Annotated in this window: 40 protein-coding genes (1 of these 40 only partly in view); 17 read left to right on the top strand and 23 right to left on the bottom strand. The window is 45.4% G+C overall.

Going from position 1 to position 50804, the window contains the following annotated elements; all coding sequences use genetic code 11:
* Positions 1-61: 61 nt before the first annotated feature.
* The 4 genes from DW039_RS13965 to DW039_RS13950 form a co-directional block, all read right to left on the bottom strand.
* Positions 62-1972 (bottom strand): family 43 glycosylhydrolase, encoded by a 1911-nt coding sequence (locus tag DW039_RS13965; protein WP_371682770.1) that lies wholly within the window; start codon positions 1970-1972, stop codon positions 62-64.
* A 140-nt stretch (positions 1973-2112) separates the two neighbouring features.
* Positions 2113-3240, bottom strand: coding sequence for a glycoside hydrolase family 88 protein (locus DW039_RS13960; RefSeq protein WP_119957947.1), 1128 nt, complete (start codon positions 3238-3240; stop codon positions 2113-2115).
* A gap of 17 nt (positions 3241-3257) precedes the next feature.
* Positions 3258-4589 carry a BNR repeat-containing protein gene (locus DW039_RS13955; RefSeq protein ID WP_120382043.1) on the bottom strand — a complete coding sequence of 444 codons (1332 nt, stop codon included), beginning with the start codon at positions 4587-4589 and terminating at the stop codon, positions 3258-3260.
* The gene (locus tag DW039_RS13950; RefSeq protein ID WP_005830116.1) at positions 4582-5835 is read right to left on the bottom strand and encodes a DUF2264 domain-containing protein; all 1254 of its coding nucleotides are present in this window, start codon (positions 5833-5835) and stop codon (positions 4582-4584) included. Before DW039_RS13950 ends, DW039_RS13955 begins: the two co-directional genes overlap by 8 nt.
* A gap of 505 nt (positions 5836-6340) precedes the next feature.
* Here DW039_RS13950 and hemW point away from each other — a divergent pair.
* From hemW to DW039_RS13920, 6 genes are all read left to right on the top strand, one after another.
* Positions 6341-7471 carry a radical SAM family heme chaperone HemW gene (hemW, locus tag DW039_RS13945; protein WP_008664138.1) on the top strand — a complete coding sequence of 377 codons (1131 nt, stop codon included), beginning with the start codon at positions 6341-6343 and terminating at the stop codon, positions 7469-7471.
* Between the two features lie 20 nt (positions 7472-7491).
* The gene (locus DW039_RS13940) at positions 7492-8037 is read left to right on the top strand and encodes an RNA polymerase sigma-70 factor (RefSeq protein ID WP_008664140.1); all 546 of its coding nucleotides are present in this window, start codon (positions 7492-7494) and stop codon (positions 8035-8037) included.
* A 286-nt stretch (positions 8038-8323) separates the two neighbouring features.
* Positions 8324-8842 carry a DUF4974 domain-containing protein gene (locus DW039_RS13935; protein WP_005830106.1) on the top strand — a complete coding sequence of 173 codons (519 nt, stop codon included), beginning with the start codon at positions 8324-8326 and terminating at the stop codon, positions 8840-8842.
* Positions 8843-8844: 2 nt separating this feature from the next.
* Positions 8845-11583 carry a TonB-dependent receptor domain-containing protein gene (locus tag DW039_RS13930; protein WP_243635034.1) on the top strand — a complete coding sequence of 913 codons (2739 nt, stop codon included), beginning with the start codon at positions 8845-8847 and terminating at the stop codon, positions 11581-11583.
* 15 nt (positions 11584-11598) lie between these two features.
* Complete coding sequence (locus DW039_RS13925; protein ID WP_119957950.1) at positions 11599-12741, top strand: DUF4249 domain-containing protein; 1143 nt, start codon at positions 11599-11601, stop codon at positions 12739-12741.
* A 291-nt stretch (positions 12742-13032) separates the two neighbouring features.
* The gene (locus DW039_RS13920) at positions 13033-13386 is read left to right on the top strand and encodes a hypothetical protein (protein WP_005830102.1); all 354 of its coding nucleotides are present in this window, start codon (positions 13033-13035) and stop codon (positions 13384-13386) included.
* 138 nt (positions 13387-13524) lie between these two features.
* Here the strand turns inward: DW039_RS13920 and DW039_RS13915 are convergent, their stop codons facing one another.
* Together DW039_RS13915 and DW039_RS13910 are read right to left on the bottom strand one after the other, a co-directional pair.
* Positions 13525-14277 carry a LytTR family DNA-binding domain-containing protein gene (locus DW039_RS13915; protein ID WP_005833286.1) on the bottom strand — a complete coding sequence of 251 codons (753 nt, stop codon included), beginning with the start codon at positions 14275-14277 and terminating at the stop codon, positions 13525-13527.
* 132 nt (positions 14278-14409) lie between these two features.
* Positions 14410-16440 (bottom strand): histidine kinase, encoded by a 2031-nt coding sequence (locus DW039_RS13910; protein ID WP_120382042.1) that lies wholly within the window; start codon positions 16438-16440, stop codon positions 14410-14412.
* Positions 16441-16785: 345 nt separating this feature from the next.
* Between DW039_RS13910 and DW039_RS13905 the strand changes: the two genes are divergently transcribed.
* From DW039_RS13905 to DW039_RS13875, 7 genes are all read left to right on the top strand, one after another.
* Positions 16786-18231 carry a serine/threonine-protein kinase gene (locus DW039_RS13905; RefSeq protein ID WP_005830096.1) on the top strand — a complete coding sequence of 482 codons (1446 nt, stop codon included), beginning with the start codon at positions 16786-16788 and terminating at the stop codon, positions 18229-18231.
* Complete coding sequence (locus DW039_RS13900) at positions 18218-18988, top strand: BACON domain-containing protein (protein ID WP_005830094.1); 771 nt, start codon at positions 18218-18220, stop codon at positions 18986-18988. Before DW039_RS13905 ends, DW039_RS13900 begins: the two co-directional genes overlap by 14 nt.
* A 72-nt stretch (positions 18989-19060) precedes the next feature.
* On the top strand, positions 19061-19885 hold the full coding sequence (locus tag DW039_RS13895) for a zinc ribbon domain-containing protein (protein WP_022401387.1): 825 nt from the start codon (positions 19061-19063) through the stop codon (positions 19883-19885).
* Positions 19886-19896: 11 nt separating this feature from the next.
* Entirely contained in the window at positions 19897-21171 is a 1275-nt protein-coding gene (locus DW039_RS13890) for an FHA domain-containing serine/threonine-protein kinase (protein ID WP_005830090.1), read from the top strand.
* A 16-nt stretch (positions 21172-21187) separates the two neighbouring features.
* The gene (locus DW039_RS13885; protein ID WP_005830088.1) at positions 21188-22930 is read left to right on the top strand and encodes an FHA domain-containing protein; all 1743 of its coding nucleotides are present in this window, start codon (positions 21188-21190) and stop codon (positions 22928-22930) included.
* Positions 22931-22938: 8 nt separating this feature from the next.
* Positions 22939-23997 (top strand): PP2C family serine/threonine-protein phosphatase, encoded by a 1059-nt coding sequence (locus tag DW039_RS13880; RefSeq protein WP_044467752.1) that lies wholly within the window; start codon positions 22939-22941, stop codon positions 23995-23997.
* A gap of 16 nt (positions 23998-24013) precedes the next feature.
* Positions 24014-25492, top strand: coding sequence for a serine/threonine-protein kinase (locus DW039_RS13875; RefSeq protein WP_005833302.1), 1479 nt, complete (start codon positions 24014-24016; stop codon positions 25490-25492).
* Positions 25493-25551: 59 nt separating this feature from the next.
* Here the strand turns inward: DW039_RS13875 and DW039_RS13870 are convergent, their stop codons facing one another.
* Complete coding sequence (locus DW039_RS13870; protein ID WP_005830082.1) at positions 25552-26682, bottom strand: DUF2027 domain-containing protein; 1131 nt, start codon at positions 26680-26682, stop codon at positions 25552-25554.
* Positions 26683-26809: 127 nt separating this feature from the next.
* On the opposite strand from DW039_RS13870, the gene DW039_RS13865 reads away from it, so the two are divergent.
* Positions 26810-28039 carry an S-adenosylmethionine:tRNA ribosyltransferase-isomerase gene (locus DW039_RS13865; RefSeq protein ID WP_005830078.1) on the top strand — a complete coding sequence of 410 codons (1230 nt, stop codon included), beginning with the start codon at positions 26810-26812 and terminating at the stop codon, positions 28037-28039.
* Between the two features lie 5 nt (positions 28040-28044).
* Positions 28045-28548 (top strand): NUDIX domain-containing protein, encoded by a 504-nt coding sequence (locus DW039_RS13860; protein WP_005830075.1) that lies wholly within the window; start codon positions 28045-28047, stop codon positions 28546-28548.
* A gap of 16 nt (positions 28549-28564) precedes the next feature.
* On the opposite strand, the gene DW039_RS13855 is transcribed toward DW039_RS13860, so the two are convergent.
* The 9 genes from DW039_RS13855 to DW039_RS13815 all read right to left on the bottom strand — a co-directional run bounded on the left by DW039_RS13855 (position 28565) and on the right by DW039_RS13815 (position 39791).
* A complete protein-coding gene (locus DW039_RS13855; RefSeq protein ID WP_005830073.1) occupies positions 28565-29920 on the bottom strand; it encodes a sodium:alanine symporter family protein in 1356 nt (451 codons plus the stop codon).
* 99 nt (positions 29921-30019) lie between these two features.
* Positions 30020-31408 carry a phosphoglucosamine mutase gene (gene glmM, locus DW039_RS13850; protein WP_005833310.1) on the bottom strand — a complete coding sequence of 463 codons (1389 nt, stop codon included), beginning with the start codon at positions 31406-31408 and terminating at the stop codon, positions 30020-30022.
* Between the two features lie 25 nt (positions 31409-31433).
* Positions 31434-32045 (bottom strand): DUF4827 domain-containing protein, encoded by a 612-nt coding sequence (locus DW039_RS13845; protein ID WP_005830068.1) that lies wholly within the window; start codon positions 32043-32045, stop codon positions 31434-31436.
* Positions 32046-32148: 103 nt separating this feature from the next.
* Positions 32149-33186 (bottom strand): bifunctional oligoribonuclease/PAP phosphatase NrnA, encoded by a 1038-nt coding sequence (locus DW039_RS13840; protein WP_005830066.1) that lies wholly within the window; start codon positions 33184-33186, stop codon positions 32149-32151.
* Positions 33187-33272: 86 nt separating this feature from the next.
* Complete coding sequence (locus DW039_RS13835; RefSeq protein ID WP_120382041.1) at positions 33273-35309, bottom strand: ComEC/Rec2 family competence protein; 2037 nt, start codon at positions 35307-35309, stop codon at positions 33273-33275.
* A 58-nt stretch (positions 35310-35367) separates the two neighbouring features.
* Positions 35368-36018: a ribulose-phosphate 3-epimerase gene (gene rpe / locus DW039_RS13830; RefSeq protein WP_005830060.1), complete on the bottom strand. Its 651-nt coding sequence runs from the start codon at positions 36016-36018 to the stop codon at positions 35368-35370.
* A gap of 265 nt (positions 36019-36283) precedes the next feature.
* On the bottom strand, positions 36284-37255 hold the full coding sequence (fmt, locus tag DW039_RS13825; protein WP_120382040.1) for a methionyl-tRNA formyltransferase: 972 nt from the start codon (positions 37253-37255) through the stop codon (positions 36284-36286).
* Between the two features lie 173 nt (positions 37256-37428).
* The gene (locus DW039_RS13820; protein ID WP_016273078.1) at positions 37429-39219 is read right to left on the bottom strand and encodes a chloride channel protein; all 1791 of its coding nucleotides are present in this window, start codon (positions 39217-39219) and stop codon (positions 37429-37431) included.
* A gap of 8 nt (positions 39220-39227) precedes the next feature.
* A complete protein-coding gene (locus DW039_RS13815; RefSeq protein WP_005830050.1) occupies positions 39228-39791 on the bottom strand; it encodes an L-threonylcarbamoyladenylate synthase in 564 nt (187 codons plus the stop codon).
* An 80-nt stretch (positions 39792-39871) separates the two neighbouring features.
* On the opposite strand from DW039_RS13815, the gene DW039_RS13810 reads away from it, so the two are divergent.
* Both DW039_RS13810 and DW039_RS13805 read left to right on the top strand, forming a co-directional pair.
* Positions 39872-40306, top strand: coding sequence for a thioesterase family protein (locus DW039_RS13810; RefSeq protein ID WP_005830048.1), 435 nt, complete (start codon positions 39872-39874; stop codon positions 40304-40306).
* Between the two features lie 67 nt (positions 40307-40373).
* Positions 40374-41546 carry a DNA-binding transcriptional regulator gene (locus tag DW039_RS13805; protein ID WP_005830046.1) on the top strand — a complete coding sequence of 391 codons (1173 nt, stop codon included), beginning with the start codon at positions 40374-40376 and terminating at the stop codon, positions 41544-41546.
* Between the two features lies 1 nt (position 41547).
* Here the strand turns inward: DW039_RS13805 and DW039_RS13800 are convergent, their stop codons facing one another.
* The 7 genes in view from DW039_RS13800 to DW039_RS13770 are tightly spaced (at most 21 nt apart) and all read right to left on the bottom strand, a layout consistent with a single transcriptional unit that may run on beyond the window.
* On the bottom strand, positions 41548-42996 hold the full coding sequence (locus DW039_RS13800; RefSeq protein WP_009037898.1) for a PA14 domain-containing protein: 1449 nt from the start codon (positions 42994-42996) through the stop codon (positions 41548-41550).
* A 12-nt stretch (positions 42997-43008) separates the two neighbouring features.
* On the bottom strand, positions 43009-45330 hold the full coding sequence (locus DW039_RS13795) for a glycoside hydrolase family 20 protein (RefSeq protein WP_120382039.1): 2322 nt from the start codon (positions 45328-45330) through the stop codon (positions 43009-43011).
* Positions 45327-46778: a glycoside hydrolase family 125 protein gene (locus DW039_RS13790; RefSeq protein WP_120382038.1), complete on the bottom strand. Its 1452-nt coding sequence runs from the start codon at positions 46776-46778 to the stop codon at positions 45327-45329. The genes DW039_RS13795 and DW039_RS13790 overlap by 4 nt, the downstream gene beginning before the upstream one ends.
* Before the next feature lie 14 nt (positions 46779-46792).
* A complete protein-coding gene (locus tag DW039_RS13785; protein WP_120382037.1) occupies positions 46793-48397 on the bottom strand; it encodes a trehalase family glycosidase in 1605 nt (534 codons plus the stop codon).
* Positions 48398-48418: 21 nt separating this feature from the next.
* The gene (locus DW039_RS13780) at positions 48419-49561 is read right to left on the bottom strand and encodes an alkaline phosphatase (RefSeq protein WP_120382036.1); all 1143 of its coding nucleotides are present in this window, start codon (positions 49559-49561) and stop codon (positions 48419-48421) included.
* 13 nt (positions 49562-49574) lie between these two features.
* On the bottom strand, positions 49575-50438 hold the full coding sequence (locus DW039_RS13775; protein WP_009037893.1) for an endonuclease/exonuclease/phosphatase family protein: 864 nt from the start codon (positions 50436-50438) through the stop codon (positions 49575-49577).
* Positions 50439-50456: 18 nt separating this feature from the next.
* Positions 50457-50804, bottom strand: the 3' portion of a protein-coding gene (locus DW039_RS13770) for a GH92 family glycosyl hydrolase (protein WP_098032158.1). The gene runs 2583 nt beyond the window's last position; 348 of the gene's 2931 nt are visible here — the last part of the coding sequence; its start codon lies off the right edge, out of view; it ends in the stop codon at positions 50457-50459.

Below are 50804 nucleotides of genomic sequence, written 5' to 3'. Positions count from 1 at the left end.
ATTTAATTTTTAACCGACTAGTGACCAAAAAATTTTTAGTGGACACTAGTGTATCATTAAATTAAAAGGTAGGCACCACCGGCCTGATGGTTCCGTCTTCATTGAACTCCATCCGGTCTATGCAGACTTCACGATGAACGCCGGGGCCATCTTTCAAGTACCATTTATTAATACGGTGGTAAACGATTCTCCACTCATCTGTACCGGGAATCTGCAATACAGCGTTGTGTGCCGGACCGTAAATTTCCTTTTCCGGATTCTGAATCAGCACAACGGGTTGCTTGGCAACTTCGATAGGACCGAGCGGCGACTTGGATGTACCGTATGCCACATGGTAATTGGGCGAACCGGTATCGTCTACCGACCACATGAAATAGTAGAGCCCGTTGCGATAAAAGACATAGGCTGCTTCGCGGAAAGCATAGTCCTGCAAGGTGCCTCCCGCCGGTGTCATCACCGTAACGGTATTTTCCTTGATGGACACCATATCGTCGTTCAGCTCGGCACCTGCCATGTAGCCGTTGCCCCAGTAAAGATAGGATTTGCCCAAAACAGGGTCTGTAAACACATCCACATCAATCTGTTGCCCGCCACCGACGGGTGAAGCAGTAACGACAGGGCGTCCCAAATCGGTGAAAGGGCCGGCCGGAGAATCGCTCGTAGCCACTCCAATCTGCTTGCCGCCGCCATTCTTGGGGTTTCCACTGTAATAGAAGAAGTATTTATACTTACCGTCCACTTTTTTCTCTTCAATGCAAGGCGCCCAAGCATTGCCATCTGCCCAGGGCACTTGCTCCGACTTCAAGTCCAGCATGACGCCTTCATCCTGCCAGGTCTTCAAATCCGTGGAGGAGAATACGGTGAAATACCAGCCTCCCCAACCCGGCTGTCCGTCCGTAGTAGAATAGATGTAATACTTTTGGGTCTGATGGGAATAAAGGATTTCCGGGTCGGCATGGAAACCCGGCAATACGGGATTGTTGGGCAATGCGCCCAGTCCTGTCGGCTTGCCCCATTCATCGGTAATGCGCAACAGCTCATGGCGGGTAATGGGGATAATGGTCCCATGACGGGGATGGAAGTTCATCTTCACCTCGCTGTCTATCACCTTAAAATTCTTCAAGTCAGTGGTTTCCGTAAACTGATAGCTTCCTTTCATATAGACGTCGTACATCAGGATATACTTATCCTGCCCTATCAGTTTGAAAGTGCCCGCACCCTCTACGGCTTCCTTAGTCTGTTGCTTGTAATCGGGTTCTTCCGTCCATGCCCCGGAGGTCAAGGAACGGGTGGTGGCCACCTTTATGCCGTTTCCATGCCCTTCCGTCTTATAGAAAAGGTGGAAAACACCATCCTTATAGACAATGTCTCCATCGATGCACGATTTCCCGTTCTCCGGCAGAAACAATGGCTTGGGCTCTCCCTCCAAATCCGTAAACTCCGCATTGGCATAAGCATAATATATGACATCGGCTCCATCGCCATGCAGCATGGACCAATACACCATGTACTTTCCCGCCTCCGGGTCGTAGATAGTCTGCGGAGCCCATACACGCTTCAAATCCTCCTGACCTGAATAACGTTTCTGTATATTGATAACGGAGTGGGACCAGTTGACCAAGTCGGTAGATTTCTGCAAAACCATGGCACGGTTGGAACTCCATCCATTGGCTGAAACCATATCTGTCACTACCATATAGAAAGTCTTGCCATCCTCGCAACGAAGGATATGCGGGTCGCGGACTCCCCCGGTGGAGCTGATGACTTTCGAGTCGATTACCGGTTCATTATCATTCAATGCCCAGTAGGTATAACCGTCCATGCTTACAGCATAGCGCACAGCTTCTTCATCGCCACTATTCCCAGTGAAATAAGTGAACAAATAAGCTACATAATCTTTTTCGGGAAAGGATTTTTGCCAGGAATATCCCGGAAGTGCAAACAACGACAATAACATTGCTGCCAAAAGCATCCGGAAAGTGTTTTTCATCCGTACAATCATAATCTTTTTATATTAAACCCTTTAACGGGTGTAAAATTAACACTATATACATTATAATACAAAGAAAGTGTATATGTTGTGTAACATATACACTTATTTAATCTCTCCAATCAGTCGGCATTCAAAAAACGCACCATCTCACAAGCTGCCAGCAGAAATGCCCCTACCCCAAAGTTAGCAGTAGAGTTGGCATCAACCACCTGTCCGGGAATGGCTTTCTCGCCAATCGGCTGTACATACCCTATGCGGCCATCGGGCTGCAAGGCTACAGTAGTCAGATAATTCCACGCCTTCATCACTACGGGTTGATAAGCAGCCTTGTCCAGCAAGCCGTTGTTCATCCCCCATAACAGACCATAGGTAAAGAAAGCCGTACCGCTGGTTTCAGGACCGGGAGCATGCTCAGGGTCGAGCATACTGCGTGTCCAGTAGCCTTCCGGCTGCTGGCAGGCAGCCACGGATTTGGCCATCGTCTGGAAGCGGTCTATGTACTCCTGGCGGTATTGGTCTGTTTCGGGCAGGTCTTTCAGTACCTTTGCCAAAGCAGCCAGCACCCAACCGTCGCCACGTGCCCAGAAGTCTTTCTTACCATTCACACTTTTGTGTTTTGGATAAATATATTTGCCGTCGCGATAGTATAGGCCTTCCTCCGAATCGTACATGATACTGTTGGCATAGGTCCAGTATTCATGCTGTTTCTCCAGATATAACGGATTGCCGGTCAGCTTGTACATCTTTGTCATAACGGGCATTACCATGTAAAGTCCGTCCGCCCACCACCAATAATCGTTCTTGTCCGTACTCATCTGGTATTCCATCACTTCGCGCGCACGGGCTATCTTCCCGGAATCCGGCTTCACGGTATACAAATCCGCATAAGTCTGGAAACAAATCTGATAATCACCGAAAAGCACATAATCATCACTCTCCCCATAGCTGTACTTCCACTCTTCCTTGTTGTCACTCTTCGCGCCTTTCCATTCATTATGTTCTGCCCACGCCTCGGAATAGGCATAGCATTCCGGATTACCGGTCAGGAAGAACACCTCCATGTTTCCCGTATGATAGGCGGCATTGTCCCAGAAAGAGCGCCCATGTTGCGGATGGGTCTCCTGCCAATAGTTGTTCACCCGATTGATAATCTCAATCACTTCTTCCGGTTTCGGCTGCTGAGCGGTGCATGAGGACAGTCCCCAGCAAAAAGCCAAACCCAATAAAAATAAGCATGTCGTTTTCATATACTAATACTGTTCTTTTATCTTATCACTTCCAATACATATACCGATTGCGGTGCAAACTCCACAACCCGCTCTCCGTCTCCTTGCTTGGCATGCTGCACAAACAGATGCAGCCGCTTCCTGCTCTTCCACAATTCCGTGTCATGAGACGGTTCCCAGGCATCGACAGTGAAGTCGGTCAAATCGCTGATGCTCCACTTACTGTTTGCCACATCCGTAGCGTGCGCCAAAGAGACTTTGCTCCCCCGTTCTTCATCCCTGAATACATAAAATATCTCCCCGCCATCTACTACGATGCGCGGACGGGCCATCGGAATCATCTTCGTGCCTCCACCTTTCAGGGAAAACGGAGTGGTACGCCCGGAGACCTGGCGGCTGTGCCACATCTGCCCGTCATGCCAGACAATCCGGTATTGCGGGACGTCGCTGTCCGGGTCGCGCCAATAGGAAGCAATGTACGGATTGCCGCCTGCATCGGCACTCATGCTGGTCTGGTTTATCAGTTCCGAATTCTGAGGAATGCGGCAGGCATACTCCGCATTACCCAGACGGATGGGCAAATCATATCTCTTGCCATTTGCCTTATACCATGTTACGCCATTGTCAAAGGAACGGGCGTAGCATAGGTCATGGTTGGTTTCCACATGCCAAGTCTCGCGCCAGACCCACGACAGATGGATGGTTCCAAGCTCATCTACATATAGCTGCCAGTAAGCATTGCGCTTGTTCTCGCCATCAATCAGTACATCCTGCACACGGCTCCATTTCTTCTCCTTCAAGGAATAGCGGTTCATCACCAGGTTGCCCCGGCCGGAAGAACCGGAACGGTATGCAAACAGCAGGTCGCCTCCGGACAGCAGATAAAACTCCGGATAGGTTACATTGCCTTCATCCACGCCCGTCATGGGCTCCTTCTCACCCAATTCCAGTGAATGGGGTGCAATGCTGCGACAGTAGTTCAAGGGCTGTCCGTGATGGTCGAAGGCTACATGAATATACCCGTCACCATCCAGCATCATGCTGATGACGTTATGGGCATCCTTCACATTCCCTTTATACTGTGTGCGGTGCAGTGTCCACTGTCCGGCATGGAGGTTCCGTTTTCCAAGAGTCAGGAACCCTTCCGCATCATAGTAACTGATGTATTGCTCGTCACCTTGCGTCACCAGCGAATTATTACGGAATACGGCAGTGTTGACGGAAGTCTGGCTGTATCCTTTCCCCACTTCCACCAGATGCGTTTCGGGAAGGACACCGGCAGCACCCTGTGCACAGAGTGCCACCGGAAATCCACCAATCCCCCAAACAATTAATATAAATACTATAAAAAATGAATCAGTCTTACTCATAATAGGCATGGTCTTTGGGGAATTCTTCACCACCCCACGCCTTTTTCGAGGTCCATGCCTGCGGAGCATCTGTCCAGAACGGATGGTCGGCGGGCAAGCCCAGGGGCAAGAATGCCAGGGAAGCCATGTAAAGGCTGCCGTTGTTAGTATACCAGTCGGAGATATGAGGCTGGGAACCATTGAATCCCAATGTCAGAAAACCTTTCTCGTTGAAGTTCCGGTTGTCACCGAACATACGGTTGATGACAGCTGTCATGGCAGCACGTACCTGTCCGTTCGACAATTCCTTGGGCAACCATCCACGCCATGCCAACAAAGCCAATGGTTGGAGGGTACCGGTGCGGTAGGTAATGGAACGCCCGAATACGGGGAAGGCCCCCTCGGGAGAGATGAAACGTTCCAGAATCATGCCGAAACGCTGCATGCGCTTCTGGGCACGCTGGAAATTGCAATCCGGCGCATTCCATATCTTATTTTTTCCACTATTCGTAAAGACTTCCAGACACTCCACATACATGGGATGGAGTACGAAGCTGTTGTAATAGTCAAAGGCAAATCCCGGTCCGTCGCTATAGAAGCCGTCACCTACATACCACTCTTCCACCTTGCGCAGAGCGGAGACAATACGGTAAGCATCACTCTTGGCACCAGCCTTGCGCAGGAAACATTCTACCGTAGACGAGAACAGCAGCCAGTTGGTATAAGGAGGGTCCACACGGCGCAACTGGGTAAACTCTTCAATGTAACGCCGTTTAGTCAAACTATCCAGAGGCACCCACAAAGCATCGTATCCTCGCAGGAAGCTTTCAGCAACATAAGCGGCATCGACCAGCGGCTGCCCCTCTTTCCGCCAAAGTAGGTAATCCTGACTTTCCGGGTCTACCGCCTGCGCATAACTTTTCAATGCCCATTCGCGGAGCTGCCTGCGCTGCTTGCCTTCGGCAGTGTCATCGTCCGGCAAAGAGAGCCAGGGCGCCAACCCCGCCATCAGACGTCCGAAACATTCCATATAGGTCACCCGTTTGTCGCGTCCATCCCAAGTGGGGCTAAGCTCCACCTGCATATTTTCCTGGAGCTTCCCTTCACTCATATTGCTCAGTACCGGAGCAGCCATTTGATACAACACCCCGGCCCAAAGTTCGCGGTCTGTCACTTCCTTCTCTTTTTTCTTCTTGGCAGCCATTTCCTGAGCGGGCAGCAATAAAACTGCCACTAGCAGCAGCCATAAGTAGTTACTTTTTCTCATGATATTATTTAAGTTTGTTTTTCAATACTGCAAAATTACCCCATTCCCGGTAATTTCGGGGGCACTATTGTTTCAAAAAGGGGTAAATATCGGTCATTAGTACCCCAAAAGCTCAGAAATCACAAGAAAAAGCCTAAGATTAAACCGTGTTACGACGGGAGTGAATAAAGTATTTGCCGCTATATTTGTTTCTTCATGAACTGCACCAGTACAAGGGCAATGCAATAAGCTATAATCTGTTCAAACCAAAAGTCAAGTCCTTCAAACATATTACTCATTATTTTAATAGACACCCATTCCTTTTTCTGATAACAAAGGAAAGGAGTTTATTCGGAATAATGAATTTCCATACGACTCAAAAAATGTTCTATTTTTCCGGATTACAGACAAAACTGAGAATATACACCAAGACACTGACTACTTCCATATTACATTAAATGTCCCGAAAACCGATATATTCTCCTGCCAAAAGACTATTTTTGCAACAAATATCCATAAGCATACCATGGCAGGCATCTATATTCATATACCTTTTTGCAAGACGCGCTGTATCTATTGCGATTTCTATTCCACCACTCGCAGCGAATTGAAGCAGCAGTACATCCGTGCCTTGTGCACTGAACTGAAAACCCGCAAGGGTTATCTGAAGGAAGAACCGATAGAGACCATCTACTTTGGTGGAGGAACTCCCTCACAGCTCGCTCACGAAGATTTCGAGCAGATATTCCGGACTATCAAAGAGGTGTATGGAACAGAACATGCCGAAGAAATTACCCTCGAGGCCAATCCCGACGACCTGACGGAAGAATATGTGTCCATGCTGCGCACCCTCCCCTTCAACCGCATAAGCATGGGGATACAAACATTCGACGCCCCCACCCTGAAACTGTTGAACCGCCGGCACAATGCCGCGCAAGCCATCGCAGCCATACACCGCCTCCGCCAAGCCGGCTTCCGGAATATCAGCATCGACCTCATCTATGGGCTACCGGATGAAACAGACCAACGGTGGGAACGCGACCTGCAACAAGCCGTCGGCCTTGATGTGGAGCATATCTCCGCTTATCATCTGACTTACGAAAAAGGCACCCGCATCTACGAAATGCTGCAGAGCCATCGTATCAGCGAAGTGGACGAAGAGAGTAGCCTGCGCTTCTTCTCGGCGCTCATGGACACCCTGGGAGCCGCGGGGTATGAGCATTACGAAATATCCAACTTCTGCAAGCCCGGCATGTACTCACGCCACAACACTGCTTACTGGAAAGGCATTCCGTATTTGGGCTGCGGCCCTTCCGCCCACTCCTTCAATGCGGAGACAAGGGAATGGAACACAGCTTCTCTGGAAGGATACATAAAGTCCATTGAAGAGGGGCACCGTTCCTCCGAAACAGAAATTCTGGATAAAGTGACCCGTTACAATGAATACATCATGACTTCCCTGCGTACCATGTGGGGAATCTCCCTGACATATACGGAAGAAGCCTTCGGCACAGAGTTGTGCCAATATTGCACGAAAATGGCAGCCCCCTACCTCCAAAGCCACAAACTGGAGATGCAGGCAGACCGCCTGCGCCTGACCCGGGAAGGCATCTTTGTTTCGGACGGCATAATAAGCGACCTGATGTTCATTGATTAACAGCAAAACCGGGAGACTGCATGACCGAACAAGAAGTCAGACGCTACTTGCGCCAAATGAAGGAAGAAGACTCGGAACGGGCTTTTCACAGTTTCTACAATCTGTGCTACGACCGCTTGTTCCGTATTGCCTGCTATTTCGTGAAGCACGAAGAATGGGCGCAAGAAATTGTGCTCGACGTCTTCATGAAGCTTTGGGAACAACGCGCCCGGCTGCCGGAAGTGAACAACATAGAGGATTACTGCTTTATCCTTACCAAAAACGCCTCCCTCAATTACCTGGAAAAAGAGAACCGGCACCCTACACTCTCGTCCGAACAGCTTCCCGAAGTTTCCGGCCAGGCCGATTCTCCCGAAGACACTCTTATCAGCGAAGAACTGTTTGCCCGATATGTCAAGGCGCTCGACCGCCTGCCGGAGCGTTGCCGTGAAGTATTCATCCGCCTGCGCGAAGAGAAACAAAGCTATGCACAAGTGGCGGAGGAGCTGAACATCAGCACAAAGACAGTAGACGCGCAACTGCAAAAAGCACTCACAAGACTCAAGGAAGCATTGCTGACGGAGTGAACTCTGCTTCATCTTCCTCGCAAGAAGCCGCGTATGCATATATGAGATGCACATCTCGAACCGCATGAGATGCACATCTCGCACAACATGAGATGCACATCTCATGCAGACTTTCCCTATTGATTGAAACAGAGAAGCAAGGAAGTCACACGTAAGCAGGACGGACTTTCACGGACAAAGAGCTTTAGATTAACATTATTTCAGGATATAGGCATAGGGAATTCCTGAAAAGGAGCTGTCTTTACATGCAGAAAAGGAGTCATAGGCTCTTAATAAATTGCCAAAAATGAAAGTGAATAACGAGAATTTCGACAAGGTACTGAACAAACTGGTTGCTTCTACCCGTTCCCCACGAGGACGCTTTACGGCAGAGAACAGCTGGAGGCTGCTGGAAAGCCGTTTGCTAAAGCGCCGCAGCATGAAGCGGTTCTGGATGCGTACAGCCAGTGCCGCAGCCGTAGTCCTGCTCTGTGTAACGAGCTGGGCAGCCTATCAGTTCTTATACGTAGCACCACAACGGGAAGCCATTCCCACAGAAGCCATACATACTACCGAGGAAACCCAAGTAATCCATAGCGTACTGACATTCGATCAGCAACCCTTGCAGGAAATCGTCCGTCAACTTTCCGAAACGTTCCGTACCGATATACGTATCGAAGGAGACAGCCTGAAGAACTATCATATGACAGCTACCTTCCGCGAAGGGGAGAGTCTTACAGAAATCCTCGACCTACTGAAGGACGCCGGCAACTTTACCTATAAAAAAGAAAACAACACTATTATACTTACTACTAAACTTAACTGACAATGACCAGCTCTACTATCTGTTCGCACCACCGCATCAGAACCGTACTTCTGATGTGTGTGGTTCTTTTAAGCGCCTCACTCCATGCACAGGCACAAAACAAGGAAACACGTATAAACCTGAATATCCGTAACGCAACTTTAGAGAGTTTCGTGAAGCAACTGGAAAATGCAACCGGATTCTCCTTCATCTATGGGGAAGAAGTAAAGCTCACGCACCGCATCACACTGGAGATGAAACAAAAGAACATCAGTGAGATATTGCAACGTGCCTTTGAAAACGAACCCATCACGTTCGAAATATCCGGAAAGCACATTCTACTCCATAAGCGGCCCGTGCCGCAGAAACCCGTTAGCCGTAAGTTCACCATCAGCGGATACGTGACCGACGGAGCGTCTTCCGAGACGCTGATTGGTGCCAATATCCTTGAGAGTCGTCGTTCCACAGGTACTGCCACCAATCCTTTCGGTTTCTATTCCCTCACCCTGCCGGAAGGGGAAACGGAACTGGTTTTCTCCTACCTGGGCTACGAAAGCCGGCATAGCCGGTTCGAACTGACGAAAGACACCTTACTCAACGTCAGGCTGGACAGCAATAACCAGCTGGCAGAGGTCGTGGTGCTCTCGGACAAGCGGGAGGCCGGCATAGAAAGCACAGCCATGGGAGCGCATGAGATACCGATGACACAAATCAGGCATACCCCGTCCATATTGGGAGAAGCCGACCTGCTGAAGACCATTCAGCTGATGCCGGGTGTGCAAGCCGGTATGGAAGGTTTTGCAGGCATGTATGTGCGAGGGGGAGGTCCCGACCAAAACCTGGTTATGCTGGACGGAATTCCAGTTTACAACGCAGACCACCTGCTGGGAGTATTCTCCATCTTTACGCCCGAAGCGGTAAAGAACACCACACTCTTCAAAAGTTCTTTTCCTGCCCGCTACGGCGGGCGTCTTTCGTCTATAGTAGATGTACGGACCAACGACGGAGACATGCATAAATACCACGGCGCATTCAGCATAGGCCTGTTGACGGACAAACTGCATATCGAAGGCCCTATCTGGAAAGAACGGACCTCCTTCAGTTTCAGCGCACGAGCCATCCCCACCCTATTCTTCAAAAATCTCATTGTAGACAAAGACGACACCTATTCCGACAAATACAACTACTATTTTTACGACGTCAATGCAAAGGTCAATCATAAGTTCAGCGACCGTAGCCGCATCTTCCTCAGTTTCTACAAGGGGAAAGACCACTATCATTATGACAGTGACTACCACGGTGACAATTACGACAACAGCATTAAGAATTATTCCAAGGACAACAGCCATCTGAATTGGGGAAACACCATCGCCTACGGCCGCTGGAACTATGTATTCAACAGCAAGCTGTTTTGCAACACCACCGTCTCATACAACAAATATGAGATGGGGCTGGACGGAAACATGGAAGATACCTATACTGTCGCCAATAAAGTACAAGACAGATACTATTACTCCTCCAAGTTCAACTCCGGTATCCGTGACTGGAGTGCGCGTATGGACTTTGACTACACCCCCATGCCGCAGCACCACATCAAGTTCGGTGCAGAGTACATCCACCATACGTTCCGTCCGGGAATAGCTACCTCGAAAATACAAGATATAGATAATGGCGCCCTCCAGGAAGATACGGTTTACAATACCAGCAACAGCCATGCCATGCGCGGACAAGAAATCTCCCTTTACGCCGAAGACAATTTCAATGTAAACGCCAGGTTCAGTCTGAATGCAGGTGTACGCACATCGCTGTTCCACACACAAGGGAAAAGCTACTATTCGCTGCAGCCCCGCCTTTCCGCCCGCTATGACCTCGGACAAGGATATTCTGCCAAAGCATCCTATACGTGCATGGCACAGTATGTGCATCTGCTGTCCTCTACTCCGCTGTCTATGCCTACCGACCTCTGGGTACCCATTACCAAAGACATCAGTCCGATGTATGCCAACCAGTTCTCCATAGGAGGCTACTATTCCGGACTGCCGGGTTGGGAGTTCTCCGTCGAGGGATATTATAAACAGATGAAACACATACTTGAATATCAAGACGGTGTATCCTTCTTCGGCACCTCTACCAACTGGGAAGAAAAAGTGGAAATGGGCGAAGGCCGCTCCTTCGGTCTGGAACTGATGGTACAGAAAACATTGGGCAAGACTACCGGCTGGCTGGCATATACCCTATCCAAGACCGATCACCGTTTTAAGAGCGGAACCATCAACCAAGGCCGATGGTTCCCCTACAAATATGACCGCCGCCACAGCATCAGCCTCAATCTCAGCCATAAGTTCAGTGACCGCATTGATGCAGGAGCTTCCTGGATATTCAATACCGGTGGATGTATCACTATCCCCGAAAAGGCAACAATCATCATCCGGCCCGATGGCTCTATTGAGGAAACCGGTTACATCTCCCGGCGTAACAATTACCGCCTTCCCGCCAGCCATCGTTTGAATCTCGGCGTCAACTTCAACAAGAAGACCAAACATGGTATGCGTACCTGGAATATCAGTATCTACAATGCATACAATGCCATGAATCCGAACATCGTTTACAGCAAATACAAAAATGGATACAACGTATACTACGATGATTTCTACGAAAGTATTTATCATGGAAATACCGGGCAGAAGAAAGCTCAAACTGTCATCAAGAAAATAACAATACTGCCTTGTATTCCTTCTGTTACCTATACTTATAGATTTTAAAAACAAATCCGGCATATGAAAACAAAAATGAAATTACACCTTATTATATACATAACTATTGTAGGCTTCCTAACAGCCTGCGAAAACGAGATTCCTTACAATCCCGGACAACAAGATCCGCAAATCATCATGAACGCCTTGCTCGAAACCGGACAAGCTGAGAATGATGTCTATCTCCATTTAGGCGAGGGCTATAGTATTGAACATTTGAACGAAGCAACTCTTTTCCTCTACATCAATGGCAAAATAGCAGAAACTCCGAAAGCGGTTTCCCCGGAAGAAATTTATGGGCATCTGGAAAGAGAACTTGATAAGGACATTTATGAATCATTACTGAAAAGTATACGTTTCAAGAAATATCGTCTGACCAGCACACTGCATCCCGGCGACAACATACGTCTGGAAGCCACTGCCGAAAACGGGAAATACCATGCCAGTGCCGAGGTCACCGTGCCACAACCGATAGAGAGCCTGCACGTGGACACTTGCTTGGCCTACCTGCGCGAGTACAGCGGACAAACCCTTTACCGCCAATACAAAATTACATTGCAAGACCGCCCCAACGAGAAGAACTACTACCGGCTGGACATTTGGAATGACCGTAGTTACTATTGCAAATGGAAAGAATACCTGGAAGATGAAAACGGCAGCCTCATCAAAGTGGAAGACGAGGACGGCTCTTGGCATTGGGCCTCCATACCCAGAGACACTACCATCCTTGCTCCCCGACAGAACGAAATCATCAACCGGGAAGATGTTATACTGACTGACGGCCACCCTGGCAACTATGATGATGAAGAAAATGAATTGTTTCCCACCATAAATAACAAATACAACATATTCAATGATAACACTTTCCGTGATTCGTATGCCACATTAAAAGTATATACCCCTCTCTACCAAGAATATTATCCGGTAGAGGGACACTACTACTACCATATATCCCGCAAACAAACCATCACCGTACGGCTGCTTAGCATCACTGAAGCCGAATACCGCTACCTGAAAGCCTTAAACTGCCTGGATGATGGGGATTACGACGATACTTTAATGGAACCTATCAGTCTGCCTTGCAACGTCATAGGTGGATTAGGCTTTGTGGGAGTCTGCTCTGAAAGCAGAGTAATCATAGAATTGCCCGAAACTGTTTGGCAATAACATTTTGACTAATAAAAATCCTTTTATCCATTACAATAAACTGAATTTCATTTAACCTACATTACATTCGTATTACAAAAAGCATCCAAATAAAGCATTTTCACACTACAAAATTGATTTAAGTCAAGAAATGAAGGTATAAACTACACTTTTTTACGTATTCATTTTTGTGTTATAAAACATATACCTATATTTGCATAGGTAAAAAGAAAAAGCTAAGCGCTTAGAGAGTTTTCAATAGGTATTAGATTGAGATTAGTTTTTAGGAATAACAATTAAAAAGTAGGTATTATGAAACGTTTAGGATTAACATTAGTGGCAGCAGTCTGCCTGACTGCTACAACATTTGCAGCAGGAAACCAACCTACAACTGCAAAATGGGAAGGTAACATCAACATAACAAAGTTGAGCAAGTATTTGAATCTGGATTCCAACCAGCATGAAGAAGTGGCAAACATCTGCGAATATTTTACAGAACAGATGGAACGCGCTACAAATTCCAAGAAGAATCAGGAGAAGTTACTCCGTAATGCAGTTTATGGTAATCTGAAGTTGATGAAAAAGACTCTGAATGAAAAGCAGTATGCTGATTATGCCAGAGTATTGAACGTCACACTGCAGAACAAAGGTATAGAAGTGAAATAAACTTCGCTTCTGATAAATACGAAAATAGTATTTGATAAATAAAAAGGCATTGGACTTTAGAGGTTCAATGCCTTTTCTTTACGTCAACGCCACCAAAACCTGCGGCGTCAACTCCCTAACCAAATAATTCTTATCACTTTACAAGCAGAATCTGTCTTGCAGCTCTTTCTTATACTTTCTGGAAACCAGCAGTTCCGTCACTTTGTCAAATGGTGGATAAAGCATGCATTTGCTATCCTTTATAATCATCAGATAATCAATATTGATAATATACGATTGATGTATCTGCACGAAACTGGATGAATATTGAGTAATCTGCTCAGCAGTCATTCCGCGACGCAACACCAACGGCGGCTGGTTGTTTAGTATCACCTCCCATTGTTTACGCTCGGAACAATAGCGAAAAAAGCCGATTTCAGCCGGACGCAACGCACGCATATCATTAGTTGGCGTAAATACGATAAATGTCTGTCCGGTATGCAACGGTGCACCAATGGGATATGACATTCTCTGCCCGGCCTCTGCCTGCTCTACAAAACGCGCAAGAATATCCCGCAACTCCTGCTCTTCAAAAGGTTTCAGCAGATAGTCGAACGCAGCCTCCCGGATAGCCTGAATCATGTACTTATCATAAGCCGTATAGAAAACAATCCGCATATTCCACGAAACACTGTCACGTATTTCCTGCAGTAATTCCATTCCAGTCATGTCCGGCAGTTCCACATCCAAGAACAACAAATCCGGCTGTACCTTGGCAATGAGTTTTTTCCCTTGTTTACCATTACGGGCAGTTCCTTTCAAAAAGAAGCGTGCATCCTTTCCCAATTCAAAACTCAGATTCTCAAGAGCCACCTCATCGTCGTCAACTATTGCAACCTTATATTTATCCATGTTCCTTTTATGTTTTTCTTCTCGCGAATATATACATAATCCTACTCCCATACAAAGCAATAGAAGGTCATTTACGGACTATTTGTCTGTAAATATGCCTATCCTTGCAAAAAATAAGATTAAACGGTTCTTTTAAATTCTGTAATCGTAGTTGTCAGGCAGCCAGAAAGTCACCTCACAGCCCATCTCACCACTCTGTAGAGAGACATTGTGCACCAAAACATCAATGGCCTCCTTGTTCTTATTGTTGAGAATCTGAATGGTCTGCATAATGACTTTCATTCCCGTCCCCGTGCCCCGGTTCCGACTGTCCGGACGATAACCGCCACCATTATCCGTTATCTTTATACAGATACCGCTTCCCCGGCGGCAGACCGAAACCCAAAGATTACGTTCACCTTCCTTCTCGCGCAACGCATGCTTCACTGCATTTTCAACCGGAATTTGAATCATCATAGACGGAATCCTTATTTGCTCCGGCTGCACATCCTTTTCTATCTTCAGTTCCGAATGAAAATCCGGACCTAAAGAACGGCGTTCCAGATTAATATATGTTTTCACAAAATCCAGCTCCTCTGCCAAGGTTACACACAGTTGTTCCGCCAATTCCAGATTGCGACGCATCAGTTTTACCAGCGACGAAAGCTCTTGCTTTCCTTCCACATTCCGCTCCGCCATCTCCCGGTTCAGCACATTGAAGATGAAATGAGGGGACAAGCGGTTACGGATATTCTCCAGACGAAGTGTAGAGACTGTGCGATGATTCCGTGCAAGCAACAAAGCACGTTTCTTTTTGCTGTACAGATAAAGGAAAACCGCCGTCAATATAGATACAACAGCTACAGCAAACACGACAAACTGTGTCTGCCTCAGCACCAGCACCTCGTTTTTCTGCTCCTGAAGCAAAACCCGATGTGCCATCAAGGTAGAATCCTGCTGATAACGCAAAGTCAAGTCTGCCGTACGCATCCGGACACGCTCATTCCTGATAGAATCATCAAGCAGGTTGTTCCTCTGCAGATAGTGATAGGCCCTCTTGTAGTTGCCGGTTTCCTCGTAAAACTGCTGAAGGTATTTATTACGGATATGTACCATATCAGGGTCGATGCCCGGAGGGACTACACTCTCGGACAATAAACGACGTGCCTCTTGAAAGTCTTTCTGAAGCAGAGCCAATTCTATTTTCTGCGTATCGATATAATATAGTGCAGTACTTACCCCCATTTCCTCAAAAAAAAGTTGGCATTCATTTATATATTTAACAGCCAAATCAACCATATTCAGTTGAAGATAACAGTCTCCTAAATTCAACCTCCCCAGATTAAGTTCAAAACCCATATCAGCATATCCTTCGACTAAATCAATAACCTTTTGGAAATATTTTATCGCTGTCTGGTAATCCTCCCTATAATAGTAAGAAGTCCCTCTATTATTCAAATAAATATATTTTTCATAAGGTAGCATACTGTCATAGCTTTCTCCTGCTAGATTATAATAGTAATCACTCTGTTCAAAATCACGCATGGTAACATATACTTGTGCCAAACCATAATAAATGGGAGGTTTCTTGGTAGAAGCTATATGCAAAGAGTCGCACATCAACAAAGCTCTCCTATACCAAGCTGCCCCTATATCCAATTTTCCTAAACGGTTATTCGCATCTGCAAGATTCATCAAAATATCCGGCACCACTTCAATCCTAGTCCCTCTCATCCGTAATTCATAAGCCTTCCGGAAACAAATTTCGGCAGAATCCATATTCCCAACACGTGCAAAGATATTTCCCTTCATATTGAAACATTCAGACTCCAAATCTGCCATTTGAGAAGAACTATGCTGCCTTTCTATAAAGTCATGTATCTGCTGGATTACGATTTGTGCCGAATCAAGCTGTGAAGTAATCAAATATGTTTTCAGTGTCATTGCCAGATAATTATACTTGACCAAGCTATCCTTTGCCTCTTCCATCTTTTGAAAAGCCTTCAACCTTACCTTTCGGGGCACAATGGCCACAGAATCTCCATTTATATGGGAAAAATCCTCAAAAGCTCTCATTTCTGTGTATACGTCCTCTTTATCTCCGGGCGCACAAGCTCCTAGAAGCACAAACCCTAATATCCAATAAATGTAAAATCGAATTCGCTTATCCATCCTCTCTCCCATGTTTCTCGTAATTAGATTATTTATTCAATACATCTGCAAACTTAAAATATTTTTGCGAAATACCGTCAAGCATAAGGCGTATTTCTCAACCACAAAAGAGCATACGCTACCGCTTTATTAAAACGAAACAAAAAATCACATCATAGTACAATATTTAGCTACATAAGCCATTAAAACAACATTTTAGTACATTTCAAGCTTTTTCTCATTTTCTTATTTACATTTTTATTAATTACTTTGTGGATAAAGAATTGCGAATATACTCAATCAAACAAAATAATACAATCACACAAAGAAAGGCTGTTTCCAAAAGAAAACAGTTCTTTTACATAATTTATAAGTTCTATGTTAGACAGTGGACAAATCATAGCAGATAGATACGAGCTACTCAAACAACTAGGAAGAGGAGGATTTTCTGAAGTTTGGCTGGCACAAGACAAACTTACGGATGTTAAGGTCGCCATAAAAATATATGCTCCGGGGATGGGGCTTGACGATGCGGGGATATCCCTTTTCACACAAGAGTTCTCCCTCGTATTTGATATGAATCATACCAATTTACTGCATCCTACTTATTATGACTGCTGGGAACGGATGCCATACCTGATTTTGCCTTTTTGCAAAAATGGTTCGGCCTTCCAATACCTTACTGACAACAACCGGATAACAGAAACGGAAAGCTGGCATTTGCTCCATGATGTTGCAGAGGGACTGGCTTATCTTCATGCAAAAACTCCCCCGGTTATCCATCAGGATATAAAACCCGATAATATTCTGATTAATGATGAGAATAGGTATATGATTACGGATTTCGGAATCAGCGCACGGATTAGAAGTACATTACGCAGGAACCAAGGCCAAGAATCCAGTGGAGGAACTTTGGCCTATATGGGACCAGAACGTTTTGGTCCATCTCCCGCCCCTATTATGGCCAGTGACATTTGGTCATTGGGAGCAACAATGTATGAGCTTCTAACCGGTATGCCGCCCTATGGTGATCATGGAGGCGTATTGCAAAAAAACGGTGCAGACATTCCACTTATCAACGAAGACTTTTCTCAAGAATTAAAGGATATCATTTACAAGTGCCTTGCCTTAAATCCATGGGACAGACCCACAGCCAGACAAATTGCAGACTACACTTCCCAACATATCAATGGAAGTCCCGTCCCCTTTAGTCTGTCAAACAACAGCCATGATACTTTGCAAGAGGAAGAGGACAAAACCCATGAGGATTCCATTAGCGCACACTCTTCTGACATAAATAAGATGTCACCCTATCAAGACAAAGGGAAACGCAAAAAAGTTATAGTCGTAGCAGCAATCACAGCTATATTCGCAACAATTGTCATCATCTTTTCGCTAATAAGCGGCAAAGAACCAGTAGTGGAATCCATACCGGAACCGACTCCAACGATTGATTACGACCAAATGTGTCTGTCAATCATTCAAGAAGGCGAAAACTCTAAAATACAAGGAGATGTTTTCCGATTTGACATTGACACTTTAAAGCAAAACAATGATTCCGTATTTGAGGATTTTTACATAAATGCCATTGGCAAATACCGACAAATAAATTATTACAAAGATTCCATCTCCGCAAAAATATACTTAAATGCAACAGAACTGAAACAGCAAGTAGAGGCCATACTGGATTCTGCCTATCATGTTTTTAAAGAAAAGGCAAATATCATGAAAGACCTTGACCAAGCCGTAGCAGCCCAGGCTTTTGAAGACCGTGCAAAAAAAATAGAACCATATATAAACATAGACAACAATGAAAATGAATAAACTTATCAGACTGATTGTTTTAGCGTTCGCTCTCTCTATGCCAATAAGTATATGGGGGCAATGCGCCTCCATCTATCAAAAGGGAGAGACATACATGAAAAGAGGAAGATACAGAGACGCTATTAAAAGTTTTAAAGCAGCCATGAAATGCGACAGCAATCTGGAGCAAGCATGCAAAAATAAAATCAAAGAGTGTGAGGAAAAAATAAATCCCGCTCCCAAGCCAGCGCCTCCTGCCGAAATCACCAGACTTACCATAGACAGAAAAAGCCTGGAATTTGGGTGTGAGACAAAGACTGCAGAAAGTATAAAAATAGAAAGTCTTCCAGAACAATGGACTGCAATATCAGATGCAGACTGGTGTCAAGTGACTCCCGGTGAGAAGAAACTCTCCATAAGCTGCCAGACCAATTGGCTGACTACCGAACGTAAAGCCACCATTACAATCAGTAATGAAAAGATGAAAGCTACGGTCAGTGTTACCCAAGGTGGCCAAGAAGAATTCATTAATATCGCATTAGATAAATTGGAATTCGGTTCCAAAGGAGAAATTAAGGAACTGCAAGTAGACTCCAATGCCGAATGGGAAGTTGCAGATATTCCTGAATGGTGTGAAGCTATAGCAAAAGACCGTGGTAAACTCATTCTAAAAGTGGGAAAAACCAAGAAGGCCAGAGAAGGAACTCTCATAGTTAAAAGCAAAGGAGGAAAAATATCTTCAATTATTCTCTCCCAGAAAAAGGGAGGTCTATTCTAAATTCATGGTAAACCGACAATGGTGAGAAACTCTGATTTATACAAAGTAATTCCATTATTAAAGTAAAATCTTATGAGATGTATGAATTGCGGTTGGGACAACCTTTCCAACACAACAGTATGCCTAAAATGCGGGCAACCTTTGCGAATGCCGGAGAATTATGCCAATAGTCAGGACATTTTTATTTCAAAAGAAGGCCATGGAGAAGCTATACCCAAACCGACAGTATTGAATGTCAGCTCCAATGAAGAAAAATGCAGAAAAACTGTGGTGTTTTCCACAACAAATGAAGAAGAGAATCATTCTACTGTTGTACAGCCAATTATAGAATGTCCCAATTGCAATTACCCGGTAGTAGGAGATTTCACAAGTTGCCCCTGCTGCGGAACTCCATTGAAAAGAGCAAACATATCAACAAACAATGAATACAAAACAATAAGAGTAGAAGAGGAAGCACCTTCCGTTTCTGAAGAGAAAATGCTCTGTCATGAATGTGGAAGTAAGATAGCAATAACCTGCTCTTTTTGCCCGAACTGCGGTGTCCGCGTACATCGGCCAACCATACGCCGACAAATAAAGAACATCACAGAGACAGAACCGGAAACCAAACCTCACTGTTCATTAACAATTATACCGGAAGAAGAAGAGAACATTCTTCCGAAAAGATTTGAATATGAAGGGAACTCCATCATCTTGAACCGGGAAAATACAGAAATGTCTAATCGTACAATCACCTCAAAGGAACAAGCTGAAATAGTTTTCGATGATGGTCATTGGTATCTGCTTGACCGAAGTATGCTCCAAACGACCTATATCCAGGTAAACAGAAAAATAGAAATCATACCGGATGATATCATTGTACTAGGCGACCGAAGATTCAAGTTTGAATGTGACTAAATATAACTCTTGTGAATAACCGGACTGTCGACAGATGTGATTATAATGTAGGGGAATATATCAATAACCGTTATAGGGTTTCCCAAACATTAGGCGAAGGTTCATTCGGTAAAGTATATCGGGTTACGGACAGCGCAAGCAAAGATTATGCGCTTAAACTACTGAGATTATGGGAAGTTCCTCCTGAAATACGTAAACCATTAATGGAACGTTTCGAGATGGAATTCAAAACTGGGCAAATTGATTGTGACTATTTAGTGCGTTCATTGGACTACGGTACAGTTGGAGGCAACCCTTATATTGTAATGGAATACTGTTCCGGAGGAGATTTAACACCTTATTTAGGTTCTGGAAGCAGTAAGATTCCTCTAATTTGCCAACAAATTCTAATAGGTTTACATGCTTTGCATACCAGAGGCAAGGTTCACCGTGACCTAAAGCCGGAGAATGTCCTTTTCAAGAGTAACGGAATTGCTGCGTTGACAGATTTCGGTATAGCAGGGGATAGAAACAAACGTATGACTGAACGCAATATTTTTGGTAAACCCAACCAAATTTTCGGGACTTATGCATATATGCCGCCAGAACAAGTGAACCGCATGCGAGGTGAGGCCACTGTCCTACCCACTACGGACATTTTTTCTTTTGGAGTATTAGCCTTTCAATTATTGACTGGTAGTTTACCCTTTGGCGAATTGAGCAGTCATAATGAATTGGCACTATATCAGAAACGTGGGAAAAATGGAGATTGGAACCGGCAGAAATTGACACAGTTGAAACATAGAGAGCAGTGGCAGCAACTCTTTGCAGGATGTCTTAATCCAGATTTCAAAAAACGTTTCCAGTCTGTGCAAGAGGTATTGGAACACCTGCCAGCAATAAGCCAAGTCCCTATGGAAAGAGGATATTGTCCACCACAAACAGTCAATGGTTTCTGTATACGTATTATGCAAGGTGAAGAGTACGGAAAAATATATCAATTAAGTGAACTTATAAAATATGGCAATAGAATCCTTACTATCGGGAGAGAACGCGACAATCTGCTACATATAACAGAACAGCAAAGTGCCTATATATCACGCCATCATTGCACAATAGAAACAAATCCCGCCACTGATAAATGGATTATTCGGGACGGGCAATGGCAGAAGGAGTTAAAGTTGTGGCAGGAGTCCAGTAATGGGACTTATGTCAATTCCACCCAAGTCACCAAACAAGGGCATATACTGAAAATTGGAGATATCATCTCCATTGGGGATGTAAAAATGAGATTTGAAAACTATTAATTATATATCAAGTAGTATGGATACACAAAATTACAAACGTACCTTAGCCGGCTCAGTAGGGGCTGGTATGGGGGCATTAATGGGTGCTTCCGGTAGAACTTACTTTATTTTGGAGCACAAGACCTCTTCAAAGTATCATCAAGCGGGAGAATCCCAAAAAATCATTGTCGACCAAGTAGAATTAGGTAGAGACGCTTCCTGCCAAGTACGCTTTGATGAAAGTTTCGAAACAGTTAGCCGCAAACATGCTGCAATTGTACGCGACGGTGAAAACTGGAAACTTATCCACCTTTCACACTCCAATCCGACATTGGTCAACGGACATCCTATAAATGGGTCCTACTATTTACAAACAGGAGATGAAATACAATTATCCGTTGGCGGACCACGCTTGGGATTCATTGTTCCACAAGGTCGCCAAGCATTAACTTCCAGCATTGGATTGACTGAGAGAATGAGCCTTTTCCGCAAACAAGCCTTACGCCCCTACAAGACCGCATTAACAATCATGGGAATTGTTTTCGTACTGGCGGTGGCAGGATTGGCTGCCTGGAACTACAGTTTAGGTGTAAAAAATGATTTGTTGGCACAGAAGACAGAAGAACAAGAACTTCAACTGAAAGGATACCAAAACCAATTGGATTCACTGGGGACCGAAAGAGCATCTCTAGAAGCACAGCAACGGGAGTTAGAGACCAAATTACGAAACAGTGACGGTAATGCAGAGGCCTTAAAAACACAGTTGGACAACGTTAATAGTCAATTAAAGAATGTCAATGCAAGTTTCTATAAGGTCAAATCAGACTTGGACAATCTCTCAAACAGCATAAGCACTAAAAGCATTGAGAATTCAAGCAATGCCATTAACGCAAATATACAAGAAGGCACCAGACTCTCCAAAGACCAATATTATGAAGACCCTGATATAGCAGATGAACAAGACAGTAATGCTTCAGGAGATTTGAAAGATTATTATGATTATATCTATACAATTAAAGTCGACCGTATTGAAATCGAATATAATGGAACAAAGTTTGATCCGGGCATACAAGTTTCAGATATAATCTGCGGAACTGGCTTCATGCTATCAAACGGAATGTTTGTAACAGACAGGCAGAATGTCGAGCCATGGATATACTCCAACACAGAGTGGAAAGACCCATGGCGTAAACTATTGGCTGTATACAAAGGAGCAGGATGTAATATCATTATCCATTACCGTGCATACAGTACCAAAGGAACTGGAAAGCCTCTGACATTTACCAGTAGCGATTTTGCCAAAGACGGACGAAATGATGTACAAGTGACCGAAATAGAAGTAGATAAATCCATCAGGGTACAACTAAGGGAACATGGGATAAAATTGACCTATACACGTAGGAAATATATCAGTGTCAGCATTGTTACCCCTGCTGCCAACAGTTGGGCATACATTAGAGGAAAAGGCGTTTATGGTGAGGGATTGCCTTACGACATTACCGCCGCAGACAACATGAGTGGAGGTACAGAAGTTCAAATGGTGGGCTATGCAGGTTATGCTGATATTCATAATCTTACTCCGGCTCATTTCAATGACCATACCAATATAGCCGACACAAAATATGAGACTACCATATTACAGAATCGTGTGGCAGAGCCCGGTTATTATGGTTCTCCAGCATTCCTTCTAGAAAATGGTTCTTACAAAGTAGTGGGTTTCATGGTAGGAAGCATAGAGGGTAAGGATCGTTTAGTACCAATCAGAAATTTAATACATTAAAATTAAACATGTCCGAGATAAGCATTAAATTAGCGGCAGGTACCAATGTTGGTTTAGTCAGGAAAAACAACGAAGACAATTTTGTTGTCAATCGTGATTTATGCCAATCAGAGTGGATTATCCCCCAATCGATAGAACCCATTTCTTTAGGACGGTATGGCAGCATATTGGTAGTGGCCGACGGAATGGGCGGCACCAATGCCGGAGAAGTTGCTTCTGCCATAGCCATTGAGACGGTGCAAAATGCATTCACCCCCGAGAATTTAGGAGATATCGTTACGCAGGAAGGCATTGTTACCTCAGAAGAAGCCGTTGAAGAATTTCTGAGCAGAACTGTCAAAACCGCTGATTTAAATATTGTCAATGCAAGTAAAGAAGATAGTAGTACCCAGGGAATGGGTACTACTATTGTCATTGCTTGGATATTGAACGACAAAGCCTATATCTGTTGGTGTGGCGACAGTCGTTGTTATGTATTCAATGGCAATTCAGGTTTTTGCCGTTTATCTAAAGACCATTCCTATGTACAAGATTTAGTAGATCAGGGAAAACTAGATCCTGAAAATGCGTTTGACCATCCTTACAGTAATATCATTACCCGCTGTTTGGGAGACCCGACCAATCGTTCCAATCCCGATTTCCGTTCCTATAATTTAAAGGATGGCGATACTCTCCTACTGTGTAGTGATGGGTTATGTGGTTTATGCCACGACGAAGAGATAATGCAAATTATAGAAGAGAACCAGGATGATTTAATGACATGCAAGGATAGGTTGATAGAAGCTGCTCTTGAAGCAGGTGGATATGACAATATTACGATTGTGCTATGCCACATCATGCTACAGGATACCGAGCCCAAAGTAAAGTTGAATAATACAGTGTTCAGCAAACCCAACCACCACAAAATCCGGAAAATTCTTCTGTTACTCCTGGTACTGGCTTTAGCGGCAGGCTTCTATTTATATAGAAATCCACAGCAATATGCAAAATGGAAAACGATACTATATCAGGCAGATACGGTTCTAGTTACAGAGACAGACACTACTAACACTACCCTAACAGATTGATTACTATTGTGAAACTATGCAACTGAAAAATGGTGATATATTTGCTGAACACTATCAGCTGAAGAAACTATTAGGAGTCGGAAGCTTTGGTGAAGTCTGGCTTGCCCGAAATATATTGGCAGATGTAGACGTTGCCATAAAGTTGTACGGACTGTTGGATGACAACGGCATAAAAGATTTCCGGGAAGAATTCAAACTTGCCTACAAATTACACCATCCCAATCTACTGCACCTTAATCATTTTGATGTTTTTGGACAGTGCCCTTTTTTGGTAATGCCTTACTGTCCCAAAGGGTCCTCAGCGAGCTTGAAAGGCAAAATGTCTGAAAAGCAAATCTGGCGCTTCATACGCGATGTATCATGCGGATTGATGTTTCTTCATAATCAGAATCCTCCTATCATTCATCAAGATATAAAACCCGATAATATTTTGATAGGGGATGATGACAAATTCATCATCTCAGATTTTGGCATCAGCCGTAAACTGGAGCATACTTTTCGTAAAAGTATCAACAAAGTAGAAAGTTCCGGAACACTTGCCTATATGGGACCAGAACGTTTTGCAGAGAAACCACTGATTGTGGCTACCAGCGATATATGGTCTTTAGGGATGAGTGTTTATGAATTATCCACTGGTCTTGTATTATGGGAAGGTATGGGAGGTTGTGTCCAACTGAATGGTGCACATATTCCAGCATTAGATGAGAAATATTCTTCCCAATTGTCCCAGTTTGTTCACGCATGCCTTGCCCTCAACACTTGGGACCGCCCCACAGCCCAACAAGCCTATGAGTTTGCTTGCTCCATACTAAAACAAACAAAGACAGACTCTCCTTCAGTACAGCTGAAGCCTATTGCTCCACTTTTTCCTAAAACAACATCACCACGCCTTAAAGAAAAGTTCTGTCCTTCGAACATGCATAAACGCATAGCAGGATGGACCGGCCTTGGTATAGTATTGATTCTATTGCTTGTCAAAGGAGGTTCCATATACTTTAGACACCTTGAAGAAGAGCGCAAGTACGCTGCATGCCGTACAGAAGAAGACTACAGAGATTTTCTAAAAGAATACCCCTCCTCATCTCATGCAAACTTTATAAAACAATTTTTGGGAAACAAGGTAAATCCAATCTCCCCAATAAATAGAGAAGAAAACATCGTTATGGACTCGGTAAAAACGGATACTGCAAAACTTGAACAGTTCCAAGAGGAACCTAAAAAACAGATTGTCCACCCACATCCACAACCTTCTTCACAGCCAGTTCTTCCCATTACTGATATAAGAGAAGTCAGAAGAGAAAATGAAGAACGCCTCTTCTATAGTTGCCAGTCGGTAGCAGATTACGAAGAATATTTGCGAAAATATCCCAAAGGCAGGTTTGTACACAAAGCCAAAAGAGCAATCCAGCAAATAGAATCAGAAATGATGCAGTCCAATCCTTCCACTCAAGAAATACACATAAGAAAAAATACAAGAGTCAATGTCAGACTATAAATAATGAATAGGGCATTCCAACGTTTGAACTGCCCTATTCACTATTCAAATACTTGATTTTATTTAATCGTCACCATCGTCGCCCCAAATCCGTACTCCTGGAACGAAGCATCCTGATGGCGGCAGTCAGGATATTTACGTTTCAGCTCGTCCAGCAAGGCTTTACGCAGCACTCCATCTCCCTTGCCGTGAATAAAGACGATGCGTTGTTCGCGCCTTTTTTTGTATTGTTCCATCACTTCACGAAACTTATCCAGCTGGTAATTCAATATTTCGCTGTTGCTCATACCGCAGGTGTCATCCAGTAACTCGCCGATATGCAGGTCAATCTCGACAATCCCATTCTTGCCGCCACGCTTGATGACCGTCTGCGGTTTGGACGGAGTATCTGCCGTTTTTTTCTGTATCAAAGCCTCCTTCAGTTCCTCTGCCGAAACATACACCTGCTTGACAGGCTGGTCATTCCGGACAATATCATACACCAAGGCCGGTGTTTCAAAGAAAACCGTCTGCTGGAATGTATGCAGTTTATAGAACTTTACCATATCTATGCGGACTTCCACACTGACAGCCGGTTTCATTGTGAACGCACGGTTATCTTTGAATGCCACCAGCTGTACCATCACACGTTCACGGTCGTTCAACTCGGACTTTTCGAACTCCTCCAGCAGAAGTTTCGTATTCGGCTCTATCAAACCATGCGAACGGGCTGTCCAGGACTTTCCTTCGGCACTCGAATAGGTATAATACATATAATAATTACTATCGTTCACCAAATATGTCTCGAAAGGTGTAGTGCTGACAGCCTTGATATCCTCCGGAACAAAAGCCAGAAAAACATTCAGGATATCTCCGCCTTTCATCTCGGGCTGACGATAAACAGATATCTGCGGTTTCTCCAAACGGACCGATTGAGGCTCCGAAACCTGAGACTCCATAGCAGACGGCCTTGCCGCAGTAGCGGCCGTGCGCAATTGTTGCTCTTCTTCCCGCTTCTTCTTGGCAGCCGCTTTGGCTGCCGGAGTGGGGATATTATAATCATCGGTCTCTATCACCACACATTCGTTTATGGGCATCGGTATGTCAAAACCGTCGGCATCTTCCACCAACACGATGTTTTTCCCTTGAAATCCTGTCACAACACCGCCCCCAACTTCGCTGAGGAAACGAACTTTATCTCCTATCTTCATAGTAACTTATCTTTTAGTTTGTCTTTTCCTACTTTCTTCCTGCAAAGTTAGGAATTATTTCCCTTATTCTTCAAATCTTCCCAAATATCCGTACCTTTGCAGCCGATATAATAAAGAGAAAGCCATCATGAAAGAAGACCCCAGACATATCAGAATCAGCGAATTCAACTACCCGTTGCCGGACGAACGCATTGCAAAGTTCCCATTGTCCGTACGTGACCAGTCCAAACTGTTATTGTATCGCCACGGAGAAGTTTCAGAAGACAGATTCACTTCACTGCCGGAGTATCTGCCATCGGGAAGCCTGATGATATTCAACAATACCAAAGTCATCCAAGCACGCCTGCATTTCCGGAAAGAAACGGGAGCACTGATTGAAGTATTCTGCCTGGAACCCATACAGCCGAACGACTACGCCCTCAACTTCCAGCAAACCGAGCATGCCGCCTGGCTCTGCATGGTCGGCAACCTGAAAAAATGGAAGGAAGGCATGCTGAGACGTGAGATGACCGTGAAAGGCAAGTCACTCACCCTGACCGCCGAACGGGGTGAATGCCACGGAACCAGCCATTGGATAAACTTCCGCTGGAATAATCCGGAAGTGACTTTTGCCGACATTCTCGAGGTCTTCGGTGAATTGCCCATCCCCCCCTACTTGAACCGGGAGACCCAGGAAAGTGACAAGGAGACTTACCAGACTGTCTACTCCAAAATCAAAGGTTCGGTGGCTGCCCCTACAGCGGGACTGCATTTCACCCCACGCGTATTGGACGCATTGCGCAATAAAGGAGTAGAATTGGAAGAGCTGACACTCCATGTGGGAGCCGGAACCTTCAAACCGGTGAAAAGTGAAGAAATAGAAGGGCACGAAATGCATACGGAATACATCTCTGTCTCGCGCAACACATTGGAAAAACTCATAGTACACGGCGGCAAGGCAGTGGCCGTAGGAACAACTTCAGTGCGCACATTGGAAAGCCTTTATCACATCGGAGTCACTTTACTGAATAATCCAGAAGCCACAGAGGAAGACTTGCACGTCCACCAATGGCAACCTTATGAAATGTCTGCCAAGGCCACCGCCACCTCTGCAGTAGAAGCCCTGCAAGCCATTGCTGCCTATCTGGACAGACATAGCATGGAGGCTCTGCATACCAGCACTCAAATCATTATCGCTCCGGGATATGAATACAAAATCGTGAAGGCTATGGTGACTAATTTCCACCAACCGCAAAGTACCTTGCTGCTGCTCGTATCAGCTTTCGTACACGGTGATTGGCCGAAGATTTACAACTATGCACTGGCACATGATTTCCGCTTCCTGAGCTATGGAGATTCATCATTATTAATACCCTAAGCACAATGAACCACGATAACAATCAAGAGATGTTCCCCCTTGTCGACGAACAAGGCAACATCACAGGTGCCGCCACCCGTGGCGAATGCCATAACGGTAGCAAACTGCTTCATCCGGTAATCCATCTTCATGTATTCAATTCCAAAGGTGAGTTGTATCTACAGAAACGTCCCGAATGGAAAGACATACAACCGGGGAAGTGGGACACCTCCGTAGGCGGACACGTCGATTTAGGTGAAAGTGTAGAGATGGCGCTAAAACGCGAAGTACGCGAAGAGCTCGGCATTACCGACTTTATTCCCGAAACCGTCATGCATTACGTCTTCGAGTCTGCCCGCGAAAAGGAACTGGTCTTCGTACACAAAACTGTCTACGACGGTGAAATACATCCCAGTGACGAGCTGGACGGAGGACGTTTTTGGAGCCCCGATGAAATCAAGGCAAATATCGGCAAAGGTGTATTCACCCCGAATTTTGAAGGAGAGATAGGAAAGGTCATCAACTTGTAGTGGAAGCTGCTTTCTATCAGTTCGCAAAATATTCCTTCATCTTTCTCCTGACCCGTGGAGCAAGTAACAGCAGTGACGTCATCGTAGGCAATGCCATCAAGGCAAAAGCCAAATCCATGATGGCAACCACTGCTCCCAACGGAATCATGGCAGCCACAACAATCATCACCAAATAGAAGTAGTTATAATACTTGGCATTCTCCGCACCAAACAAGAAGTTGGTGCACTTCAGTCCATAATACGAATAAGAGAACATGGTAGAAAAGGCAAAGAAAAAGACCATCACCATCAGCAGATAATGCCCATAGCCGGGAAGGAGCTGCTCAAAAGAATTCAAAGCAATATAAAGGCCTTTTATGCCTCCTTCCGACGCATAGTTTCCAGCTATAAGAATAGGGAAGGCCGTCAATGTACAAACAAGCCCCGAGTCGATGGCCGGTCCAATCATGGCTACCAGCCCCTCACGAATGGGATTGTCATTACGGGAGGCGCCATGCATCATAGAGGCCGTACCTACGCCTGCTTCATTGACGTAGGCAGCACGGCGGGCACCAGTCAGTGCAGTTCCCAAAATTCCACCGATACCGGCTTCCAGGCTGAAGGCAGACTGGAAAATGGAAGCCAACACTCCCGGCAACTTATCAAAATTCAAACAAAGAATAACGAAGACAAGCAGCATATAGCAAGTAACCATCACCGGCACTATTTTAGCCGAGATAACCGAAATGCGCCGGATGCCACCGATAATGACCGCCCCTACCACCAGGCTGATGACAATACCCATCACAAAACGCAGACCGAGTGTATTCTCTATTCCTGCCGGAGTAGTAAATACCGTAGTGACAGACTCGACCAACTGATTGGCTTGCATTACACACAACGTACCTATCAACCCCACCACCGCAAAGAAATAAGCAAACGGTTTCCAGCGTTCGCCCAACCCATGAAGAATGATATACATCGTCCCCCCTTGCGGTTCTCCGGCAGAATCGTGTCCTTTGTACATAATGGCAAGAGCCCCTTCAAAGAATTTGGTGGACATACCCACAACAGCACTTACCCACATCCAGAAAATGGCTCCGGGACCTCCTACTGTAATAGCGATAGCCACCCCCGCAATATTCCCCATACCCACTGTTGACGCTATGGCGCTCATCAAGGCCTGGAAAGAACTGATTTGTCCTTCGCCCGCCACTTCCGATTTATAGCGCAAGGCCTTTATCGAATATCCGATGCGGCAGAGGGACACAGCTCCGGAATAAAAGAACAAGAAAAGTCCTCCCCCTATCAGAAGGATAAATAAGGGATACCCGCAGACAAAGTCACTGACAGTGGTTATTGCTGAGCCTATAGAATCTAAAATACCATTCATAGTAGTAGTTTGATGGAGGAGTTCATGGGAAGGTTTAAAAAAAGTCCCACTTCTCTTTCACGGGAAAGTGGGACATTCATTATAACATTTCGTTCGGCCTTATTTAGCCAGGTCTTCAATCACCTTCATAATCTGCTGGCCGATTTCCTCGGCAGCCTCCGGTGTGGCAGCCTCACTATAGACACGGATAATCGGTTCCGTATTGCTCTTACGCAGATGAACCCATTTGTCGGGGAAGTCAATCTTCACACCGTCTATATCATTGATTTCTTCATTCTTATACAGCTCCTTCACCTTGGCAAGAATAGCATCTACATCTGTTTCAGGAGTCAAGTCTACACGATTCTTTGCCATGAAGTATGCAGGATAGGATGCACGGAGTTCGCTCACCTTCTTACCTTCGTGTGCCAGATGGCTCAAGAACAAGGCAATACCTACCAAGGCATCACGTCCATAGTGGCTGGCCGGATAGATTACCCCACCGTTTCCTTCGCCACCGATAACGGCACCTACTTCCTTCATTTTGGTAGTTACATTCACTTCACCTACGGCAGAAGCGTAATATTCTTGCCCATACTTGCGAGTTACATCGCGCAAGGCACGGGTCGAACTCAAATTGGATACCGTATTGCCCGGAGTATGTTTCAATACGTAGTCGGCAACAGTAACCAGTGTATATTCTTCACCGTACATCTTGCCGTCTTCGCAAATCATTGCCAGGCGGTCTACATCAGGGTCTACAACAAATGCAACATCTGCCTTCCCCCCTTTCATCAGGTTCATGATGTCACCCAAGTTCTTTTCCAAAGGCTCGGGATTATGCTGGAAGTTACCGGTCGGTTCGCAATAGAGCTTCTCTACGTGCTGAACGCCAAGTTGTTCAAGTAGTTGCGGCAGAATAATACCACCTACAGAGTTTACACAATCGATGGCTACACGGAAGTTTGCCTTTCGGATAGCTTCCACATCTACGAGGTCAAGTGCCAATACGCTGTCGATGTGTTTCTGGTTGTAGCTTAAATCCTGACGGTACGAGCCAAGTTGGTCCACTTCGGCATAGTCGAATTCTTCGGCGGCGGCAATGCGGAGTACTTCCTGGCCTTCGGCAGCGTTCAGAAATTCGCCCTTTTCATTCAGCAGTTTCAACGCATTCCACTGCTTGGGATTGTGTGAGGCAGTCAGAATAATACCTCCACTGGCACCTTCCATGGTTACAGCCAGCTCGGTAGTCGGAGTAGAAGCCAAATCAATATCCACTACATCCCAGCCCATACCCATCAAGGTACCGACTACTACGTTCTTGACCATCTCGCCAGAGATGCGGGCATCACGCCCTACCACGATTTTGTTACTTTTTACAGTACACGTCTTACGAATCAGGGTAGCATAAGCTGAAGTGAACTTCACAATGTCGAGCGGATTCAATCCCTCGCCAGCACCACCGCCAATTGTTCCGCGGATTCCAGAAATAGATTTGATTAGAGTCATAGGTTAATGATTTAAAATTTATCGGTTAGTTCCAAATTTGGAGTTTATGTAAATCGTAATAATAAGGATGAACGTCCCGCATAGCATCCGACTGTCCCATCTTGGAAGGAACAATCAGCTTCACATGTGCTCCGTTACGAATATAATTCAACGCAACCAGCCAGCCAGCAGGTACAGACGAACCATGATATATAAGCATATAGCCTTGAGTGAAAAGTCCGGCAATAGACGAAGAAGTAACAGAATATCTAAACTCATCCACAACAGTCGGACTATTCATATTGGTTATATACGATTTCACCCCTCCAACAGCTATCAACCCTTGTTCTTCAAAGCGCACCAAAATCAAATCATTCGGTTTAACTGTATCTGCAGGATTCGTCGAACCTTTATCCACAATCTGCATATACACCCCGCTTGCCAGCTGCACATACTCATTCCTGCTTACATCCGTTGTCGAATCTTGCGCATAGAATTCACTTTGAGAAATAACGACAATGCTACTGTCTTTGATAAATGCTTTGATGGCATCTTTTTCTTCCTCAAGCATTTCGGCATAAGTTTTAGAATTATCGCATGCCTGGAAGGCTAAACAAACTGCAAGTAAGGCAAAAAAGAATAAAGTAAGTTTCTTCATTTCTGTTATTTAGTAATTTCGTACAAAAGTATCTGATTTCCTTGAAAGTTGAAAGCTGCGGATAGAAAGTTCGTAACTTTTAACCTTTACAACTGAACTTTTTTTATCCTTTGGCATTCAGCAGCGGTTTGTATTTCTCCAAAGCCTGCTCAAAGACCTTGCGGGCCTCATCCATCGTTCCATAAAATTCACCGCCGGAAGCATTCAAATGACCGCCGCCGCCAAAGAACTCGGCAGCCAGCTGATTGCAGGGGAATGTACCGACCGAACGTAAAGAAATCTTTATCATCGGCTTCTCCGTATCTTCACGCAGGAAGCAAGAGAAAATCACCCCTTTGATACTTAAAGGAATGTTCACAAACCCTTCACTATCTCCACGCACATAGTCGAACTGGCTTTGTTCGGCTTTAGTCAGAGAAATTAAGGCTGCATGATAGTCCGGATAGACCTTCATTTGTGACAAGACATATCCCATTAGGCGCAAACGGCTTTCTGAATAAGTATTGAACACCTTGCGGTAAATCTCGTCCTTGTCAATACCTTTCGACAACAGTTCGCTGATGATGAAATAGATTTCCCGGTTATTGGAATTGTAAGTAAACCCGCCGGTATCCGTCATCATACCCGTATAGATGCACTCTGCTCCTTCCCTTGAAATGTCACTGAAATAGCCCATACGGCAAATCAGGCGGAAAACCAGTTCCGAAGTGGAAGATATCTCCGGATGGGAAATGATAATCTTGCAGAAATCCTCCGGATGGAGATGATGGTCTATCAGTATTTTTCTTGCCGGGGATGCAAGAACAGCGTCACCCATGGCATCTATACGATGGATAGCATTAAAGTCCAGACAACAAATGACATCCGCCTCGGCAATCAGCTTGTCGGCAAACTCCTTGTAGCGGTCGTACAGAAGGACGTCCTTGCTCCCGGGCATCCATTTCAAGAAGTCGGGAAAGGCGTTCGGCACAATAACATTCGCCGTCTTTCCCTGTGAGCTGAAGAAGTGCCACAAGCCCAGAGAAGAGCCGATGGCGTCCCCGTCGGGACCCACATGCGAAACGATTACTATCTTGTCTGCACGGTCAAACCATTTGGTGAAATGGTCTATCTTGGATTGTTCTATTACTTTGGTCAACATATTTTTATTTACTATTTGACGATTGACTATTTACTATTTGGCGTTTATAACAAATTGAAGGGGCAAAAGTACGAAAAGTTTGTGATTTATAACAATATGCGGTAAGAACCTTTTTGAGAAAGAAGAAGATAGGGAATACCTAAGCGAACGCAATCATTGGCAATCTTATTCTGATAATAGTCTGAAAGAGAAGCGTCAAGCACCACCATGCCCATGGAAAAGAGCGAAGTAAGTTCCTCTACCCCACCTTGATACCCCTTGGAGACATACAAATAATCAACTGAAAGGGGACGGGAAGAGTTCTTGTTTCTCCAACGGTTGTCGGAAAGAAAACAGATGCGCTTACCGGCGTAAGAGACAATCTGGTTGCGCATGGATAAGCCGGAAGTGGTATAATCTCCGGCAACCAGTCGGGGAGTCTCCAGACGCAGGCGGTTCCAATGCGGAGAAAGGGCACGGCACAAACGCGGCATATCCGGCAAGCTATCGGTACATGCCAACCAAGAATGACGGTTGTCTGCCATACAATGGACAACGGGACAGCCTCTCACGCTATAAAAAGCAATCCCCTGCCGGGGAACATTGGACATGATGGAAAGGGAATGCCAGGAAACCACTGCCAACAATGCCAGCAACGCAAAGCAGACTCTACGTACCGTAAGGCGTAGAAAGCCATAATATGCCATCCCCAAGAACAGATAGACGAGCAAAACACCCCATATATCCAGCCAAATATCATCGACAACAGCGCCGGGAAGATGCTCTATCCAGCGGAGCACTTCATTCTGGACATGTACCAATGCCTCTACTACCCTTGCAAACAGATGTTGTACAAAAGGCAGCGGCGTAAGCATCAACAGAAAGACAGCAGAATACAGAACGGACGACACCATGGGAATTACCCAAAGATTAGTCAACAGAAAATGAGTGGAAAAACGGGAGAAATAGAAAATGACCAAAGGGGCCGTACCCAGCTGAGCCGCCATGGACACTGTCATAAGTCCCCACAAATATCGCAGGAAACGATTGTCAACCTTCCAAAGGGCATATAACTTAGGCTGTACAAGTACAATAGCTGTAACCGCCGAGAATGACAACTGAAAACCGACATCAAACAACCAGACCGGCTTGCACAGCAGCATCAGGAAAGCAGTTGCCGCCAGCGTATTCAGAGTCAGCGGCTTTTCCGGCTGCAAACCGGCAAACGCCAACAAAGAGAACATGACGACCGACCGCACCACCGAGGAAGACAATCCCGTGAAAAAAGCAAAACTCACCAAGAAAAGGACCAGAAGCAAAAGCAACAAAGGTTTTAACCGCCGCCATCGCCTCCACAAAGGACGAAGCACAAACAAGAGCAAAGCATACAGAAACCCTATATGCAATCCCGAAAGTGCCAGTACATGGCTGGCTCCCGAGACGGAGTAGGTCTCCACAATATCATCGCTCAGTTCCTCTTTATCCCCCACTGTCAACGCAGCAAGTACCGCCAATTCATCAGTTTCAAAACCCAAACTCCGGTATAAGCCAACCACTTTCTCCCTATAATCCAGTGCCACCTGGCTGACAGTGCGAGAGGCATCATGCCCCGTCTTCCGCCAATGTCCGTCAGCCACGTAAGCCGTGCCGCTATAGCCTTTCCGCCTCAGGTAGCGGGCATAGTCAAACTCGTCGGGATTACCATTGTTTGCCGGAGGAACAAGCCGGGTAGATACCAGCAACTCATCACCACGGCGCAAAGTGGCCGTAGCAGAATCTTTCGGAAAATAAGCCAGAAAAAGATGATTCCGGGGGCAACCCGTAACTGTATCCTTCTCTACCTCTCCCAGCAGGGCAACCCTGCACAATATGCTGCGCTCCCTCTCTTCTGGATGCTCACGGATACAAACCCTATAAACAGCAGGTTTGCCCGAAAAGGGAAATACCGTCTTTCCCTGCTGCCAACTCATCAAGCAGCCCCCCGTACCACCCAAGAAAAGGTATACCGCCGCTCCATACACCCATCCGGTATGCTTGTATCTACCTATAATAAAAAGAAAAAGCAGAAAACCTGCCACATACTCCCATGCAGAAAGCACGTGTGGAAACGCATCTCCACACAAAATACCAACTACCAACGGCATCAACAGTCGAAGGAAAGGATGCCGTTGCCAGCTGTCGATTATCAATCCAGAAGACGGTTTACAGATTCCTTAATGCACGGATGGCCTCCTTCGGGTCGGGAGCCGAGAAAACGGCATTGCCTGCCACCAGTACATCTGCTCCAGCCTCTACCAGACGCGAACCGGTTTCCAAGTTTACGCCACCGTCCACTTCTATCAAGGCCTGCGAACCGGTAACCGTAATCAATTCACGCAACTCGCGCACTTTATCAAGAGAATGCTCTATGAACTTTTGTCCGCCGAAGCCAGGATTTACGCTCATTATCAGCACCATGTATACATCATTAATAATATCCTTCAACAAGGATACGGGAGTTGCCGGATTAATCGTTACCGCCGGCTGCATCCCTGCTTCGCGGATTTGCTGCACCACGCGGTGCAGATGCGGACAAGCCTCGTAATGCACATTCATGACATGTGCTCCCAGAGCCTTCACCTCCGGAATAAACTTCTCCGGCTGTACAATCATCAGATGCACATCCAAAGGCTTCTGCGACAGTTTTGCCACATACTTCAGTACCGGGAATCCGAAAGAAATATTAGGGACAAACACACCGTCCATGATGTCGATATGTACCCACTCCGCCTCACTTTCGTTAATCATTTCAATGTCTCGTGCCAGATAACCAAAATCGGCAGAGAGAATAGAAGGGGATATGATTGGTTTCATAATGTTATGTTCTAAAGTTTACGAACTTTGTTATGTACAAATATAGAGAAAAGATTTAATTCAGCCTAACATTGGAAGTCAAAACTCTCACTGCAAACTTACTGCATACCTTTTGCAGCGTCACTGCAAACGTGTTGCAGTGCTACTGCAAAGCAGTTGCAGTCACACTGCATATTAGTTGCAGCAACACTGCAAAGTGGTTTGCAGTGACGCTGCAAAACGAGTGCAGTAGTTTTGCAGTAGGAAGTCACTGAATGACAATCAGTTATTTCATCACGTATCCTTCCGTCAACCGGAAGCCGCGCAACAGTTCATCCGTTTTCAGTCTCTTCTTGCCCGGAAGCTGGAGGGAGCAGATGCCGACAAAGCCATCTTCGGCAGCAACGCGGATATAGGTCTTCCCGTCTGTCTGCAAGGTTCCGGGAACCAGTTGATGGGATTCCCCTATTTTCTCCGTCTCGAAGATTTTTACCACAACAGATTCTCCACCGGGTTGGACCAGCTCCGTCCAAGCGGCAGGATAGGGAGAAAGACCGCGTATAAAATCGTAAATACGCTTCACCGGGCGGTTCCAGTCAATACGACAAGTATCTTTGAAGATTTTCGGTGCCGGACGCAGTTCACCCACGACGGCCATTTCTTCTTGAGGAATACTTTTCACTGTACCGGCAAGAATGGCATCTACGGTTTCTACCACCAGGCGACCGCCCAACAGCATCAGTTTGTCGTGGACGATACCCACGTTGTCCGTATCGGCAATGGGTACCCGTACCTGCTGGATAACCTCACCGGTGTCAATCTCATGTTTCAGGAAGAAAGTGGTGATGCCCGTTTCCGTATCACCATTAATCACCGCCCAGTTGATGGGGGCTGCGCCGCGATACTGCGGAAGCAGGGAAGCATGCAGGTTGAAGGTGCCCAATCGCGGCATGTTCCATACCACCTCCGGCAACATGCGGAAAGCAACGACTATCTGCAAATCGGCCTTCCATGCACGCAACGCCTCCACAAAAGCCTCATCCTTCAGCTTCTCCGGCTGAAGAAGCGGAAGATTATGTTCCAGTGCATACTGTTTCACCGGAGAAAACTGGAGTTTATGTCCCCGTCCGGCAGGCTTGTCGGGCATCGTAATGACACCCACCACATTGTAACCTCCTTCTACCAGACAACGAAGAGCCTCCACCGCAAAGTCGGGAGTACCCATATATACAATCCTCAAATTCTTCTTTTCCACCATTTCATTTACAATTTACCATTTACAATGTACCATTTGCGAGGCGACTCATTTGCCCATTTACAATTTACCATTTACAATGTACGAAGCATCTTCTTTGCGATTTACAATGCCCCATCACCCCGAACGGCAAATAGTAACTTGTAAATAGTAAAATAGTAAATACCAAAAAGTCCTCAGTCTTCTGAAAAATGTACCAATACTTCACGGTACGAGTTGAATATCTTCGACTTGGACACGAAGCCCAAGTATTTGTTTTCCGCATCCACCACCGGCAGATTCCACGCCTTCGTATCATCAAAGGTGCGCATCACCTGCTCCATACTGTCCGTATCATACAGACGTGCCGGAGCCGAAGTCATCAGTTTTCCCACCGTGAAGCGATGATATAACTCCTGGCGGAACATAATGTTCCGGATATCGTCCAACAAGACAATGCCAATCAGCACCCCTTCCTTATCCGTCACGGGAAAGACATTGCGATGCGAGGCAGAAATGGCCTTTACCAGTTCGCCCAAATCCATTTCGGGATGCACGGTCACAAAATCCTTTTCCACCACATTCTCCATCTTCATCAAAGTAAGGATGGCCTTGTCCTTATGGTGCGTCAACAGTTCTCCTTTCTTGGCCAAACGCATGGAGTAGATACTATGAGGCTCGAACATGATGATGGTAAGATAGGAACTGACGGAAACAATCATCAGTGGCAGAAACAGGTCGTATCCTCCCGTAAGCTCGGCTATGAGGAACACGCCGGTCAGCGGAGCGTGCATGACCCCACTCATGACCCCCGCCATTCCCATCAAGGCAAAGTTCTTCTCGGGCAGATAAGCCGTCATCTCTATTTCATTGCTGAAATGTGAAAAGACAAAACCGGCAATACAACCCAGATACAACGAAGGTGCGAAGATACCGCCGCAACCGCCCCCGCCATTCGTGGCACTCGAGGCAAAAACCTTGAACAGAATAATCAGTATGAGGTATATCAGCAACAGATTGCCGTGCCCGTAGAAGAAGGAATTATTCATCACCGTGTCCCATTCGGCATTGCTCATCCCATTCAGCAACAATTCTATCGTATCGTAACCTTCGCCATACAACGGTGGGAAAAGGAATATCAGGATACTCAGCATGGCACCGCCCATTATCAGTTTCTTATAGGGAGTTCTCAACCTTCCGAACACGCCTTCCACAGAGTTCATGGCCCGGGTAAAATAAAGGGAAACCAATCCGCAGAAGATACCCAGCATAATGACATACGGAATACGCTCCAGTTCGAAAGCTTGGTCCAGATGGAATTTGAACATGGCATCCGTACCCGTCACGATATAGGAAACAGTTGCAGCCGTCACCGCAGATATCAGCAACGGCAACAAGGAGGACATTGTCAAATCTATCATCAGTACCTCCAGCGTAAATACCAGACCGGCAATCGGCGCCTTGAAAATGCCTGCAACCGCACCGGCAGCACCACATCCCACCAATAGCATCAGCGTACGATGCTCCATCTTGAAGATGGTTCCCAGATTGGAACCGATAGCCGAACCCGTCAGCACAATAGGCGCCTCTGCCCCGACCGAACCACCGAAACCGATGGTAATGGAACTGGCTATGATGGACGACCAAGTGTTATGCCGTTTGATGCGTCCCTGCCGCCGCGAGATGGCGTATAGGATTTTGGTAACACCATGACTGATGTCGTCCTTCACCACGTAGCGGACAAACAATCCGGTCAGGAAGATACCCACTACCGGATAGACCAGATAAAGGTAGTTGGCTTCCGTCGCATTGAAATTATCCGTCAGGAAGTTCTGTATCCAGTGTATGATGACTTTCAGTATCAGTGCGGCGAATGCCGTAAAGATACCTACAAGAAAACTGAGAATCAGTATGAACCGCTTTTCCTTGATATTCTTTTCGCGCCATATGATGAAGCGCTGCAACAAACTCCTCTTGTCCTCTGCCATTTTTCCTTTTATTCGCGAATAATCTTAATGACTCCGCCCTTGCCCAACTTGATGATACTGGACGGTTTCGGGCGTCCCGTTTCCTCCTGGCGGTATCCTACTATATAATCCACCGCAGACTTGATGTCTTCACTTATTTCACTGAAGTTACCGGGAGACGGTTGCCCGCTGACATTGGCAGAAGTAGAGACTATCGCCTTGCGGAACTGCTGACAAAGCCGTTTTGAAAATGCCTCACTGGTGACACGGATACCTACACTACCATCTTCGGCAAGCAAGTTAGGAGCCAGATTACGCGCTCCGGAATAAATTATGGTAAGGGGCTTGTCAGCCAGTTCTATCAAATCCCAGGCAACCTCCGGAACATCCTGCACATAGAAATCCACCTTTACCGGAGAATCTACCAATACCAGCATCGCCTTACTGTCAGAGCGTTGCTTGATTTCATATACACGGCGCACCGCTTCTTCATTGGTAGCGTCACAACCTATACCCCAAATCGTATCTGTCGGATACAGAATTACCCCGCCCTCGCTCATTACCTGGCAGGCTTTTTTGATGTCTTCTATCATTTCTTGATATATAAGTTCACGGATTAACACGCAAAAATAGTATTTTTGCAGCGATTATAAACAAAGTTTAAGAGAAAACAATGGAAGAAATTCAATTTAACCACACCCTGCCCATACAACTACGCTTCAATGACGTCGACAAATTCGGCCATGTAAACAACACTGTTTACTTCTCTTTTTATGATTTAGGAAAAACGGAATATTTCGCTTCCGTATGCCCGGATGTAGATTGGGAAAAGGATGGTATCGTTGTCGTCCATATTGAAGCAAACTTCCTTGCGCAGATTTATGGTTCGGACCATATCGCCGTGCAAACTGCCGTCACTGAGATAGGAACCAAAAGCTTCCACCTCGCCCAACGGGTCATTGATACGGAAACCCAAGAAGTAAAATGCGTATGTACCTCCGTCATGGTAGCCTTCGACCTCGCCAAACACGAGTCCAAGCCACTGGAAGAAAAATGGATTGAAGCAATCTGCAAATATGAGGGAAAAGATTTGAAGAAAAAGAAATAAAATCCTATATTTGTCAATTAAGCTAACATTTGTATAAGTAACAATCAGTTACATTTAGTCAACTGCTATGATTCGATTGATATTATTGACCGATTTTACAGAGTCCTTTTCGTACAATCTACTAAAGGGGGTATTGGCCTATTCCAAAAGCCATGAGCCATGGGTAGTATGCCGTATGCCACCCTCCTACAAAAACAGTCATGGTATAGAAGGAGTCTTGAAATGGGCAAAGACATGGCATGCAGATGCAATCATCGGCAGATTTGACAATGATGACAACGTGGAGCTATTCCGTGAAAACGGAATTATCGCATTGGCCCAGGATTATAAATCAAGGTTCAGCAATATTCCAAACATCACCGGCGATTACCGCAAGACCGGCAGAATGGCAGCAGAGTTTTTTCTGAGTAAAGGCTTTCAGAACTTCGCATTCTACGGTTATCGCGATACGGTATGGTCACAAGAACGCTGCGAGGGTTTCTATGAATGTATAGCAGCCCAAGGGTTTGGAAACAATTTCTATTCTTATCAGGACCAATCCCTTGATGACTTATGGTTTTATGAAGCACCGCCCCTGCTCAACTGGTTAAAGTCATTACCACAACCTACGGCACTCATGGCTTGCGACGACAATCAAGGTAACCGCATTACGGAAATCTGTAAAGTCAACAACATCAGAGTGCCCGACAAGATAGCAATATTAGGAGTCGACAATGATGAGATTATATGCAATCTTTCAGACCCTCCCCTATCCAGTATCAGCCAAAACATTGTAAGAGGCGGATTTGAGGCAGCTGCCCTCATAGAACATCTATTGAATGATGAGGAGGCCACTTATCAGGACGTAGTGCTCCAACCAGTTAATATAATCAACCGGCTTTCGACCGACTTCTATTCTACCACCGATGCCCATATCCAAACCGCTCTGAAATATATCCATCAGAATATAGCGGCTGATATCACCGTATCGGATATAGTGAAACAAGTACCATTATCACGCCGTTTATTGGAGATTCGTTTCAAGCAAGTCACTCAGCAATCCATCCACAAATACATCTTCAACCTTAGGATGGAACGTTTTGCCCAATTGCTGTTGGCCAGTGATGCTCCGATTGCAGATGTGGCGGAACAAGTCGGAATAAACAATCTGAAGAACTTGTCCCGCCAATTCAAAGCTTTGAAGAAAGTTTCCCCCAATGAATATCGGAAAGAGTACCAGACAAAGAGTTACCAGCGCTGATTTAATCCGGTACAAACAACATGGTATCAGGTAACACGGTTTCCAGAACATTCCGTCCCGAATACCCGACTTCCAATTCCTGGCCCATGTAATCTTCGAAATACAGCAGATGCAACTCGTGGTACCCTGCTTCGAGAGCGACTTTCCCTTCGGCACGGCGTCCGCTGTGTCCACCGTCGTTATCAACAATCAATTTACCGTCTATGTATAGTTTAGAACCATCATCGGAAAAAGTATAGAAACGGTATACTCCCCTTTCTGGAATTTTCACCAACGTACGGAAATCATAAGCAAAATGATCAGGGACGGCTACTTCTTCAATCGAGAAGTTCTTCATCACCCCTTCCTTCACTTTATTGCAGGCGGCAATATCGGCAACACGTTTACATTTGCCTTCATAATAGGTATATGCCACGCCCTGCTTCTTGGGAGAAGTTCCCGTAGCCGGCAAATAAGCCATACTCTGCTCCTCATCCGAATTCAGACCTGAAGGGTAATAGTAGGCAGCCTCCCTTCCCGAAGGAGTGGAAATCCATGTGTCAAATTTGAATTGGTCTTCGTACAGTTCAATGATACGGGCTCCTCTCGTCAACTCTCCATACGCATCCGCACCGGTCACCCGTCCGTATCCCAATGCAATACCTTTATCTATTCCTATAAAATCGTTATCATGGTCATGTCCTACAAATACTCCCATTACATCCCTCATGTCAAGGAAGGAAGCAAACATACCGGAATTGATATTAGCAGAGGCAACTCCACCTTCTTTGTCATTGCCATAAGTTTTCCCGTCACCTCTGATTTCGTTGTATTCAATCAGCGGAATATGGAAAAAGGCCAAAGCAGGAACGGGATTACCACCGTTCTTCTCTGCAAAGTGCTTACTTTGCTTTCTGTACCATTCTATTTGGTCGAAATGAATCCAGTCGTAAGCACCATAGATTTTATTAGGCTGATAGTCGTTGGAATCCATGCAATAGAGCAATGCCTCTACCTGGTCCTTCTTCTCCGGACTATAAATAGAAATCACACAATTACCACATCCCATAATATCTTCAGGGCCTTTTGCCCCCACATAGTAGGGAGACTTCAAGAGGAAATCATAGATTTCATTGCGCGTCAAGTATTCTGCATCATGGTTTCCCATCATCACCACAAAAGGCATCTTGGCTTCATTGAAAATATCCACTACACTTTTCCATCCATCCATAGCAGGGTCATCGGTCACCACATCCCCACTCAGTATAGCAATGTCCGGATGTTCGGCTGCCAGGACAGCACGGATAGTAGCTGCCGTTTCGGCACACTTTGCAGAACCCGGCATCCAGTGCAAATCTGTAAACTGTGCTACTACAAACTTGCCATCCTTAAAAAAGAATTGCTTCTGCGCAAAAGCCGTTACCGGCATACAGCCCAACAGTACAACTAAAAGAACAACTATTTTCTTCATAATTTCTTGAGATTAATATATTTCTATTTCATCTATTGCCAACTCACTCTGCAACCCTTCATGAAAATATCCTTTCGGGCACAAGCCACCACTCAATAATTCCAAGCGGACAAATGTAGCTTCCGTTTCGGCAAATGAAAGAGATGCCGGAAAACGGGTGCCTTCCGTCAAGCTAAAATCATAAGTCAGCCGTTTAGTGCCCACCGGAATAAAAGTCTGACCATCCATTGAAACAGAGACACCCATCGCTCTTGCCGGCCATATCTCATTTACCGGCCGCCATAAAGAAGAAAAGGCCACTTCCTTGACTTTTTGAGGTTTCTTCAGTTCCACTACAATCTGTACAGTATCCTGGTAGAAGCTAATCCAGCGACGCATGTCGCGGGCATAGCCACGTCGTCCATCAGTCAGCCCGAAGCCTTTATTCAAGTGTTCCCATCCTGCTTCAGGATTACAAGTATAGTCACATCCGGTTGCCTTGTTTACAGCAAAACTCTTGCGGGTCACTTTCCCTAGCGGCTTACCGCTTCTGTAAACTGCCGAATAAATAGTTGCATCCTCGTCCAACGGTATCGGAGTCTCATAAAGGGAAGATGAAGTGTTGACCGTTGAATCATTTACCGCATAGTAAATATCGGCATCCGGACAGAAGGTGTTCAAAGTCACCTCATAAGTCTGCTGCGACTTGTTCCACGCACCAGCCTGATTGACTTCATAGAAGTTGCGGCAAGCATTCACTCCGCAATAATCCAATCGTTCAAACTCCTTATCCAGCCTACGGGCAAACGACTCGAAGTCCTTATGTTCCGGCTGTGTCCATTGCACCTCTGACATAGCCAGCAAACGAGGGAAAGCCATATATTCAAAATATTCGGGAGTCTGTATGTACTCTCCCCAGATATTGGCTTGTACACCTATTATATAAGCTTGTTCTTCCGGAGTCAGTTCAGCAGGAAGCGGGTTATAATTGTACACCGTATCCAACGGAAGAAAACCGCCGATAGCCAACGCGGCAAATTCCGGACTTTCCTGATAGTAGTCCAAATAACACTTCTTGCCGGGTGTCATAATAACTTTATGCCGTTGGCGAGCCGCTTCGATACCTCCTTTCTCGCCACGCCATGACATGACGGTAGCATTAGGGGCAAGCCCTCCTTCCAGAATCTCATCCCACCCGATGATGTCACGCCCTTTACTGTTCACAAATTGCTCAATCCGATGGATAAACCAACTTTGCAGAGCTTCTTCGTTGGGCAGACCTTCCCACTTCATCAAATGCTGGCAATGGGCACACTTCTTCCATGCTTTCTTGGGACACTCATCTCCACCAATGTGGATATAATGGCTGGGGAAGAGTTCCATAACTTCGGTCAGCACATTTTGTAAGAATTCAAATGTATGCTCTTTGGGACAATAGACCTCATCAAAAACATCAAAATAATCACGCACCACATAAGTCTTTCCCTGTCCGCAAGAAAGTTCCGGATAGGAAGCCAGTGCTGCGGATGCATGTCCCGGCATTTCAATTTCGGGAATGACCGTAATGAAACGGTCGGATGCATACTTCACAATTTCCTTTATTTCTTCCTGCGTATAATAGCCTCTCTTTTCTTTTCCATCGTAACGCCGTGGAAAATAATAATCAGAGTGTCCTATCTGAGTCTGTTTACGATAAGAACCTATTTCAGTCAGTTTCGGGTATTTCTTTATTTCTATTCTCCATCCTTGGTCATCTGTCAGATGAAAATGGAATTTATTCAATTTATAGAATGCCATCAAATCAAGAAACTTCAGCACTTCCTCTTTGGGCAGAAAATTACGTCCTACATCCATCATAGCCCCACGATGAGGGAAACGGGGAGCATCCGTAATGCTGACAGCAGGAATCCTAATCTTTCCTTCGTATTTCCGGTCACCATCATAAATGGCTGCCGGCATGAGCTGCAGCAAAGACTGGACACCATAAAAAAATCCGGCGGCAGTTTCATTGGAAGATATATTTATCCTATCGGAAGAAACCTCCAATGTATAGGCCTCATTGGGCAAGGAATTATCTATAGATAAGCAAATATCGGCCTTTCCCGTTTCCGAAATACCCTTCAGCGTTACAGAAGTGTTTTTCAACGCATCCTCCAAATAATGAAAAACTTTCATCGCGGCTTCCCCGGAAGGGACAGCCACTGTTTTTTCCCCTTGCAAGACATACACTCCCTGCATTGGAGCAAGTTCATTCGGCATGGGTATAATACCATAGTTTGCCTCTACATCATCAGCCACTCTCCCACAAGAGAGAAAAATGAATGACATAGCCAGTAACCAATATCTTATCTTCATAGTATTTGGGATAATAAGTTGGGATATTCCTTGATTGTATTCAGTATCAGTTCACCGAACAAAGTATTTGTCCAGGCAAACCAGGAACGAGTAAAGTCCGCGGCATCCTCCGAATGGAAAGACTCATGCATAAAGCCCGTCCCTCCATCCGTATCACGAAGTTGCTTCAGACAAGCACGTATTTCTTCGGAATCATCCGTTGTAAAAGCCTTCATAATGATGCTCATCGGCCAGATATAATTCAATCCCACATGAGGGCCTCCTACCCCTTCACCGGCTTTTCCTTTAAAGAAATAAGGATTATTGCCGCTCCATATCATTTTACGGGTATTCTGATAAATCGCATCTTTAAAAGAACAATAACCCAGATAAGGCGCAGCCAGCAAACTGGGTACATTAGCATCGTCCATACAAAGCGCGTTACCAAAACCGTCGACCTCAAAAGCATAAATACGCCCACAAACCGGATGATTGAAAGTACCATACCTACGGATAGCTGCATCCACTTCATCTGCCAATGTTATACATTCTCCGGAGAAGTCCTTGTTTCCATAAACTTTATCCTCTATCTCAGCCAATTGGCGCAATGACACAACCGCAAACATATTAGCAGGAATCAGAAAACCGTATTGTGTAGCATCATCTGACGGACGGAAAGAAGAAACGATTAAGCCGACCGGCTTTACCGGTGCTCCCCATCCGTTGTTAATCTGCGAATCTGTAGAGCGGTCGCAATCGCGCGTAAAGCTATAAGGTCCTAAGCCTTGTTTCCTCTGTTGCTCTTTAAAGGTCTTGACCACCAGCAGCATAGCTTTATGCCAATTTTCATCGAACACAGACGTGTCTTCCGTGTATTGCCAATAATGATAAGCCAGACGAATGGGATAGCACAAAGAATCTATCTCCCATTTGCGTTCATGCAGTTCCTTAACCATATGTTGTGTATGGTCGGTTTCCCAATAGCTGCCCAACGGCCCGTCGTTGAAGGCATTGGCATACGGGTCTATCAAGATACATTCAGTCTGTCTGTTGACAAGTCCTGCCACCATCAACTGCAAGTCCTTATCTTTCTTCATCAACGGCAGATAGGGCCATACTTGCGCTGAAGAGTCGCGCAGCCACATGGCATCTATATCACCTGTAATGACGAAAGTATCTGGTCTGCCATTCTTCACTCTATATCTGACAGTAGTGTCAAGCGTATTGGGAAAACAGTTCTCGAACATCCAACGCAACTTCTCGTCCTTTATTTTAGGCTTTGCTTCTTCAATAGCAGCATCTACTGCCTTCGAAATGAAGCTCCTTTTGCTTGCAGAAGGACGCAACGAAACATATCTCTGGCTGAAAGTCCCGGATGAAGATAATACGGAAGCGGGCTGAAAGGTCATTGCAGCCAAGGCAAGCCCGCCAGTCTTCAGAAATTGGCGTCTTGACATATTGTTTTTCATGATTGATTTCTTCTTTAATAGGTATGCTTACCGGATGTCACATTTATCTTTTTCTCTTTTCCACCATAGAGTACACACAGTTCAAAATCAATATTAGAATCTACTGTGATACGGGGTTCATCACTTGCAGAACGGCGTGCTTCAGCTTTTAAGGAGATAAGCCCTTCGGGACCAAAAGGATAGCGTTCTATGCCGTTAATCTCCGTCAAATTCATATCCCAGATAATCTGCTTTTTGGCATAATCTCCCCGAATACCGATAATAAATTCTATCAATTCAGCAATAGGAGGAAGTCCTGCCCAACCCACAAAATTATCCCTTGCCATAAATCCCGGCTCAGCACTTTCCGGAGCATAATATTCCCAAAAAGTTCCAGTCTTCTTATAGACCTCAAACACCTGGGCATAATGATTCAAACAAATCTCCCGTGCCAGTTTACCATAACCTTTCTGCACAAGGCCCTGCATCACCATGTAATTAGTTCCCGGCCATACGCCACCCTGCCAATAACGGCCATTCTCCTTGTACTTGGGATTATCGGCAGACAAAGAAGGAATACGGTGTTTCCGGTTGAATGTGGCAGGATTATCCAATTCCTTCACCATGCGGTCCAACTGTACAGAATCCAATACATCAGTAAACAGAGCCCAATAGGCACCTATTCCCTTGGTTGTACAGAGCGTACCGTCAGCATACTGGTCATAAAGGAAACTGGTCTTTTCATCCCAAAGATTGTCATGGATATATTTTCCCAGCATTTTGGCTTCGTCTTCAAACTCTTCTATCTCTTGCCAACGTTCCAGATAAAAGCCCATCTCAAGTAGTAAATTGGCAGTAAATAATTGCTGTAGGTTTGTATCTAACCAAATCATATGCCCGTGACTGTAGATAGGGCTGTATTCCGACGGAACACGGGGCATATTATCCATGCCGGTCCCCCATCCGCTTGACCAGTAGGTTCCATTTCTCCAAGTATGGTTCAATTTCAACCACTTATAATAAGCACAAAGTACCGGAAATATCTTGTGCAGGCGTTCCGTATCACCAAACTGATGGAAATAGACCATCTCACACCAAGGCATCAAATTCGGTCCGGTACTCACCGGATCATAGCGTTCAAAGCAATCGGCACCATCCGCCTTTATTTCACGGCAAATGAAACCGTCGGGATGCTGCTTGGCGTAAAAGTTGTTCAGCGTATTCTGGAAAGGAAAGAAACGGGTACCATAGCGGGCAAACATCAGAATGAAAGAGGAATCCCACATAAAGATATTACCATTATAAGCTGTATCCAAATAGCTTGAGACAAAACCCGAGCCTGCTTGAGGAGCACGAATATTGCCGATAGCTATTTCCCATGCCTTCCAATACATTTCAAGTTCCTTGTCATGTCCACCCCAAATGGGATTGGGAAGAATCTGCCGAGCTTCTTCGAAGCTTTTCGGCACAATCGTCTCAGGTTTTGCCACACGATACTCATTTTCAGTGACCAGCGGTTCCTTTACATATGTATTTTTATAAGGCAAATGATACTTTTCATCATTGCCACAGCTCTGAGCTTTCAGCAAAGGGAGAGTGGAAAAAGAAAGCAAGCTTACCAATAAAATGTGTTTCAACATAGGAAATCGTTATTTTTTAAATTACAAATTGAGCAGTTTTTTTATCTTGTCAAAGATAGCAGTATTTTCAAAAATCCCTGTAAACTCCTCTGCACCGGGACCAAAAGCATACACTGGTACCATTACACCGCTATGACCACCGGTAGAGAACTTACATACGATTCTGCCTTCTGCCAAATCTCCATCAACCAACGTAAGTCCACCGGTTTCATGGTCTGCGGTAACTACAACTAATGTCTCTCCATCCTTGGCAGCCCACTCATAAATAGCACCAACGGTACGGTCAAAGTCATGTGTTTCCTGCATCAGCAAATCAATGTCATTGAAGTGTCCGTAGTCATCCAGCTGCGAACCTTCTATCATCATAAAGAAACCGTTTTTATTTTGGTCCAGCAATTCGATACCTTTCAATGAAGCACGTGCCAAAAGGTCGCCACGTTCAGCAGGAAGAGGAGTATCGACGGGATAAGGTACGGCAAATACCTTACCACTCTTTATGCCAGCCAATTCATCCCAACTGCGAGGAGTCTGAAATCCTTTATCGCGTAGTTCCTTAAACAAGTCACGTCCATCTTCACGGTTTTCGAAAAGCTTGGCACCTCCACCGAATACATAATCGGCACTGCAATTAACGTAATCTGCTACGATTTCAGCTTCCGCATCCCTATCCTTGTTATGGCAACAAAAATCAGCAGGAGTGGCATCCCACAGACGGCAAGTCACCGCTATACCGGTCGATTTACCTTTAGCAGCAGCCAGGTCTACCAATGATTTCAAAGGACGTCCTTCGGTATCTACACCCACAGAATGATAGTTTGTCTTCCGCCCCGTAGCTATGGCTGTTCCACCCGCTCCCGAGTCTGTAATCAGCTTGTTGGCACAATAGGTTTTAGACAAACCCACTACCTGGCAGTTATCCAAAAACAACTTGCCTCGATTGGCTGTCCAGGCAGAATATACGTGCATAAGACTCATGCCATCACCAATCATCAAGATGACATTCTTTATCTTCTTGCCCTGGGGAGGGGTAATCTTTGTCACCTCATAAGGTTGGTCCAAAACATAGGTCTGTTCTTTATCACGGCGGCTTTGTGCCGATAACTCTACCGGCAGTAGCAAGACTGCCAAGAGCATAACGATACATATTCTTAATATCTTAGTCATAATTATTGTTTTATTATTCAACCGTTACTAAAATAGGGGCATGGTCGGAGAGGAAAGCATTATTCTCTGTTTCAGCCAATACACCATACCTCAAAACTTTCAGTCCATTACGTACAAAAACGTAATCAATCAGCGGACGTTTATCGTAAGGAATCTTTCCGAAATCATGGAAACTCCATGCCGGACCATAAACAATTGCCGATGCCTGGCGTGCATCTGTCAAGTGTTCCGGATTGGAAGGGTCAGTCACGTGTTTGATGACATCCGATTCCGGACTAGCATTAAAGTCGCCCGTTACTACTACGGGTAAGTTACCACTCAACTCATTTACTTTATCCAGCATAAGGCTTATACCTTCACGACGTGCAGCAACACCTACATGATCCAAGTGGGTATTCAATGCGAAGAACTCCTTGCCACTTACTTTATCTTGCAGTTTTGCCCATGAAGCGATACGCTCACAAGCTCCATCCCAGCCCTTGGAACCGGCAACTTCAGGAGTCTCGCTCAACCAGAAATAGCCAGAATCCAGCAAGTTGAAACGATCTTTCTTATACCAGAGTGCACTATATTCACCCTTTTCCTTTCCATCTTCACGACCTACACCGATGACTCCGTATTCCGGCAATCGTTGTTTAAGGTCTTCCAACTGATTATGAAGTACTTCTTGCGTACCCAATATATCCACATCATAAAAACGGATGGCATTTGCCGCGCGGTCTTTACGGTATTGCCAGTTGTCCAAGCTATCTTCCAGATTGTCATAGCGAATATTGAAACTCATGACATTAACGGGCTCTGGTGCAGGTGCCTGCTGCTTCACCTGTCCGCATGATGCAGCGAACAAAGGTAAAAATAACAAAAATAACTTTCTCATAGCATATATATTAAACTATTATTTCACAAATAAAGCCGATGCAGGAATGGGTGCCAACTTCTCGGCAGAAGGCAGTTTCCAAGCCCAGCTCAAATACTCACCTTCATAATCTTCAAAGTAATAGAGCTTGTAAGGATGAAAACCTTTCTTCAGCGCGACCATTCCGGTAGCAGGAATTGCAGCATGGGAAGCATCATTATTGACTACCTGCTCATCGTGAATGTACAAGACACTGCCATCGTCCGAACGGGTCTGGAAAGTATAGACTCCATCTTCGGGAACATTTATCAATCCAGAAAAGATATAACCGAAATGATCCTCCTGCTTAGCACCCTTAATAGAAGGTTCGGGCATGACACCAGACTC

The sequence above is a fragment of the Bacteroides sp. AF39-16AC genome (genome assembly GCF_003602735.1).
Taxonomy (GTDB): domain Bacteria; phylum Bacteroidota; class Bacteroidia; order Bacteroidales; family Bacteroidaceae; genus Bacteroides; species Bacteroides uniformis.
This window is presented reverse-complemented; position numbering and strand designations above follow the sequence as displayed.

Coding starts and splice junctions, on each gene's coding strand:
- DW039_RS13965 (WP_371682770.1), bottom strand. CDS start 1,972: ATGCTTTTGGCAGCAATGTTATTGTCGTTGTTTGCACTTCCGGGATAT.
- DW039_RS13960 (WP_119957947.1), bottom strand. CDS start 3,240: ATGAAAACGACATGCTTATTTTTATTGGGTTTGGCTTTTTGCTGGGGA.
- DW039_RS13955 (WP_120382043.1), bottom strand. CDS start 4,589: ATGAGTAAGACTGATTCATTTTTTATAGTATTTATATTAATTGTTTGG.
- DW039_RS13950 (WP_005830116.1), bottom strand. CDS start 5,835: ATGAGAAAAAGTAACTACTTATGGCTGCTGCTAGTGGCAGTTTTATTG.
- hemW (WP_008664138.1), top strand. CDS start 6,341: ATGGCAGGCATCTATATTCATATACCTTTTTGCAAGACGCGCTGTATC.
- DW039_RS13940 (WP_008664140.1), top strand. CDS start 7,492: ATGACCGAACAAGAAGTCAGACGCTACTTGCGCCAAATGAAGGAAGAA.
- DW039_RS13935 (WP_005830106.1), top strand. CDS start 8,324: ATGAAAGTGAATAACGAGAATTTCGACAAGGTACTGAACAAACTGGTT.
- DW039_RS13930 (WP_243635034.1), top strand. CDS start 8,845: ATGACCAGCTCTACTATCTGTTCGCACCACCGCATCAGAACCGTACTT.
- DW039_RS13925 (WP_119957950.1), top strand. CDS start 11,599: ATGAAAACAAAAATGAAATTACACCTTATTATATACATAACTATTGTA.
- DW039_RS13920 (WP_005830102.1), top strand. CDS start 13,033: ATGAAACGTTTAGGATTAACATTAGTGGCAGCAGTCTGCCTGACTGCT.
- DW039_RS13915 (WP_005833286.1), bottom strand. CDS start 14,277: ATGGATAAATATAAGGTTGCAATAGTTGACGACGATGAGGTGGCTCTT.
- DW039_RS13910 (WP_120382042.1), bottom strand. CDS start 16,440: ATGGGAGAGAGGATGGATAAGCGAATTCGATTTTACATTTATTGGATA.
- DW039_RS13905 (WP_005830096.1), top strand. CDS start 16,786: ATGTTAGACAGTGGACAAATCATAGCAGATAGATACGAGCTACTCAAA.
- DW039_RS13900 (WP_005830094.1), top strand. CDS start 18,218: ATGAAAATGAATAAACTTATCAGACTGATTGTTTTAGCGTTCGCTCTC.
- DW039_RS13895 (WP_022401387.1), top strand. CDS start 19,061: ATGAGATGTATGAATTGCGGTTGGGACAACCTTTCCAACACAACAGTA.
- DW039_RS13885 (WP_005830088.1), top strand. CDS start 21,188: ATGGATACACAAAATTACAAACGTACCTTAGCCGGCTCAGTAGGGGCT.
- DW039_RS13880 (WP_044467752.1), top strand. CDS start 22,939: ATGTCCGAGATAAGCATTAAATTAGCGGCAGGTACCAATGTTGGTTTA.
- DW039_RS13875 (WP_005833302.1), top strand. CDS start 24,014: ATGCAACTGAAAAATGGTGATATATTTGCTGAACACTATCAGCTGAAG.
- DW039_RS13870 (WP_005830082.1), bottom strand. CDS start 26,682: ATGAAGATAGGAGATAAAGTTCGTTTCCTCAGCGAAGTTGGGGGCGGT.
- DW039_RS13865 (WP_005830078.1), top strand. CDS start 26,810: ATGAAAGAAGACCCCAGACATATCAGAATCAGCGAATTCAACTACCCG.
- DW039_RS13860 (WP_005830075.1), top strand. CDS start 28,045: ATGAACCACGATAACAATCAAGAGATGTTCCCCCTTGTCGACGAACAA.
- DW039_RS13855 (WP_005830073.1), bottom strand. CDS start 29,920: ATGAATGGTATTTTAGATTCTATAGGCTCAGCAATAACCACTGTCAGT.
- glmM (WP_005833310.1), bottom strand. CDS start 31,408: ATGACTCTAATCAAATCTATTTCTGGAATCCGCGGAACAATTGGCGGT.
- DW039_RS13845 (WP_005830068.1), bottom strand. CDS start 32,045: ATGAAGAAACTTACTTTATTCTTTTTTGCCTTACTTGCAGTTTGTTTA.
- DW039_RS13840 (WP_005830066.1), bottom strand. CDS start 33,186: ATGTTGACCAAAGTAATAGAACAATCCAAGATAGACCATTTCACCAAA.
- DW039_RS13835 (WP_120382041.1), bottom strand. CDS start 35,309: ATGCCGTTGGTAGTTGGTATTTTGTGTGGAGATGCGTTTCCACACGTG.
- rpe (WP_005830060.1), bottom strand. CDS start 36,018: ATGAAACCAATCATATCCCCTTCTATTCTCTCTGCCGATTTTGGTTAT.
- fmt (WP_120382040.1), bottom strand. CDS start 37,255: ATGGTGGAAAAGAAGAATTTGAGGATTGTATATATGGGTACTCCCGAC.
- DW039_RS13820 (WP_016273078.1), bottom strand. CDS start 39,219: ATGGCAGAGGACAAGAGGAGTTTGTTGCAGCGCTTCATCATATGGCGC.
- DW039_RS13815 (WP_005830050.1), bottom strand. CDS start 39,791: ATGATAGAAGACATCAAAAAAGCCTGCCAGGTAATGAGCGAGGGCGGG.
- DW039_RS13810 (WP_005830048.1), top strand. CDS start 39,872: ATGGAAGAAATTCAATTTAACCACACCCTGCCCATACAACTACGCTTC.
- DW039_RS13805 (WP_005830046.1), top strand. CDS start 40,374: ATGATTCGATTGATATTATTGACCGATTTTACAGAGTCCTTTTCGTAC.
- DW039_RS13800 (WP_009037898.1), bottom strand. CDS start 42,996: ATGAAGAAAATAGTTGTTCTTTTAGTTGTACTGTTGGGCTGTATGCCG.
- DW039_RS13795 (WP_120382039.1), bottom strand. CDS start 45,330: ATGAAGATAAGATATTGGTTACTGGCTATGTCATTCATTTTTCTCTCT.
- DW039_RS13790 (WP_120382038.1), bottom strand. CDS start 46,778: ATGAAAAACAATATGTCAAGACGCCAATTTCTGAAGACTGGCGGGCTT.
- DW039_RS13785 (WP_120382037.1), bottom strand. CDS start 48,397: ATGTTGAAACACATTTTATTGGTAAGCTTGCTTTCTTTTTCCACTCTC.
- DW039_RS13780 (WP_120382036.1), bottom strand. CDS start 49,561: ATGACTAAGATATTAAGAATATGTATCGTTATGCTCTTGGCAGTCTTG.
- DW039_RS13775 (WP_009037893.1), bottom strand. CDS start 50,438: ATGAGAAAGTTATTTTTGTTATTTTTACCTTTGTTCGCTGCATCATGC.